Origin of the sequence: Clostridium tyrobutyricum DSM 2637 = ATCC 25755 = JCM 11008 (assembly GCF_000359585.1) — a bacterium.
In the GTDB taxonomy this organism is placed as follows: Bacteria; Bacillota; Clostridia; order Clostridiales; family Clostridiaceae; genus Clostridium_B; species Clostridium_B tyrobutyricum.
The window spans coordinates 1-45,441 of sequence record NZ_APMH01000034.1 but is presented as its reverse complement, the minus strand read 5'-3'; the positions used below and the strand labels follow the sequence as shown (position 1 = coordinate 45,441).

The 45,441-nt window shown below is 27.3% G+C and carries 52 protein-coding genes; 16 read left to right on the top strand and 36 right to left on the bottom strand.

Annotation, left to right across the window (positions count from 1 at the left end):
* Positions 1-179: 179 nt before the first annotated feature.
* From J418_RS0112955 to lepB, 4 genes are all read left to right on the top strand, one after another.
* Positions 180-626: a hypothetical protein gene (locus J418_RS0112955; RefSeq protein ID WP_017895829.1), complete on the top strand. Its 447-nt coding sequence runs from the start codon at positions 180-182 to the stop codon at positions 624-626.
* 280 nt (positions 627-906) lie between these two features.
* A complete protein-coding gene (locus J418_RS0112950) occupies positions 907-1,728 on the top strand; it encodes a hypothetical protein (protein ID WP_017895828.1) in 822 nt (273 codons plus the stop codon).
* 1,693 nt (positions 1,729-3,421) lie between these two features.
* Entirely contained in the window at positions 3,422-4,072 is a 651-nt protein-coding gene (locus J418_RS0112935) for an ABC transporter ATP-binding protein (RefSeq protein ID WP_017895825.1), read from the top strand.
* A gap of 30 nt (positions 4,073-4,102) precedes the next feature.
* Entirely contained in the window at positions 4,103-4,621 is a 519-nt protein-coding gene (gene lepB, locus J418_RS0112930) for a signal peptidase I (protein ID WP_026142661.1), read from the top strand.
* A gap of 256 nt (positions 4,622-4,877) precedes the next feature.
* On the opposite strand, the gene J418_RS0112925 is transcribed toward lepB, so the two are convergent.
* The 3 genes from J418_RS0112925 to dsr2 all read right to left on the bottom strand — a co-directional run bounded on the left by J418_RS0112925 (position 4,878) and on the right by dsr2 (position 10,360).
* Complete coding sequence (locus J418_RS0112925; RefSeq protein WP_017895823.1) at positions 4,878-5,597, bottom strand: hypothetical protein; 720 nt, start codon at positions 5,595-5,597, stop codon at positions 4,878-4,880.
* A gap of 142 nt (positions 5,598-5,739) precedes the next feature.
* Positions 5,740-6,312 (bottom strand): recombinase family protein, encoded by a 573-nt coding sequence (locus tag J418_RS0112920; RefSeq protein ID WP_017895822.1) that lies wholly within the window; start codon positions 6,310-6,312, stop codon positions 5,740-5,742.
* 307 nt (positions 6,313-6,619) lie between these two features.
* Positions 6,620-10,360: an anti-phage defense-associated sirtuin Dsr2 gene (dsr2, locus tag J418_RS0112915; protein WP_017895821.1), complete on the bottom strand. Its 3,741-nt coding sequence runs from the start codon at positions 10,358-10,360 to the stop codon at positions 6,620-6,622.
* Positions 10,361-11,116: 756 nt separating this feature from the next.
* Here dsr2 and J418_RS0112905 point away from each other — a divergent pair.
* Entirely contained in the window at positions 11,117-11,467 is a 351-nt protein-coding gene (locus tag J418_RS0112905) for a type II toxin-antitoxin system RelE/ParE family toxin (RefSeq protein ID WP_017895819.1), read from the top strand.
* Positions 11,460-11,744: a helix-turn-helix domain-containing protein gene (locus tag J418_RS0112900; RefSeq protein WP_017895818.1), complete on the top strand. Its 285-nt coding sequence runs from the start codon at positions 11,460-11,462 to the stop codon at positions 11,742-11,744. The genes J418_RS0112905 and J418_RS0112900 overlap by 8 nt, the downstream gene beginning before the upstream one ends.
* Before the next feature lie 50 nt (positions 11,745-11,794).
* On the opposite strand, the gene J418_RS0112895 is transcribed toward J418_RS0112900, so the two are convergent.
* The 7 genes from J418_RS0112895 to J418_RS0112870 all read right to left on the bottom strand — a co-directional run bounded on the left by J418_RS0112895 (position 11,795) and on the right by J418_RS0112870 (position 16,795).
* Positions 11,795-12,373 (bottom strand): tyrosine-type recombinase/integrase, encoded by a 579-nt coding sequence (locus J418_RS0112895; protein ID WP_017895817.1) that lies wholly within the window; start codon positions 12,371-12,373, stop codon positions 11,795-11,797.
* 199 nt (positions 12,374-12,572) lie between these two features.
* Entirely contained in the window at positions 12,573-12,983 is a 411-nt protein-coding gene (locus J418_RS0112890; RefSeq protein WP_017895816.1) for an arsenate reductase ArsC, read from the bottom strand.
* A 68-nt stretch (positions 12,984-13,051) separates the two neighbouring features.
* Positions 13,052-13,153 carry a DUF4177 domain-containing protein gene (locus J418_RS17135; protein WP_235807020.1) on the bottom strand — a complete coding sequence of 34 codons (102 nt, stop codon included), beginning with the start codon at positions 13,151-13,153 and terminating at the stop codon, positions 13,052-13,054.
* Positions 13,154-13,241: 88 nt separating this feature from the next.
* On the bottom strand, positions 13,242-14,291 hold the full coding sequence (arsB, locus tag J418_RS0112885) for an ACR3 family arsenite efflux transporter (protein WP_017895815.1): 1,050 nt from the start codon (positions 14,289-14,291) through the stop codon (positions 13,242-13,244).
* Between the two features lie 20 nt (positions 14,292-14,311).
* On the bottom strand, positions 14,312-16,057 hold the full coding sequence (gene arsA, locus J418_RS0112880; RefSeq protein ID WP_017895814.1) for an arsenical pump-driving ATPase: 1,746 nt from the start codon (positions 16,055-16,057) through the stop codon (positions 14,312-14,314).
* Positions 16,057-16,428 (bottom strand): arsenite efflux transporter metallochaperone ArsD, encoded by a 372-nt coding sequence (arsD, locus tag J418_RS0112875; RefSeq protein ID WP_017895813.1) that lies wholly within the window; start codon positions 16,426-16,428, stop codon positions 16,057-16,059. Before arsD ends, arsA begins: the two co-directional genes overlap by 1 nt.
* Before the next feature lie 25 nt (positions 16,429-16,453).
* Entirely contained in the window at positions 16,454-16,795 is a 342-nt protein-coding gene (locus tag J418_RS0112870; protein WP_017895812.1) for an ArsR/SmtB family transcription factor, read from the bottom strand.
* Positions 16,796-17,135: 340 nt separating this feature from the next.
* On the opposite strand from J418_RS0112870, the gene J418_RS16645 reads away from it, so the two are divergent.
* Positions 17,136-17,276 (top strand): hypothetical protein, encoded by a 141-nt coding sequence (locus J418_RS16645; protein WP_017895811.1) that lies wholly within the window; start codon positions 17,136-17,138, stop codon positions 17,274-17,276.
* Positions 17,277-17,563: 287 nt separating this feature from the next.
* Here J418_RS16645 and J418_RS0112860 read toward each other — a convergent pair whose 3' ends face one another.
* From J418_RS0112860 to J418_RS0112840, 5 genes are all read right to left on the bottom strand, one after another.
* A complete protein-coding gene (locus tag J418_RS0112860; RefSeq protein WP_017895810.1) occupies positions 17,564-19,333 on the bottom strand; it encodes a hypothetical protein in 1,770 nt (589 codons plus the stop codon).
* 177 nt (positions 19,334-19,510) lie between these two features.
* Positions 19,511-19,657, bottom strand: coding sequence for a hypothetical protein (locus tag J418_RS16490; RefSeq protein ID WP_017895809.1), 147 nt, complete (start codon positions 19,655-19,657; stop codon positions 19,511-19,513).
* Between the two features lie 153 nt (positions 19,658-19,810).
* Positions 19,811-20,065, bottom strand: a complete 255-nt coding sequence (locus J418_RS0112850) for a hypothetical protein (protein ID WP_017895808.1) — start codon at positions 20,063-20,065, stop codon at positions 19,811-19,813.
* Between the two features lie 13 nt (positions 20,066-20,078).
* On the bottom strand, positions 20,079-20,567 hold the full coding sequence (locus J418_RS0112845) for a hypothetical protein (RefSeq protein WP_017895807.1): 489 nt from the start codon (positions 20,565-20,567) through the stop codon (positions 20,079-20,081).
* 56 nt (positions 20,568-20,623) lie between these two features.
* Positions 20,624-21,070 carry a J domain-containing protein gene (locus J418_RS0112840; protein ID WP_017895806.1) on the bottom strand — a complete coding sequence of 149 codons (447 nt, stop codon included), beginning with the start codon at positions 21,068-21,070 and terminating at the stop codon, positions 20,624-20,626.
* Positions 21,071-22,206: 1,136 nt separating this feature from the next.
* Here J418_RS0112840 and J418_RS0112830 point away from each other — a divergent pair.
* Positions 22,207-22,560, top strand: a complete 354-nt coding sequence (locus tag J418_RS0112830) for a hypothetical protein (RefSeq protein WP_017895804.1) — start codon at positions 22,207-22,209, stop codon at positions 22,558-22,560.
* 357 nt (positions 22,561-22,917) lie between these two features.
* Here the strand turns inward: J418_RS0112830 and J418_RS0112825 are convergent, their stop codons facing one another.
* The 15 genes from J418_RS0112825 to J418_RS0112755 all read right to left on the bottom strand — a co-directional run bounded on the left by J418_RS0112825 (position 22,918) and on the right by J418_RS0112755 (position 34,638).
* Positions 22,918-23,445, bottom strand: coding sequence for a recombinase family protein (locus J418_RS0112825; protein WP_017895803.1), 528 nt, complete (start codon positions 23,443-23,445; stop codon positions 22,918-22,920).
* Between the two features lie 543 nt (positions 23,446-23,988).
* Positions 23,989-24,174, bottom strand: coding sequence for a hypothetical protein (locus J418_RS0112820; protein ID WP_017895802.1), 186 nt, complete (start codon positions 24,172-24,174; stop codon positions 23,989-23,991).
* Between the two features lie 123 nt (positions 24,175-24,297).
* Positions 24,298-24,555 carry a TIGR04540 family protein gene (locus J418_RS0112815; RefSeq protein ID WP_017895801.1) on the bottom strand — a complete coding sequence of 86 codons (258 nt, stop codon included), beginning with the start codon at positions 24,553-24,555 and terminating at the stop codon, positions 24,298-24,300.
* 117 nt (positions 24,556-24,672) lie between these two features.
* Positions 24,673-25,494, bottom strand: coding sequence for a conjugal transfer protein TrbL family protein (locus tag J418_RS0112810; protein ID WP_017895800.1), 822 nt, complete (start codon positions 25,492-25,494; stop codon positions 24,673-24,675).
* Between the two features lie 14 nt (positions 25,495-25,508).
* The gene (locus tag J418_RS0112805) at positions 25,509-26,000 is read right to left on the bottom strand and encodes a DUF3828 domain-containing protein (protein WP_017895799.1); all 492 of its coding nucleotides are present in this window, start codon (positions 25,998-26,000) and stop codon (positions 25,509-25,511) included.
* The gene (locus J418_RS0112800; protein WP_017895798.1) at positions 25,984-26,298 is read right to left on the bottom strand and encodes a hypothetical protein; all 315 of its coding nucleotides are present in this window, start codon (positions 26,296-26,298) and stop codon (positions 25,984-25,986) included. The genes J418_RS0112805 and J418_RS0112800 overlap by 17 nt, the downstream gene beginning before the upstream one ends.
* On the bottom strand, positions 26,299-27,930 hold the full coding sequence (locus tag J418_RS15690) for a VirD4-like conjugal transfer protein, CD1115 family (protein ID WP_017895797.1): 1,632 nt from the start codon (positions 27,928-27,930) through the stop codon (positions 26,299-26,301).
* Complete coding sequence (locus J418_RS0112790) at positions 27,923-28,387, bottom strand: hypothetical protein (RefSeq protein ID WP_017895796.1); 465 nt, start codon at positions 28,385-28,387, stop codon at positions 27,923-27,925. The genes J418_RS15690 and J418_RS0112790 overlap by 8 nt, the downstream gene beginning before the upstream one ends.
* Positions 28,388-28,389: 2 nt before the next feature.
* On the bottom strand, positions 28,390-28,971 hold the full coding sequence (locus J418_RS0112785; RefSeq protein WP_017895795.1) for a hypothetical protein: 582 nt from the start codon (positions 28,969-28,971) through the stop codon (positions 28,390-28,392).
* A 15-nt stretch (positions 28,972-28,986) separates the two neighbouring features.
* Positions 28,987-29,943, bottom strand: a complete 957-nt coding sequence (locus J418_RS0112780; RefSeq protein ID WP_017895794.1) for a bifunctional lytic transglycosylase/C40 family peptidase — start codon at positions 29,941-29,943, stop codon at positions 28,987-28,989.
* Positions 29,940-31,253, bottom strand: coding sequence for a hypothetical protein (locus tag J418_RS0112775; protein WP_017895793.1), 1,314 nt, complete (start codon positions 31,251-31,253; stop codon positions 29,940-29,942). The genes J418_RS0112780 and J418_RS0112775 overlap by 4 nt, the downstream gene beginning before the upstream one ends.
* Entirely contained in the window at positions 31,250-33,262 is a 2,013-nt protein-coding gene (locus J418_RS0112770; RefSeq protein WP_017895792.1) for a VirB4 family type IV secretion system protein, read from the bottom strand. Before J418_RS0112770 ends, J418_RS0112775 begins: the two co-directional genes overlap by 4 nt.
* A gap of 10 nt (positions 33,263-33,272) precedes the next feature.
* Complete coding sequence (trsD, locus tag J418_RS0112765; RefSeq protein WP_017895791.1) at positions 33,273-33,881, bottom strand: TrsD/TraD family conjugative transfer protein; 609 nt, start codon at positions 33,879-33,881, stop codon at positions 33,273-33,275.
* Complete coding sequence (locus J418_RS0112760; RefSeq protein ID WP_017895790.1) at positions 33,881-34,285, bottom strand: hypothetical protein; 405 nt, start codon at positions 34,283-34,285, stop codon at positions 33,881-33,883. Before J418_RS0112760 ends, trsD begins: the two co-directional genes overlap by 1 nt.
* Before the next feature lie 14 nt (positions 34,286-34,299).
* Positions 34,300-34,638, bottom strand: a complete 339-nt coding sequence (locus J418_RS0112755; RefSeq protein ID WP_017895789.1) for a CagC family type IV secretion system protein — start codon at positions 34,636-34,638, stop codon at positions 34,300-34,302.
* A 139-nt stretch (positions 34,639-34,777) separates the two neighbouring features.
* Between J418_RS0112755 and J418_RS16230 the strand changes: the two genes are divergently transcribed.
* Positions 34,778-34,948 (top strand): ribbon-helix-helix domain-containing protein, encoded by a 171-nt coding sequence (locus tag J418_RS16230; RefSeq protein WP_017895788.1) that lies wholly within the window; start codon positions 34,778-34,780, stop codon positions 34,946-34,948.
* Between the two features lies 1 nt (position 34,949).
* Here J418_RS16230 and J418_RS0112745 read toward each other — a convergent pair whose 3' ends face one another.
* Positions 34,950-36,020, bottom strand: a complete 1,071-nt coding sequence (locus J418_RS0112745) for a hypothetical protein (protein WP_017895787.1) — start codon at positions 36,018-36,020, stop codon at positions 34,950-34,952.
* A gap of 161 nt (positions 36,021-36,181) precedes the next feature.
* Here J418_RS0112745 and J418_RS0112740 point away from each other — a divergent pair, with 161 nt between their 5' ends.
* Positions 36,182-36,373 (top strand): hypothetical protein, encoded by a 192-nt coding sequence (locus tag J418_RS0112740; RefSeq protein ID WP_017895786.1) that lies wholly within the window; start codon positions 36,182-36,184, stop codon positions 36,371-36,373.
* Between the two features lie 35 nt (positions 36,374-36,408).
* Here J418_RS0112740 and mobQ read toward each other — a convergent pair whose 3' ends face one another.
* Positions 36,409-38,433 carry a MobQ family relaxase gene (mobQ, locus tag J418_RS0112735; RefSeq protein WP_017895785.1) on the bottom strand — a complete coding sequence of 675 codons (2,025 nt, stop codon included), beginning with the start codon at positions 38,431-38,433 and terminating at the stop codon, positions 36,409-36,411.
* 260 nt (positions 38,434-38,693) lie between these two features.
* Between mobQ and J418_RS0112730 the strand changes: the two genes are divergently transcribed.
* The gene (locus tag J418_RS0112730; protein ID WP_017895784.1) at positions 38,694-38,915 is read left to right on the top strand and encodes a hypothetical protein; all 222 of its coding nucleotides are present in this window, start codon (positions 38,694-38,696) and stop codon (positions 38,913-38,915) included.
* 1 nt (position 38,916) lies between these two features.
* On the top strand, positions 38,917-39,162 hold the full coding sequence (locus J418_RS0112725; RefSeq protein WP_017895783.1) for a hypothetical protein: 246 nt from the start codon (positions 38,917-38,919) through the stop codon (positions 39,160-39,162).
* An 11-nt stretch (positions 39,163-39,173) separates the two neighbouring features.
* Here the strand turns inward: J418_RS0112725 and J418_RS0112720 are convergent, their stop codons facing one another.
* From J418_RS0112720 to J418_RS0112705, 4 genes are all read right to left on the bottom strand, one after another.
* Positions 39,174-39,512 carry a hypothetical protein gene (locus J418_RS0112720; protein ID WP_017895782.1) on the bottom strand — a complete coding sequence of 113 codons (339 nt, stop codon included), beginning with the start codon at positions 39,510-39,512 and terminating at the stop codon, positions 39,174-39,176.
* A gap of 2 nt (positions 39,513-39,514) precedes the next feature.
* A complete protein-coding gene (locus tag J418_RS0112715; RefSeq protein WP_017895781.1) occupies positions 39,515-40,744 on the bottom strand; it encodes an Alp7A family actin-like protein in 1,230 nt (409 codons plus the stop codon).
* A 168-nt stretch (positions 40,745-40,912) separates the two neighbouring features.
* Positions 40,913-41,521, bottom strand: a complete 609-nt coding sequence (locus J418_RS0112710; RefSeq protein ID WP_017895780.1) for a hypothetical protein — start codon at positions 41,519-41,521, stop codon at positions 40,913-40,915.
* A gap of 416 nt (positions 41,522-41,937) precedes the next feature.
* Positions 41,938-42,186: a hypothetical protein gene (locus tag J418_RS0112705; RefSeq protein WP_136711256.1), complete on the bottom strand. Its 249-nt coding sequence runs from the start codon at positions 42,184-42,186 to the stop codon at positions 41,938-41,940.
* 576 nt (positions 42,187-42,762) lie between these two features.
* Between J418_RS0112705 and J418_RS0112700 the strand changes: the two genes are divergently transcribed.
* The 4 genes from J418_RS0112700 (at position 42,763) to J418_RS0112685 (ending at position 45,414) form a co-directional block, all read left to right on the top strand.
* Positions 42,763-43,302 (top strand): sigma-70 family RNA polymerase sigma factor, encoded by a 540-nt coding sequence (locus J418_RS0112700; protein ID WP_017895778.1) that lies wholly within the window; start codon positions 42,763-42,765, stop codon positions 43,300-43,302.
* A 60-nt stretch (positions 43,303-43,362) separates the two neighbouring features.
* Positions 43,363-43,698, top strand: coding sequence for a hypothetical protein (locus J418_RS0112695; protein ID WP_017895777.1), 336 nt, complete (start codon positions 43,363-43,365; stop codon positions 43,696-43,698).
* 23 nt (positions 43,699-43,721) lie between these two features.
* Entirely contained in the window at positions 43,722-44,648 is a 927-nt protein-coding gene (locus tag J418_RS0112690) for a GH25 family lysozyme (protein WP_026142658.1), read from the top strand.
* Positions 44,649-44,715: 67 nt separating this feature from the next.
* Positions 44,716-45,414, top strand: a complete 699-nt coding sequence (locus J418_RS0112685) for an MreC domain-containing protein (protein WP_017895775.1) — start codon at positions 44,716-44,718, stop codon at positions 45,412-45,414.
* Positions 45,415-45,441 lie beyond the last annotated feature (27 nt).

Here is a 45,441-nt window from a genome sequence, read left to right as displayed (position 1 = left end):
AGTATAATATATTACGTAACATTTGTCTATATATTATATAATTCTTAATACGAAAAATTTTCAATTTTATCAGTTAATAAATTGTTAAAAAATTATTAAAAAATTATTGCCTTATTTACTATTTTATGGTATGTTTGATATGTAACTCTACAAATAATGTAAAAAAAGGGGAGATTAAAGTGAATTTGATTAAATTGTCAACATGCTTTAGAAAGAACAACATGCAAAAAATTTATTTGTCGTTAATAATGGTATTAACTTTTGTAGCCATTACTGCTTTTTCTAGTCCTAAAACTGTACATGCAGATACTTGGTCTTTAACATTGCCAGCTATTGAAAATCCTACCATGGGAAGAAGCTATTATTGCACTAATTCCAACTCTGGGAAAATTTCATTAACTCGTATAGTAAATGGACCATCTTATTACATGGTTGCTCAAATGCTTAATTCAAATATTTCTCCAAGAACCGGTGAAACATTGGTTCGTCAAGGTACTGGCTATACAAATTTTGTAAATAGCACTATGAGTTATTCCTATTACTATACTTTAATGGGATCAAATGATTATTTTGAAACAACTTCTAGATCAGCATATGGATATATAGATATAAATTCAAAAAAATAGTTGATAATTTTTATAGTACATGTTAAGACAAGCTTTATAAGCTTAAAAATAATTATTATGTAAATATTGTATTAGAAACATATAAACTATAATATTATAAACATTTAAAAAATTGCCCAAATTTTGTAATCATAAATTCTAAATAAATATATGGTAAAAAGATACCTCAATAAGTGGTATTCTTTTTACCTTATGTTATTAGTAACCAAATAGTTAGAAATATATGAGGCAATCATTTATATAAAAACATATAAATTTTTATTAAGAAAAGGAGCAATTTATGTTAAAAATCGAATTAAAAAGAGCACTTTTAAGGAAAAAATTTTTAATCATTATTTTTATAGGACTATTGATAGAACTTCTAAGTGGATATAATGCAATCCATAAGTTTCTTTTTTTTGATTATAACGCTCCTGATATTCAATCACCAGCTCTTCAGGCTAGCGCTAGAAAAATAGTTCAAGACGGACTTAATATGTATTCAGTTTGGTTTAAGTCATTAACTTTATATACACCTTTAATGCCAATTATTGCTGCACTACCGTATTCATTATCATATTTAGAAGATATAAAAAATGGGATGGTTAAATATATTGATATAAGAACTAATCATAAAAAATATTTATTTACAAAATTACTTGCTAATGGATTAGCAGGTGGTGTAGCTGTTTCATTTCCACTGATTATTTTAACGATAATTGTGAGTATATTCTTTAGTGGAAGTATAAATGATTTCTTTGGAAAGGGTGCATATGGTGGTGTTTTTGCAAATTTGCTTATATATAATTTCTATCTATATGCATTAGTACATATAATTATTAACTTTATATTTGGCTTTGCATATTCCAGTATCGCATTAGCAATATCTTCAATTATAAAAAACACAATTGCAATAATGATTTCACCTTTCTTATTTTGGATTGGCGCAGATTTAATATTACAATTTTTTAATGTACAATCATATTTACCTACATCAATAAACCAATTTTATTTAACCCCTAATGTAACACTTAATGAAATTCTAGTAGAACTTATATTTATTACATTCTTTTCATCTGCCATATTTATTTTAAAATCACGAAAGAGGAATATTTATGAATAATACTTTTAAAAAATGTACTGTATTAAATTTGATTAAATTAAATTTAACAGTATGTAGAATAAAAAAAATAATACTTTTTAGTACAATGTTTTTTTTATTCATTTCTTATAAAATTATAGAGTCCTTAAATGAATTAAGTTTAAAATATAATTTAGATATTAATATTTGGGATGGCTTTTTTAAGGTTATAACTTATCCTATGATAGTATTATGTGTTTATTTGCCATTAGTAATAATTATAACTTCAATTATCAATGGTAAAACTGGGCACTATCAATATCTAATTGCAAGGAGCAAAAAAAAGATTATATTGATAATAAGTAAACTACTTTCAAGCTTACTTATAGGTCTATTACTTTTATTTATATTTTTTTTGTCAGCATTTCTAATGAGTTATACTTTTTTTGGTTTTGAAGGACATTGGAGCTCAACAATTATGAATATAAATCCTGTGAATCCATTATATTTAAGCAATTTTGTATTTTCACTAACACCCATGCAGTCCACTATAATTTCATTTTTAGAGATTTATATAGCTACAGCCATAATTATTAGTTTTAAAGATATGCTAACAAATTATATATATAATATTTACGTTTGCAATCTAATTATAATTATATATATCTTTATGAGTATAATTAATTATATGTATAACTTAACATTAGGAATATTTAAAATAATAAACTATATTACATTGAATACAATAGCTATTATAAGCTTTCACAAGTTTGACAACAATACTCCTTATAATATTACACTATCACGGTCATTTATAGTTAGTTTAATATTTTTAATTATGTTAATAGTAATTAATGTAATAATTAATAAAAGGTCAGTGATTAAATTTGATTAAAAGATTGATAAAAATAAATTTAAAAGGTACAATCAATAAGGAATATATGGTAGTTTTAGTAATTACATCAATAATGATAACTTATATAAAATTAAGTATTGTAGGACTTCAAAAACCAGGATATTTTTTAATGGGTGATGTATTAATATTAATATTTGGTGGCTTAAATTCAAATTTTGATATTGTTAAGGATTTTTCATTATTTGCCATATGGATATTACCAAACATATTACTTATTTATTTAATAAACAGTTCTATTATAGATAAGCTAAAAAAAACAACTATTTTAATATTACCTAGAATAAAAAAAAAGTCGGACTGGATTATATCTTGTAATATTACTATTTGGATTATTATTATAAAGTATTATTTAATATTATTTATATCTTCATTGATTGCACTTTTTATTAAGATGGGAGTTAATGCATTTATAAATACTAACATTTCAATAAATAATTACAATCAATTGACTATTGGTATAAATCAATACTTAATAATGACTTATATAATCATATTAAATGTTTTTACGATGATATGCCTAATAAGTTTTATAAATAATATATATAATGTTTTTTTTAATTCAAATCATGCAGCCATAATTGGTATATTAATTTGCATCATTACTGTAATTACACCACAATTTGAAAAAATAAACAAGCTCATGTTAATAAATCAAGAAATGCTGTTAAGACACGATTTATTTAAAGGTGGATTTGAAGGCTTTAGCTTATCATTTTCAATTTTATATCTATTCATTTTTCTAATTATAAACTTCATTTTAAATATATTAATAATAAAAAAAAGAGATATTGATTATATATAACAAAAAGGAGTGTTTTTATGAATTCTACTGACAATATAATAGAAATTGTAAATTTAACAAAGCAATATAAAAACAAAATTGTATTAAATAATATTAATCTAAATATAAAAAAAGGAAAGTCTTATGGATTTATTGGAATAAATGGCTCTGGTAAAAGTCTGCTTTTCAAAATTATATGTGGATTTGTAAGACCTACATCAGGATATATTAATGTTAATGGAAAAAAGATTGGAATAGATACTGATTTCCCTGAAAATATTGGTGTTTTAATTGAGCATCCTGGTTTTTTACCTGAATATACTGCCTTTGAAAATCTTAAATTTTTAGCTAGTATAAATAATAAAATAGGAAAGACAGAAATTGAAAATGCAATAAAATGCGTTAATTTAGATATAGATAATCATGAAAGTGTAAAAAAATATTCATTAGGAATGAAACAAAGATTAGGTATTGCTCAAGCAATTATGGAAGATCCTGAAATATTAATTCTTGATGAACCAATGAACGGTTTAGATAAAAATGGTGTAAAATTAATAAAACAAAAGCTACTTGAACTCAAAATGAAAGGAAAGACAATACTTTTAACAAGTCATATTTCACAAGATATAAATGAGTTAAGCGATTATATATATGAATTTGACAATGGTGGTTTGTCTCAAAAGCTATAAATAACTATGTCTAAATTTCAGGGTATATTTATGGGAAAAAATAAATTAGTAAAAATAATAACTATAACTATAATTATATCTTTACTATTTAAAATCTATATATTTTCAACAGTACATATTAGTGGCCAATCAATGATGCCTACACTTAATAATAACGATAGTGTCCTAATTGAAAAGATTTCATTATTCACAAAAAATTTTAAGAGAGGTCAAATTATCATCTTTAATTCTAATAATAAAAATCATGATATATATATAAAAAGAATTATAGGAGTTGAAGGTGATAAAATAGAACTTAGAGGTGGTAGTATTTATCTAAATGGTAACAAATTAAAGGAACCTTATATAAAAAAATATATTACTACAAATGGAGGTACTTTCTTACATGAAAATCAAATAATTAAAATAAAAAAAGGGTTTATTTTTGTACTTGGTGATAATAGACCATTGAGTAATGATAGTAGATATTTAGGTCCGATTAATATAAAATCAATTAAAGGACATATTATATTTAAATTTTTTCCATTTAATAGATTTAAATTTTTCTAAATATATATTGGATCTAAATCAATAAAACAGCCACAAAATATCGAATATTTAAGCAGATTTTTTGCAATTAGGGGTAATACCAGCAACTGTGTCATGTACTGAAGATTGCATACCATATAAAGGTAATTTTTAAATATAATAAATATATTAGAAAAGATCAGAGACAAAGTAAAAATAGTAAAACTAATGCAATTAATATAAATCAAAGGAGTATCAACAGTTGACACTCCTTTTTAAAATTAGGCAGATAGGCCGTTTAAGGTATATTCTTTTCAACATTGATACTACCAGTAACTTTATCTATCAAATGTAATATCAATTTATAAAGTGTTTTATAATCTTTAGTTAGTGCAAATTTGCAACATTCCTCACTTGTAATATAATATCCATCTACTACACTTTGTCCAATCATAGAATTATGCATAATTCTATGATTGCCATTAATTATGGTATGTCTAGTTGCTTTACTTCCCCGCATTATTATAATGGGATTTCTCTTCTTTTCTTCATAAAGAACGTCATTTTTCTCAATTCTAATCTTATTATCTATCTCATAAGTATCCTTATATTCTTCTGGTATAATACTAAATAGGTTATCTACATTGAAAGATACCTTATTTGAATTTTGGCTATCTATGTAACGTGACAATTTGCTTACATTTATTGTTAATGGAAATTGTAATTTCAAATCCCTTTTACCTATATGGATTAATAAAGACATAGTTGCATCAAATAATTCATTTTCTCTATTAATTTTCTCGTATTCATGTTCACCCGGTAATAATACCAAATGCCGTAATTTGTTTCTAAACCTCATTAAGTAATAGATCGACAAAAGCCTTAAGGGATACTCCTTTTTGTATTCATTCAAAAAATATAATTCATAATCTGAAATAGATTTTTCTATCATCTCCTTATTATTATGATGTCTTTCTTGAATTTTCTTAAGTATATACTCATCTATATAATTATCCATTATATCACTCCACTCTTTTTACCTGATTAATCCAGTGTTTAATTGATTTTCCATTATAGCACTTAATCTTTATTATACTTCATATTTATCAGTATTATATATAAACAACTTTTATAAATGAACTACTGGGTTAATGATCTTACTATGACACTTTCATCTTACTAATTTGTTCTATGACTTTGTAGAGAGTAGGTTTACTTATATTAAACATAGCACATAGATTTTTTACTGTTGTTTTTTTCTGTTGATACAATTCATATATTGCTTTCTTTTTATTATCATCAAGCTTTGGTTTTCTTCCACCTTTTCTACCACGTGCTCTTGCTGCAGCAAGTCCTTCTTTTGTTCTTTGGCTTATTAAATCCCTTTCAAACTGACTTATTCCAGCCATAAAGGTAAACATCAATTTTCCCTGGGGTGTTGTAGTATCTAACCAACTTTCCTTCAGACTTTTAATATTAGCACCTTTTTTCTCAATTTGCTCTACAAGATTAAAGAGATCTTTTGTACTCCTGCTCAATCTAGTGAGATCAGATACTAATATAATGTCTCCCTTTCGTAGTTTGTCCAGTAATCTATTTAATTCAGGTCTATCTGCTTTTGTGCCAGTAATTTTTTCTTGTATTATTTCTTCTGCTCCTGATATTTTTAAAGAATCTATCTGTCTATCTAAATTTTGCTCCTGAGTACTTACTCTAGCATATCCGAATACCATTATTTAACATCCTTCCGTATAATTTATACTAAATATAGTAAAACAAACGGTATGGCATGTCAATATATTTACTATAATTTATTTACTGAGTTTTTTAACTATATAAATGGCTTTTCTCTGTTTTATTATAAAAAAAGAAAACCAGTAAAATAAATGGTCGTTTATTTTACTGGTTTTTAAATTTTATTTATACAAAAATAGGCATCTTATTAGCTGCATTAAAATTATTAGCATGGTAATAATGCATGTAATTATAAACCTTTATTACTGTAGAGTATTTCTAATCCCTATTAATATAATTATATTATTATTGCTTAATCCATTGATTGCGTATTTCTGCAAATTCATTTTTATCAAAACAAATATTTTTCCAATCAATAATAATATGAGGTATATCTTCTTTTTTATTAGAAAAGTATTGAAATAGTGTAAAAGCAAGATGAGCGCTACTCTTTCTATATGATAATATATCTAGAATATCCACATCAACTTCTATATATACTGGATTGCTCTCGTCACAAAGATATTTCAAACCTATTAGCAAATCTGACAAAAGTTTTTCATCTAAATAATGTGAATACTCGGATATAATTATATCAATTGCATTTAATGTAGAAACTAGTGCCTCTCGTCTTCTCCATTTAACCTGTTGACTTAAAAGATAAAGAATATCATTGATATTTACTTTCAATATATCGGATATATTTGTAATTCCACATAGTTTTATAATAGCGTATGAGGCATCAACGATACGGGAATGATTTTTAGAAGTAATAGCATTTACTATATCAAAATATATATTTTTCTTGTTATCATCAATAAATTGTAAACATGCTGCTTTTGCTTGTAAACATGGTATTTCATATTCATTAAGTTCCTTAAACAACCTTTGAATATTTTTTTTGATTTCTTCATTAATATTAATAGATAACACTGGTGCTATTACATTTGAAAGAATATCTACCAAGTACATAAACCTATTATGGAATTCATCTGAAAGCGAAACAAGCATTCTTGGAGTATCATCTTTTAAGTAGTGTTTGTCAGAATCCCACCACTTAATTAATTTGTCCAAAATTATTAATACTTCATCTTCTGACCACTTGATATAATTATTATTTAATGATAGTTTTTTTGTTCCCTGTATAATTTCATCAAATAAAGGTATATTTCCATTTGTTATTGATATACCTTTATTTTTGCTTAAGTCCTGTATAGGAAAGGGCTCTTTTAATATATATTCTTTAAATAGTTTCTCTGGTTTAATTGTTTCAGAATGAGGTAAATCGAGGAATGCAAATTTATAGAAATCAGTATTCTTTGGAAAATGAGAGTTCTGATCTATTTGACTCCATAAAGTACACGAAAATGCTTCTATTTGTTCTTTATTAAGAAGATCAAGCTTATATAACTTTTCTATACGCATTGTTGCTATCTTTCTTTCTGAATTATTAGATTTAATCTTTTCAATTAATTCTCCAACAACACTATTATCAATTTTTATTTTCGCAAAATTACCTTTGAATTCATTATTAATTGATATAAAATAAAAAGGATCTGGAAAATCTTTTTCAATAAATTTATCACCATAGACTATGGGAAATTTAAGTAATCGTGGCAATAATTCATATTGTTTTTTATCCGATAATGAAGATATTAATCTTTTAGTAAGATTAAAAATTTTTTTAAATTTATGCTTATTTTCAGATAAATAAATTCTATTAAGAAAATCTAATAATTTAAATCTAGCATTATCTGAGCATTTAACACAAAGTCGAGACAAAATCTCTGGTATTACCGAAGCTAATACAATCGCAAAATTATCTTTCTTAAACCTATTACCTAATGCTATATCTGGAAAAGCATTTTCTATTGCTGATAAATAATTATCAATTAACAAGTCAATACCTGATATATCCATTTTATAGATATATTCACGATCTAATACATTACTAACAACTTTTACATCTCCTAATCTTATTAACGTTGCAAAAGCCCAGAAAGGTAACTTATTTACAATTCGCTTTAGTGTACCTTTAACTGCTTTTTTACTATAAAATGTATTTTGAATCCTAAATGGAGTACCTAATTCTTCACAATATCGTAAGAAAGAATATGCTGTTAAAGCTTCATCATCAATGTTATTAAAATTATAGATGGTCGTAACACGTCCAATATCAAAATCATTTTTTTTGTTATTATTTGAACTTGGAACTGGCTTATGTCCTAATTTAATTTCAAATAGATTTTGTTCGTTCCATGGATCACACTTGTATTGTTTAAGATTATTCCAACGTTCATTAAATCTTTTTCTATTCTCATTTTGTCCTTCAAAATTATAATTTCTTAACTCTATTGAACAATTTACATAATCCAGTAATTGCATCACATAAGATTCTTGAGATACTAATAAATAATTATTTGATACAGGTGACAGGTTTAACTGTTTTCGAATATTACTTAAAGATTGTTCAAGCAATTTTGCAGCAGCATTAATATCTCCAATTTCAGCTAATATACCAGCACGTTTTGCTTCCCATAACGGAAGTGAACTATTTACAGGCCACTCCTTAATTCTATCTTTAACCTCCGTTATCTTTAGCAAAAACAAAGCACAAAGACATCGCTCATAGCTAAGTTTTGCAACCAATTCTGTTGATAAAAATTTATAAAGTATTTTAAACTTTCCATCTATCGAATTCCACTTATCAATTAATCCTTCTTCTCTATAAGAGCGCATGAGTGAACTAAGGAGTTCAAGCCATTTTTGTTCAATTTCAGGCCATGGCAAAGTCTTGTATTCTGCATCTTGGGGAGTTATTGAATTGTCTATACTTAATACATTAGGAAAAGGATTATAGCGATCAATAACCTTTTCGTATATCCCCAAGAGATTATTAATTGGATATAAACATCTCTCCATACGCCAGTTGAATTCGAACAAAAATTTCAAATCATCAGGTGCATCTAACTTACTAAGACTATAAATTAAATAGCTACTACTGTTGGTATTTTCCCACAACACTCCTCTCCGATCTTCTGGTAGAATTACCCAATTAGGATAATTTTCTCGGGTTACTTCCCACTCTCGTATGACTAACTTAATTTCATTAATTGGATTATTTTCTATTGTTTTATGAGATAATTGCTCTTCTTTAGGCCATTCAAGATTATTTCCAATCTTCTTTTTAGAATATAAGAAGTCAAAAAAAAGCTCTAATGCTTTTTCATGGCTACTGTTTACTCCATGACAAACTGAAAAGTCAAGTAAAATAATATTTCGCTGCTCGAGAAGTTTCTTTTGAGCATCCGATAGTGAAAAATTACCAATCAAATATAACTTAGGAGAGTTCTCTTTTCCTAAGTTATCCTGTATCCAGCCTATCCATTGAAGAAAATTAGGATCATTACCTGAAAAACCTATTAAACATAATGTATTTTCTAAAAGAGATTGTTGGACAGTATTAACAAATGGTGCAAAGTCTTTTGGATATTTGCGATAATCTTCTTCAGTTATAATGAAAGGGCGTTTCGATGGAAAACTACCATGTAACTTTATTATCCTTGGTTTTTCTGAATAAACCAAATCCTCCTTACAAATAACAGTATCAAATTTTTGTGAAGTAACATTAACACAAGAACGTTCAAGTAATGTATCATAATTCGTTGTAAATACATCAGTCCAGGGTAATTCCATTAGTTTTATATGTAATTCTGATGGTTTATATTCTTTATCAGGAAGTTGTGAACGAAGGATTTGATCTAATACTGATCTACCAAAAGCAGCTTGTACCTCATTAGCTAATTTCAAAACATTCAGATAATGTTGTTCTCCATTTGGCCTTGTTCCATATATTTTTTCATAAAAAACGTTACCTAATTGAGTCCAATCTAAAAATTTTTTCTTTGTTATATCACCTTTTTTGGCATTCTTACTGAATCCAGCTCCAACCATTACTGCCGCATGACCAGACCAAAGCCGTTCAGCTATTTCATTTAAATAAAGCATTAACTCTGCTGGTATTTCTTTTATTACATCATCGTACATTATTTATCATCCTTTAATTAAAATATTATTAATTTATTTACATTATTCTACAAATAAACTTAATTTCCTTTAAAATATAGACATTTAAGGATTATAAAATATATTAAATTACGTGAGACACTTTTTTAATGATTTACATACGTTTTTCTATGATTTTTTATATTATTAATGTGTCTTATAAAATTATAGTTAATTGAGACAGCCCATTACTAGTATAGCTGTCACTAGATCACGGTAAAATTTAAAATAAATTAATAAAATTATTTTCGCATACTTTATTTATATATCCATATCCATGGTTTTTAGATTAGATCTAAAGCCATCAAAATAATTCTCATATATATATTCGGCCCAACTACCAATAATAATTACGTGTGAAAGCAACCCATTTCATAGTTGTTTTTAATGTTTTTTAAGTTGTCATACTCCTTCAATAACAGGTCATATTCATGTTTAGAAATTACATTTTTACCTTCCATTCTTTCTTTAGAAGTTCATTTTCTTCATGCTCTTGTTTATACATAAATTCAGCATTTTTGACTTGAAGTTCAAGCTGTCTGATTGTTTTTCGTGCCAACTTAATCACCTCGTCTATTAATTAATTACTATACTATTATTGAACCATATATGAAGGTTATACACTACTGTGAGTTTATCAAGATTAAAAAATATATCATATATGGTATATTTTTTATATCATATATGGTATATTTATATTAAGAAATAGACACAATAAAATACAAGAAAGGCTTACTAATGTGGAATGTAGATTTTTACAGAACAAATGACGGTATTGCTCCAGTTGAAGAATTTTTAGAAGGTTTAAATATTAAAATGCGAGCAAAAGCACTTCACGAATTAAATATACTACAACAATTTGGTATAACTTTAAGAGAACCTCATTCAAAACCTATTAAAGATGGAATATTTGAATTAAGAATTAAACTGGGAAGTGATATATCTAGAATATTTTACTTTTTTCGTGTTGGTAATAAAATAATTCTAACAAATGGTTTTATAAAAAAAGCCAATAAAACTCCTAAGAGTGAAATTCAGAAGGCTCTAAAATATAAAGCTGACTATGAGAGGAGATATGAAAATGAGTGATCTAAACAAATTTTTTGAAAAACAAATGCAAAATGAAGAATTTCGCAAAGAATATAATAGACTAACTCCTAAATATGAAATAATAAAAGAAATAATAAAGGAACGAAATGAACAAAATTTAACCCAAAAACAATTTGCAGCTAAAATTGGCATAAAACAAAGTAATATCTCTAGACTAGAAAATGGTAATTATAATCCAAGTATAGATTTTTTACAAAAAATTGCAAAAGCTCTAGGTAAAGAACTTCATATAGAATTTCGTAAAACTAAAGCTTAATAATTTATATTAATAAACAGAGAGCCATTTATAATCCTTTTATAAATGGCTCATAATTCAATGAGACGATAGACATCGTCTATATCATCTTGACTTATACCAAGATACAATTTGGTTATGGACTGATTGCTGTGGTTATAGAGTTCCATTAAAATTGGAATAGGTACTCCTTTTTTCCAGGAATGATATCCAAAGGTTTTTCTAAGACTATGGCAGCCAATATGTTCTTTAATTCCAACTGCTTCGCAGGATGATTTTATAATTTTAATGGCCATATATCTTGTTATTGGCTTATTTTGCCCTTCTCGGCTCTTAAAAATATAATCTAATATATTTATATGTCCAAGCTTTCTTTTTAACTTTAAAATAGCTCCTGTAGCGTTTTGATTAAGAAGGAATTTCTTATTTTTGCCTGTTTTTTTCTCTTTAACATAGACATGAGTTTTAAACCTATTTTCTTCAAAGTCAAATACATCCCCCCATTTTAGGTTAAGTATATCTGAAACTCTTAAAGCTGAATTTAGTCCTAAAACTACAAGAGTATAATTTCTCATGTTCCCTGATCCAAGTAAATACTTTTTCAAATCATTAATTTTTTTGACCGATCTTATAGGTTCTACTCTCTCCATTTTTACCTCCAAATAAATTACACTTATTATCTATATTTATTATATTATGTGTAACTAAAAAATACAATTTTGTATTTTGAAATATAAAAAGCAGACGTAAAGCCTTATATATCAAGACTTTACGTCTATTTTATGAGTTCCACACAATACATATTGTGTGGAACTAAAAATATTAAAATTATAATATTTAGTAGGATAATTATAGTTTAATTTCTTTATTTCTTATTTTATTTGCTAAACTCTTCACCTTTTCTTCAATTATTTTAGCTGTTTTAATAAATTCCTCGTCGCTTTTTCCTGTAGGATCTTCAAGCCCCCAGTCTTCTTCATATTTAGATGGTAAAAATGGACATACAACATTACAGCCCATTTTTACTACTATATCAATTTCAGGTAAATCATCAATCAGCTTAACATGTTGAATTTCACTTATATCAATGTTATATAATTTTTTAATTACTCTAACTGCATCTTTATTTATTTCAGATTTGATTTCAGTACCAGCTGAGTATGAATCAAATATCTCACTTCCATATAATCTTCCTATTGCCTCAGCCATTTGTGATCTACATGAGTTATGGACACATATAAAAGCCACTTTTGGTTTCATCTTTTTCCTCCTATGATAAATTTTTATATTATGAGTTATGTTCTAATTTTTTAAACACTATTAAATTACTATCTAACTTTAAATGGTTTCCCTAATGTTTTATAAGAATTTTGTAAAATTCCTACTAGCTCCCATCCATCTTTTCCATATTCATTTAATGATTCTTCTATACTTAAATTCTTCTGTCAACTTAAAAAATTATCAACCGTAAATACTTTATATTTCCACTCCATATTAACAATACCCCCTTAAAGCTTCTTACTTTTCTAATGCAAAATACTTTTTTCCCCAGTGCAATGCTACATTTACAAGTCCTATCATTACAGGCACTTCAATCAAAGGCCCTATTACTGCCGTAAAAGCTTCCTTGGACTCTATACCAAATACGGCAACTGCCACAGCTATGGCAAGCTCAAAATTATTACTTGCAGCAGTAAATGAAAGTGTAGCCGTTTTTTTATAATCTATGCGTAATTTATAACTTATAAAAAATGAAACTGAAAACATAACTGCAAAATAAACTACAAGTGGTATGGCAATTCTAACTACGTCTAAAGGCAATTCTATAATATACTTTCCTTTGAAAGTAAACATTACAACAATAGTAAACAATAATGCTATCAAGGCCAATGGACTTATTTTAGGAATAAATTTTTTTGTATACCATTCAGTACCCATCTTAGGTTCCAGCAGTAATCTCGTTAACATTCCAAGTGCAAAGGGAATACCAAGGTAAACTGCAACAGAAGAAGCTATTTTCCCCATTGAAATATCTACACTATAACCGGTAAGTCCAAACCAGGTTGGAAGTACAGTTATAAATATATAGGCATATATGGAATAAAATATAACCTGGAATATAGAGTTAAATGCTACAAGTGCAGCTGCATATTCCGTATCGCCATCTGCAAGGCTGTTCCATATGATGACCATTGCAATACATCTTGCAATTCCAATGAGGATAAGACCTGTCATATATGCAGGATAAGCATGTAAAAATATTACTGCAAGTGCAAACATAAGTATAGGTCCTATTATCCAGTTCTGAATAAGTGATAGAGATAATACCCTAGGATTTCTAAATACCTTTCCAAGTTCTTTATAGTTCACTTTGGCAAGGGGCGGATACATCATTACAATAAGTCCTATTGCAATTGGAATGGATGTAGTCCCAACGGACAAACTGGATAGTCCTCTTGATATACCCGGTACACCCCACCCAAGCAAAATTCCTGCAAACATAGCAAGAAATATCCAAAGCGTCAAATAACGATCAAGTAATGACAATCTAGATGATTTACTTTTCATATACATTCCTCCTGTTTTCTTTAATCTAATAACTCAAATAATTTTTCATCTTTAATTTCTTCTGCTTTCCATTCTATTAATGCAAAATTTCCATTGGAAATTTTATTAACTTTGTTTATCCATGGTATTTCATTGCTTGCTTTAGCCTTGAGTACACTATTTGTAGCGTCAGCCATATACATACTAGAATTTATAACCCACCACTTACTTGCAATTCCCGCACGTTCTAGATCCGCTTCGAGACGCATGGATTCGTAAACTGGAGTATCCTCAGCTAAAGTTACGATAATAACTTCTGTATCATTGGCATTTTTGAGTTCAGGTAAAAGATCTTTGACAGATTGAGGTATATTGCCTTCTGAACGCTGTATTTCTCTATTATAGCTTTCTGTGGAATCTAATAGTAATAATGTATGACCTGTAGGTGCTGTATCTATTACCACAACTTCATCCTTTGATTTCTCAACTATATCTGCAAAAGCTCTGAATACAGCTATTTCCTGTGTGCACGGAGATCTTAAATCCTCTTCAATATATGCTATATCGCTTTCATCCATAGTTTTTCTGGCATTATTTAATACTTCTGTTTTATATTTTTCAAGTTCTTTTTTTTCATCAATATGACTTAATGTAATGCCATAATTTTTGTCTAAGACAAATTTTAAATGTGCTGCAGGATCTGTAGTAGTTAGATGAACCTTTTTACCTTTTTTTGAAAGTCCGAGAGCAATAGCTGCTGCAACTGTTGTTTTACCTACTCCACCTTTTCCCATAGTAAATATCACCTTTTTATCATTATTGTATAGATCATCAACTATATCTTTCAGCTTATTTATTTTATTTACATTTAATTCTGCAACTTTATATTCAACGTTATCTTTTTTTAAAAATGCTCTTATATTTTTAATTCCTGTTACATTATATGGCCTAAGTGGTATTTCATAAATTTCAAGATCTTTTAAGCTTTTAGGCATATTTTCTAAAGCATTTTTCTGCTTTAAATAAATTGCGTTTGAAATATTGTCATCATGAATTTCAAGTACACCATTTATAATCATTGACTGATTATTTATACCTATATCTCTCAATTCTTTAGATGCTCTTTCTGCTTCTTTAAGAGGTGTAATTTCAGGCCTTGAAACAAGAACAAGGGTAGTCGTTGTTCCATCCGATAAAGTTTCAACTGCGTTTTTATATAATGATCTCTTATCTTCAAGTCCTGATAACTGTCCTAAACATGAAGCTCCATGAGTACTTTCTCCTATAAAATTACTCCAAGCCGAAGGAAGTTGAAGCATCCTCAAAGTATGCCCTGTAGGTGCTGTATCAAAAATTATGTGATCAAATTTTTCTTCAATTTTTTCATCAGTAATAAAAGTTGAAAATTCATTAAAAGCTGCTATTTCCACAGTACAAGAACCTGAAAGTTGTTCTTCCATATTCTTGACGGCTGCTTCTGGAAGCTTACCTCGATATGGAGCTATTACACTTTCCCTGTACTCTTCCGCAGCCTTTTCAGGATTGAGGTTTGCTACTGTCAAATTTGGTACCTCTTTAATTTCAACTCCCTTATTATCGAGATCTGTACCAAACACATCCTGTAAATTGGAAGCTGGATCTGTACTAATGAGCATGATTTTTTTACCCTGATCTGCAAGGGTAACAGCAGTGGCGCAAGCAGTAGAAGTCTTGCCTACGCCGCCTTTACCTGTAAAAAACAAATATTTAGTTAAGTTTATGCTGTCAGGATTAAATTTTTTAAACATTAACAACATCCTCCTCCACAATCACAACCTTTAGACTTTATCTTAAGTCCAGTTTTTAAATAATCTTCTGATATACCTAGTAATTCACAAAATTCCTTATTTGTCGGATACGTTTTTGTCTTTACTATTACACCATCTACCATAGTTACTGGAAGTATTTCTGTACCTTCTTTATTCAATATTTCATTAATGGTCTTATTGTCAACAAATATCTGGGGATTACTGGTCAAATTATACCTTTCAACCAATATTCCTTTCTTTTGAAATGTGTTAATAACAGTGGAAACCCTTAACAATTCTGGTTCTATAGAAGGTCCACATACACCTGTAGAACAGCACATTGCTGGATCAAAAATTATCATTTTTTTCATATAAATCTCTCCCTTTATAATTAATTTATTTTTTATTCTGTATTTCACATTTATTAATGCTACTATTGATTTTACAAATACAATCTTCTGTATCCGTTATAATATTCATTAAAAATAGTGCTATTTTATTCGTATTATTTTTATCCAATGAATAATAGCTCCATAATCCATCTTTTCTGCATTTAACAATTTTACAATCTATCAACACCTTCATATGGTGCGACAAAGTTGGTTGTGTAAAATTAAAATTTTCCAGTATATTACAGGCACATTTTTCGCCACAAGATAATATATCAATAATTTTTAATCTGTTCTGATCAGATAAAGCTTTAAATATTTTTGCATATAACTCATAATCTAATTTCAAAAAATCACCTCTTATATATAGATAGCTATCTATATATAAGATATATGATTGTCTATCTTATGTCAATATAATCATATAAATAAACACATTAATAGACTATTATATTTATAATAGTCTATGTATTATAATATTATTTGTTAATTAAAATTTATACATTTAATGAATTACGCAGAACTATACTTTTGTAGAATCCATTTTTAATAAAATATACCAAAATAGTATTGATTAATTGTATTTATATGTTATAATAAAAATAGTTACTAGATAATAATTATTAATTAAATTATAAATTTTATTTACATAAATTATTCGTTGAATTTAATGAATGGAGGAATTAATTATGAAAGATGAAAGAAATTTAAAAGAAAACGTATATGAAGATGTTATAGATAAGAAAGAAATATTTGCCTCTGAAGAAGATGAAGTAGTACTAAATTGTGAAGGTCAACCTTGCAACTTCTCTTATAATAAAGATTTATAATAGATGAAATTCTCCCCATATTAATATTTAAAGCAGCTTATTGGCTGCTTATTTTTTATTCTAAAGTATATATCTTTGTTCACATTTAGAACATCACATAACTGGACATAATAATTATTTTGTCTAGTTTTATAATACCGTATAACCATTGAAAATACTATATTAACAGCAAAATAACCTATCTAAAAATTAAAAATACGTATTATAATGTCCAGTTTTTTAGTTGATGCACAACATAAGAAGATTCCGCATTAACTGTGCATAACATTACATTATTTACCACAGCATTAATATAAACATATATTAGCACCACTATTAATTAATTTATTCTTTAGTGTCGTTTTTGATATGATTTCATCAAATTGCCACTCAATAAGTATTACGTCATTTTCCAAGCATAATTTTCTTTTTCTTTCATCTAATTGTAACCTATGTGTAAATGCTTTTTGCCATCCAAATACACTTACAGGTTGATAATGTTGAATACCTTGATACTCAAATGCTAAATTTAATTCTTCAATATAAATATCAAGATGCTGTGGTGATAACCATTTAGGTGAGCAATGAATCTCAGCATTTTTAAAATACTTTAATACTAGTTTATATAAATCTTGCTCACTTTTCCATTTAGATGGAATTTTATTGTTAAGTATTAAATCTTTTTCTACACCTTTATAAATATCTTTAAACTTTTGCTTTGTTTTTTTATCTGTTAAATATGTGCTACTTACAGCAAAGCAAATTTCTTTACTAAATAGTTCATCTTTATATTCATTTAAAAGAATATTTTTTAATTCATTTCTATATTTAACTTTATAAAATAACATTAATTTATCTCTTATATTTTCAACATAACTTATATACTTTAAATCTCCTGATATTGGTGGTAATGCTTCATAATATGTTCCATTTTGTCCTGTGTGAATATAATTACATGATTGTATTATATCTTCTATATCTATACCATAAATACTATATCCTAATAATTTCTTTTTCTGCAATATATAAAAACTACTATACAATCCTAGAGTATATAACATTAATAACATATCATCTTTTTTTTCTCTAGAATAGACAACTTCACAATTTTCACTATCATCATCTGGATATTTTGATTCAATTATTCTGTATGAATCAGCTTTCTGTGATAATTCACACGCAATATATGAATTTTTACTAGAATTTTTATTGAAATATACTTTAAATGTATCCTGTGAAGATATCTTATTAGCAAATGAGCTATATACAGGTGTAGCTTGAGGTTTTCTAGTATCATTATTACGTCTAGCTAAATCGAAAACTAATTTATTCACATTATAATCAATTAGTTTTTTAGCTTTAATATCATCAAAGCTAACACTATAATAATTATATAAATTATTAGGTTGTCTCTCTATGAATCTTACTTCATCCCCCGTATTCTTAACAAAATAATTGTATGAAGGAATGTCGCCTATTTTAATAGTATCTTTACCATATTCAAATGTAAATATATTACAAAATCCATCATCATAATCCTTACTGTAAACTATTCGCACACCATCATTTTTCACCCTAAAAATTTTATAATCATTAACTTCTTTATCAATTAAATGTATTTTATTTTTATAATAGACAAATAAATCTTTTTTTAAGTAATCATGTCTTTTTATATAAAGTATTTTATAAGTATTATTTAAGTCCTCTATAAAAGCTATTTCTGAATATACATCATAATCTATTATTTTTTCTTGTTTATAACTATCTATAAGACATAAATCTCCTAATAGAAACCTTTTACTTTTTTGATTATTATCATAATTTTTAAGATAAACAAATACGCTCATATCAGAATTCACATAAAAAATCCTTATATCTTTTGCTACTAATTTTTTGTCTTTATTAAATTCCTTTACATATAAATCGCCTCTATCATAAATAATACTATTATCTAGAAAATAAACTTTTTCTTTATTCTCCGATAAATAATACTTATTACTAACACGATCTCCTAATAAATATTCTTTATTTTCTTCATAATAAAATAATTTTCCTTTATCATATTTTATATTTAACATATTTATTCTCAACCTTTTTCAATTTTTTTACCTCCACTTAATTCGCTTTTATTTACATTTACGAACTACTTTATAGATAGATAATATCATTATCTAATTGCAATTACTCATTTTTTATCTTAGTGTGGTTTTTATCAGAAATATTAATGATAACTATATAATATCCAGTTTTTTAATCTATTTTTGAGATTCCTGAATTGTTTTTCTTTTCATATCTCTATACCAATCAGCTCTATCTTTATATCCTAATTTTTTAATAGCTTCGTCAAGTTTTTTCAATTCTTCTTCAGTATCTCTTACTTGAAATCTTGGATTTTTTATCATATAATCCCTCCTAACATATTATTATAATTACAATGTACCCCATATGTACGTTTTTATCAATATTTTTTTATAGCTCAAACATAAATTTTATTCTATATTTGAGCTATAACTTTAACTTTTAGTTTAATATTTAATTACTGAACTAAAATAATATTATAAGTCAACTAACTGCTTTAAAAATAGTCTTGCGTCATCAAAACCAGTATTATAAAACTCAACTGCTATTTTATAAATATAATCTACTATGGTATTTTCCATATCTAAAGCAAGGCTTTCATCTTCCTTTTGAACTATTTTTATTAAACTTCCAATTTTTAAGTTAGAATTATACAGCCCATCTTTATTATCAATATTTCTTTCCAATAAATTCTTTTTTAATTTTTCAATATCTATAATATTTTCTACCATTTTATTTCCTCCCCTAATCAAATCTATTAAATGAATACCATGATGGAATGTCTCTCAATTTCTCTACTGCTGACTTAAAATATTTTAAAGCTGTATTATACTGACCTACTATTTCAGCTATATTTTTAGAATTTAAAACATCTTTTTTATGTTTTTCTTGAAGTTTTTTTAAATTTTCCTTTAAATAATCAATTTTAAATCTAGTGTATTTACTTCCTTCTTCTCTAGGTGCTAGAGTTATCTCAAAGTGTTTATATGGATTCTGTTTTGATATATATAACTCATACCACCCATAATTTTTATAATAACTTACACCATAATCTTTAAATAGTTTCTGGACTATTTTTTCTATTTTCTTATTTATGACCTTATTTTCATAAGATTTTAGTCCATTTATCAAGGTTTTATATATACTCATTTTTTCTATATCTGATTTAAAAGTTTTTTCTACGTGTAAAATCAAACTGTTATACTCATTTATATTAATTTCATACTCACGCACTTTAAAACCTCCTATTTATTAGCATAGAGCTTATAAGCTCTATGCTAATTTAATTTTTATGCTATAACCTTCATTGTATTATTAACTGTCTTAGTGCCATATTTTTCTCTTATCTCCTGCATACTCATATTACTTCTTCTTTTCTTCCTGTCCTCTTTACTGTGCCAATACCACATCTTTTTTTTATTAGCCCACCAAAGACCTGCTGATTTTAATTCCTTCCTGTATGGTTTAGTATCACCCGATACCCATATCCAACTACCACATATTTCAATTTTTACATTTAAATTTATTATTTTATTTATTACTTCCTTAAAACCATCATCAACAGGGCTTTCCTGATTTCCTTCTTTTAATTTTTTAAATAAAACATCATATTGATTATTTATTTCTGACATTTCTTCATTAGTTCCGCCCATATCAGGGTGATATTTTAAAGCTAACTTTCTGTATTTTTCCTTTAATTCCTCAATTGTTTTTATGTTTTCAAAATATTTTTTCATTTTCAAATACCTCCTAATTTTCTTTTTTTGAAATTCTAAATTTAATAATTTTAAGTATCAGCCAAACCAAAAACACCATAAAAACTAAATATTTAAGTCTGTCATTTTTATTTAATGTTAAAATCCAAATTATAAAAGTTAGAAAAAATGTATCTTTTATTTTCATATGGATTGTGATAAAATTTATGTAGAAGGTACAAAGTACGTCAATACTTCGTACCCACTACAGTTTTAAGACTTTGATTTAAAATTAAAAACTATTTTTTGCGGTGGCTCCGAGATTTTTTCTTGGAGCTTTTTAGTTTTTTAATTTCTAACAAAATCTTATAGGAGCTTAATATCCCAACTGCAATTGTAATTATGTCTTTAATCACTCCTATGATTATCACTTTTGCACCTCCTTTCTTACTACACTTATATTGTACTCCGTTGTCAATAGTATTTACCTATTTTTATGAAAAATTTGTACAAAATTCAAACTCAATTTTGTAAAGCTCTTTTTTCGTATTGTCCTTACATTTTATAGGCAGTATGAGCCTATTACAGCAACTTTTAATATTAAAGGTGTAATTATATTTATTTGATTTTTAAATACCATTACAGCCTTGATTTAAGCCTTACCTTTCTTATGAAAATAAAAAAATCATATATCTATATATATTTATACCTTTTCCCCTTAAATACTAAAAATCAAAGTTAAAGGAAAATTGTCAAGAGCGAATAAAAAACTTTTTAAGTGTTCTTTCTTAAAAAATTTTTTATTCGGCGAAGCGTACCCTTGACTATTTTCCTGCTTTGATAAAATTTGTAATTAGGGAAAAAGTTATTTTGAAATGTGTGTATATTACTTATTGGATAAAAAAGAATAAGGGCAGGGGCGGTGTGCAGTTTGTAAAAAGATAGTAGAGCGTTAGATTTTTACAAGCTGCACGTCGCCCCTGCCCGAAACTTTTATAAGGAGGAATTTATTGGGATAGCGAAGGTACGAAGTTATCCCAATAAATTCCTCCTTGGTATTAGCTTATTTTTTAAGTTTTTCATCAAAAATATATAAATGCTATTGACAATGGAGTACAAATGGAGTATAATATAAGTATAGTTAAGATATAAAAAGAATTTTAGGAGGTCTTTAGAAAATGGAAAAACTTAGTGCTAATATAAACAAAATTGAAGATTTATTAAAGGAAGGAATTACAACTAATTTCTTTGGATTAAAAGCTTATACAATATTAGAAAATACTTTAAATGAAATTAAAAAGCTTAATAATGAAGATGTATTTGGAACAAAATACACTATTGTAGAAGATAAAACATTTGAAGAAATATTGAAACTTACTTTTGAAAACAAAGAAGATGATATAATTTTTAATGAAGAAAATGAAGCATATTATCCTGAGAGAGAGCAAAGTGAAAAAAAGGAAGTATTTTATATTTTAAAAATATTATATACAAATAGGATTGTATTTTTAAAGAAAACTTCCTGGTATTAAAAGAAGAATAAGTTGTGTCTTTGATACAACTTATTCCAAAGTAACACTTTTATCCTAATGACATTTTCTTAAAGACTTCTATCAATATAAAATATTTTAGTTATTATTAAACCTAGAATAGAAACGAACTAGAGGGGCTTTTTTGTAGACACCAACTGAAATAACTACTTTTTAATGTAGGTACGGAATTAAAAAGTAGTTATTGAAGGCGGTAGACTAGGGGTTTGGGGAGTGTAGCTCCCCATTATATTTTATTTTGGGAAGATTAGATAGTGGCGTGTAGTCTGTAAAAAGATAGTAGAGCGTTAGATTTTTACAGGCGGAGTGCCACTATCTAATCTTCTAAAAATATAAATCTCATTTCTTTTTTCTATCGTTCAGCAACTTTACTGTAATATTGTAAGTATCTTCATCTATAAATTCATTTTCAACATTTTTATAATTTAATAAAATAAATCTTACAGAACTTTTTGACCAAGTACCCCCACGTTTAGTTTTAATTTCTGAACCATTTAATGTATTTGCAATTTCTTTAAGACTATTGCCCTGTATATATAACTCATATATCCTTTTTATTACATCTGAACTATCAAATGCTTTTCTCCCTGCACCACGTGAATTTTTAATAGTTTGGTTATTAATTACTGTACTATCTTTAAGTCCATCATATCTAATTCTTAAATTATCATAAAGTATTTTATAGTTATCCCTCATATCCTTCATATGTTCATAATCTTTTAGTAATAAATCATATTCAGATTGTGCTATAACGTTTTTACCTTCTAACAAATTTCTTAATCTTTTATTTTCTTCAAGTTCCTGTTTATATAGAAATTCCATGTTTTTTAAGTCAGTTTCAAGCCTTTTAATTGTCTTTCGTGCCAACTTAATCACCCCGTATATTAATTAATTACTATACCAATATTATAACATATTTATTTATATTTTAATAATTAATTTATATATTATATGTATAGAAAAATAGAAAGGGTTTTTATATGGGCACCAACTGGAATGATAGAAGGTATCAACATAGGTATGAAGTTGACACCTTCTATCATGTAAGGCGGTAGACTAGGGTTTTAGGGAGTGTAGCTCCCTATTATATTTATTCTTAATTTTATACTTTTATAATATCATCTAGTATATATACTACATTTATATTTATAATATCTATATATACATATAATTCTACATACTATATAATAATATTTATTTCATATTTTAATTTGTAATATATAAATCCCATACTACAGTTATATATAAGTATAAATATATATACTTAACTATAGTATGGGATTAAATTTACTTATAATTTCAAGTTTAATTTTCAAAAAATATGTTATAATATATATAAAAGAAGCCATTGTGGTTTCAGGTTTATATGTTTGGATTAACTAAAATGCACTTATTAGCGTGGGTGCATTTTTAGTTTTTTGAGCTTTTATCTTTATCATTATCAACAGTAATTGAAATTTCATTACTCTTATCTTTTGAACTATTCTTATATCTAAAAATAGCATTATCTTTAAAGTATGCAAGTATAGCAAAAATACATACTATACCAACTATCGTAACACACACTATAGATGTAATAACAATATCAGAACTCATTTTGTCACCCCCAATGCTGTCAAATTAACCACAATGACCTCTTTGCAAGAGATAAAAAACTAGGGAGTGACTAATCCAAAATACTTTATTCTCTCGTATATATTATATCATATAAAATACTTATTATATAGAAATTTGAGTGCCTATAAGCCATGTATTTACAAGCTCTGTACGTCTTTTCCCTATTATTTTTGTTACTGTAGAATTAAGCTTGTCCCCTTTAAATAGTTTAATGCTTTCATATTTTGACCAGTATCTAATATACTCTTTAGCTTCATCTTCCTTTATTCTTCTTGACCAATATCCGTCACATACATTTATTATCTCTCTAGCTAAACCCTTTATCGTTTTAGGATTCCTTATAATATTAATATCTAACATATTTTATGCCTCTTTTACACTTTTAATACTTTTATTATACCATATTTACACTATAATGAATATTTTTCCATCATAATATATAAAAAATAGGGATTATAAATTCAATCCCTATTGAAATTATTTTTTCATTATAAACCTTTCTGCTAATAAACGCATGAACCCTCTGCTTGTACCTGTACCATACCACATTCTTTTAAGAAGGTCAGGTCCTTTTATAATCAGATAACAAAATCCAATTAAAAGCATAAAATTGTACCATGTTGCAGTATGTGTGAAAATTTCTGTTACGCCTACTATTAAAGCTGTCTGCATTAAAATAGATATTATCATCATAAGTAGACCTTTCCACCATTCCATCATAATATCCATATTATTTGAGACCATAGAAATAGCAGCCCATATTGAAGATACTTGATATACTATTAATTCAGCATGATAAATACACATCTTTACAAAGAATACAACTACTGCAATCGCTACAAAAGCAAGTACAGCCAAAAGTACAACTCCCTTACCAAGTATTCCGCCTAGAGTACCAGTTGATAAAAAATTAATTGCCGAGCTAGAAGCATTTTTAGCAACTTGACTAAACATCCAATTTCCCAATGGATAAGCTATTTCTCCAACTAGAATTTTCAATAAAACTGGTGCTATGACAATCATTGCAGAAGCTTTTACCGTTTTTAAAAGTATTTCTGAAAGTGGAGTATCATTTGTGCCAGTTGAAGTTTGAAGCATGTATTCAACTATTCTATAAAGTACAATTATAGTTATAACTGTAGCACCCATTCCTATAAATATACTATAAAGTGTATTAAAGAAATCCGGCATAGCACCTTGCTTAAAAAGTATTTTTGAAATAGCTTGAAATGTACTATTTAAAAAATCTTTTATACTATCACTTAAATATTTGTTTACACTATCACCTATATCAAACATTTATCTTCTCCCCCCTAATTTGCTTTATCTATTTTCCATTTTCCATCTTCTTGTTTCATAATTACATCTACAGCATATTCTGCAAATCCATCATTACCTTTTAACTTATATTCAACCGTTTTATTATCTTTATTAACTTTTGGACTATCAATTGAATATTTATTTGTAAATAACACATTTGCAATAGGTGAATCTTCAAAAATATAAAAAGTTTTTCCATTTGTTAAACTTCCTGTTTCAATCTGATTGTTAGTATCATTTATAAAATCATTAGTAAAGTAGTCTTTAAACTTTTTATTTACAAATTCTTTTACTTTTTCTTTATTCATATCTCCTGTATCGGTGGCTTTTACAATAACTTGTTGATTTTTATATAACTTTAAAAAACTTTCTAACTGCTGCTTACTATCTGTTTTAGCTTTATCTTCATTAAATCCACAACCTGTAAAAGCAATAATTAAAGTTAAAATTAATCCCATACATATAAATTTACTTTTTACTTTCACTTTTAATCTCCTCCAATAAATTAAATAGTTTTTCTTCTCCAAAAACACCTCTATACAGCTTAATTAAGTCTATGGTTGATTGAAAAGGTAGTTTTAGAAAATACATAAAATATATCATTTTATCTTTCTTAAACTCCTGTCTTATCCTTTTCTTTATGCTTTTTTTATATTTACGGTCATACAAGCCTTCTTCCTTTAGCTCATCAATAAGACCCAGTCTATCAATTCTCATGTTAAAGGTAATCCAGAAGCCTATAGTGCCTATAACAAGCAAAATGCCTCCTATATTTTTTAACATTTATTTAAGCTCCTTTTCTCTATCCTCCAATTCATCAAAATCACCTATATCCTCAAAATCTTCATCTTTATCCTCTTGCTCCATACTTTTTTCTTTAATGATATCCTTTAAAACATCAATATCTTGATTTTCACTCTTATCTAACTTCTTAGTTTTTGCTTCATGCAATTTTTCCTCATTCTCTTTTTGTTCCTTTTGCTTTTCATCAGAATGTATATATTCCTCATATTCAGCCTTTTTTTCTTCTCTAAACTCTAAGACCTCTCTTGCTATCTCTCTTTCATAACAAGATTGATTACACCTATAGGTATCTGTTATATCAGGGAACAATTCAAACTGCTTCGCCTTTTTTAATCTTATAGGATATTTACCTGTAATTATTAAAATGGATTCATTTTCGTCCATAGTTAAAATTTCATCTGCATTTATAAGGTTCCTGCCTGTATAACTGAAATTTTGAGAACTTGAAGAACTGTCATTTTTACTACTCTTTGAAGTAGACTTTGAAGAGGTTTGAACTTTTACCGTTGTCTTTCCTGCCAGTTCTGAAAAATATTTTGCTGTAGTATCGTTGACATTGCCTAAACACAGCTTTACACCACAGTTACCTAGAATACTTTCCGCCTGTTCTCTGCCATACTTCTCCTGTAATTGAGTGATATTCTGAATTATAGTGCAACAAGCTATTCCATAGCCCCTGCAAGTTGCTAAAAATTTCTCATAATTATCAAAACGTCCTAGATTTGGAAACTCATCAAGCAAAAAAATTACTGGCTGTGGAAGTTTTGAATTATTTTCAGCTCCTAAACTGTATAATTCCTGAAACATCTGACTAAAGAATAGATTTATAAGTCCCTCCCATGTATCGTCCATAACTGGAATGATTACATATAAGGCTATCTTTCTTCTTCCAACATCATTTAAGAAAAAATCTGAATTAGATGTAAAGTCTGCTACCTCTTGGTCTACATAGTCACCTATAGTAGTTAAAAGTGAGATTATAATACTTGCTCTTGTTGCTTCTTGGGATTTTTTAAATCCTAACTCGTAGGCTCTCCTTGCAGGGTGGCTCTTGCTTAACTTTAAGAACTGTTCATCAAGTCCTGAAACTCCACTTTCGTCTTGTTCAGGGTCAAACTCTTGAAGAAAATCAAGTATTCCACTCATATTCCTTTTAACTATTGGCATTTCATATATTGAATACAATATCAAGGCTTTCAATAATGAAAGTTGAGCATTGTACCATATGTCCTTATGTTTAGGGTCATTTTTGGCTGCAACCATTGTATTTGCAACTGTTGTTGCTTCTCTATCCTTTCTTACATAATCAAAAGGGTTGTAGTGGTCACTATTAACCATATCCATAAAATTTATCACGTGTACCTCATATCCCTGTGCTTCCTTAACTTTTGCTGTCATTTCGTAAAGTTCACCTTTAGGGTCTGTAGCCACAATAGAACATTCTCTTTCATTTAGAACATTAGTTACAACAAAACTTTGTGTCTTAAAACTACCTGGCCCACCTACAACAAAGCAATTTCTGTTAGGTAATTTCGACTTTGTAGGCTGAATTAAAGCTAAACCATCTTTTATCCCTAGAACTATACCATTAGAATTTACCTTATTACTCATTTTCCTCATTCCCTTCATTCTTTTTACTATTTTGCTGAACACTTTCAATTAAATCCTTAATTAACTGTTTTGTAGGTATTCCAACAGTTTGACCTTCAACAAAAATTTCGTCATTGTCAGAATATCTACTTGAACCATGTATTGCATAATTAGATTCAATTTCATATTTTGACTTTCTTCCATTAGAACCTAATAGAATCCTTAAAAATATAATTAAAACTACTAAACTTCCTAAAATAAATATAGGATTTTTACTCTTCGCTAAAGTTGAAATTACACTAATAGGGTGATGTCCCAAAGCTTTAAGACTTGAAACAATCATACCTTTATTTACATTGGGGATTTTATATCTCTGTGCTAAAGAAGCTATATCACTTAAACATACAACTCCAACTTCCAAAACTCCTGATATTACAACACTTCCAATTACTTTACCTTTAGATATTCCTTTAGGCATTTTTATTTTCCCCCTTTACTGCTGCCACTGTTATATGGAGCAAAACTACCCATTAAAGTTATTTTATTTACAAGGTACTTACTGCCCTGTTTTATTACCTCTGCTTCGTAAATTTGGCTTACTGGTGAAGCATTAGAACCATTTACACTATAAGTTGTACTAATACTTACAAGTGCCTTTGCTGTATCTGTATTTGTATCAGTTAAATAAATATTTAAGCTGTTAACCTTGTTTTGTATTTGGGTTTTAGGGGCTTCCGCCCCTCCTGCTCCCTGCAAAGATTGATACACCCCATCAGTTGCATATTTTTTAATTTCGTTAAGTCTTGATACATAAGTTTGATTATTATAGTTAAATTGAGCATAAAATAAATTGTGTACTACATTTTTTATGTCATAGTTATCTTGGTTACTCCCCTCACTGGATAGCCAAGATAACTTTTGATTTAACTGTTGATTTTCGGTAGTTAAACTCTGTACTTGACTTTTTTGTCTGCTTGATATTACTCCCTGACCTACAATACCTATAATTAAAATAATGTTCAGTACAATAGATACTGCAAAACCTATAAAAATCTTTTTCATGTCCCTACCTCTTTTCTATTTTCTAACTCTTCCATACCCTGCTAGATGTGCTTTCCAAAAGCTATTATCTAAACTTGTATATCCAATTCCATGACCACCACTTTGATACATTTTATTTCCACCAACATATATACCAACATGAGTTATATAATCACCACATTGATATGTGCCTTGAAAAAACACTAAATCACCTGGCTTTACATCACTTGGAGCAACTTTGCTTGTTGCGTCATACTGTGCTTGTGCTGTACGTGGAAGATTTATTCCTGCCTGACCATATACATACTGTGTAAGTCCTGAACAATCAAAACCAGTAGAAGGATTAGAACCTCCGAATACATAAGCTTCTCCCTGAAACTTTCCTGCTGTACCCATTATTTTTTTATATAAATCACTTCCTAGAGCCGATTGAGAAGCTCCCTCTTCCCCTTCTGTATCTGTCATACTCACATATCTCATAACATGGTCATAGTAACTGGGGTCACCATATCCGCCCCCATGTGAAGCTGAAAAAGATTCTGCAAGTTCTTTTGTGCTTTTACCACCATTTGAAGCTACATAATCTACATATCCCTGACCAAAGTTATAACTTTGAATAATTGTAGCCAAATCACATTTTTTCTTATCTGCATACTGAACTATTGAGCTAAAATACTTTATTCCAACATTTAAAGATGTTTCAGGGTCTACAATTGAGTTAGGTGGAAGCCCTTCGCTCTCCGAGCTTTGCATTATATCATTTGTCCCTGTATCTCCTGATTCCTGATAAACAATAGCAAGTAATACCTCTGTATAATTTCCAACTTTGTATTTATTAGCAACTTCTGATACTAAAGGTCGCCATTTCTGAACAGCAGCAGGTATATTTGCTTTACCGAAATTATTGTTGTCCTCCTGTTGCTGTTTATATCCGAAAACAGCAACGATAATTATAAAAAATATTGCAACAACAGCAATTATTATTTTTTTCATTTCTTACTATCCTTTTGTAAATATTGTTGGGTTAAATCATCTATTTGTTTTTTTATGGCAGCTTTCTTTTTACTGTCTGTTTCTTTAGACATACTGCCCTTTAAAGAATTTATTTTATTTGTAGCATTTTTTTCATTTATTGCTGCTGTAATATTTTTATCTTGTAATTTAGAATTTACATCTTCGGCGTCAACTATATTTCCATGTGCTATAAACGCCAGTGCTAATCTTTCTAACTGGTCATTATCTGAAATAAGCTGTTTTCCTGCCAATAAATAGTTGTAATTATATGAAACTATCTGTTTTTCAGTATTTATATAACTATTATTAGTTTTAAGGTCTAATATTTTTTTCTGATTACCTGTTTCATACATTCTCTTAATCACTTTACTTGTTGAGTTTGAGTCTGCTTTTATTGCACTATCATATTGTCCAAATTCCATGTAAGTATCAGCTATCTGTGATTTTGTGTACCCACTCTTTTTCAATAAATTAGTTCCTCTTTTATATTCTCCTAAGCTTAAATACTTATAAGCATTTGCCTTATTATCTGCCATTTCAATTTTGTTTAAGTAAACATCTTTTACTTTATTGTTAGAAACCTTACTTACGCCAATAACCACAATCAAAATAATTAATATAACAGCACCAGTTAATATCCTTGACATGGTCTTTTTTTGTGTGTTCAACTTTTTAGTAGTTTCAATATCTTTAAAATGCTGTGTTTCATCAGTATTTAATTTTTCATTTACTATTGAATGAAGTTCTTCTATAGATTGAGCCTTATCAACTTTAAATAAGAAATTGTCCTTTATCTTATTTAGAAGTGAATTTTTATTTATCTTAAATTTTTCAAGTGAATACTGTGAAATCATTGACATTACAAGTAATTTATATTGTTCTAAGTCCGTATAATTATGAATATATGGAATAAGTTTATTACTTCTATACATGAACTTTATACTCTTTAAATCCTTAAAAAATATATTCTGTGGGTGCAGTATGACCTTATCTTCAAAGGCTTCAAGTGGATTTATAGCAAGTATTCTTTCAAGGATTGATAACCTTAATACATTTGAATAAGTTTTAGCCCTTATTATAAGTTTATATCCTTCTTCTATGCTGTATTTTAAAATATATTTTTGTCCTTCATGCTTTACAGATACAAGAGGAAAACAGTATTTATTTTCTTTTTTTAACACTTCAAGCTCACTTACATTTTCAGCTAAAACCTTACTATCATTTATGTGTACGGTGTATTCATTCTTTTTTGTATATACTGTTAAATCATCTATCAATAGTATTTTCAAGCTCTCCACCCTCCTAAACTATTCTTTATTTCTTCCATTTCCATAGGACTTATATAAAGCTCATTTTCATAATCTGGCTGTTCCTGTGGGTCTTTCTCATATTTTTCCTTATACCTTCCTTTGTTTTCTAACCTTAATTCTTCCTTACTAAGCTGTATTTTCATAAAAACCCTTTTTGTTCCATATAAAAGTAAAGCTTCACCCTGTCTTTTTGCCCTAAGTAGGGATATTTCAGGTTTAGAGAAATTCAATTGTAATTTCTCTATAACTTCATCAACTCCCCTGTTATCAAGCCCGAAGAATAGCTTTGTAAAACTATTTTCAATTACTGCTGTTCCAAGACCGCCTTCGGCTTTCAATACATCTTGTATCTGCTGTGTTACTGCTATAGCCCCTGCATGATACTTTCTGAACCTCTTATATGCCTGAACAAAGAAGTCTGCACTCTCCTTGTTTTTTATTAAAAAATGAAATTCATCTATAAATAAATAAGTGTATTTATCATCTTTATTTGACTTTGTTATAATATCCCAAAGATAACTAAAAGTATTTAAATAACAAGCTCCTTGAATATCAGCTTCACTCTGTAGAGCCTTTAAATCAAAAGAAATAATGTTGTTGTTCAGGGCTATATTTGTATAGCCATTAAACAACGAATTTGAGCCATATACATAACTTTTAAGTATAAAGTAGAAGTCTTTAATCTTATTAAATTCTTCTTCACTTTCCTTTTTTAAATCTCCGATTTTTTTATATAAATCCTCGAATATAGGAAAATCCTCATGTGTCATTTTGTTTATATCTTTAATTTCCCTGAACCTGTCATAAAGGCTCATTACAAGACTTTCTATTATAGACATTTCAACCTGTGTCATATTACTTTTTATTGCTTTAAATAGTCCCCTTAACCTCTGACATTTCTGCTTTATAAGATTTTCAACTCTAGCACTTTCACTCATATTTTTAATTGATTCATTTTCTGTAATTTCTTCTGAAAATATTTCAAGTGGGTTTATTTTAGTATCAGATATACTTGATAGATGTACTACAGTACCCCCAAAATATTCAATAATATCTGTATATTCATTTTCAGGGTCTATAATATAGACATTAAAACCTCTTGCTATAAGATTGAGTATCTTTCTTTTCAGGTAAGTAGTTTTTCCAACTCCTGACGTTCCGACAACAACCATATTTTGATTAAGTGTCTTTCTATCATTTAAATAATTGATTGATACTATGGAATTTGTAATCTTATTTGTTCCTTCAATAATTGAATTTGGGGAAAGGTCACATATTTCACTATCATCAAATAAGAAAAATGAACTTGCTGCTGTTGTATTTGACATCTGATATGTGTAAGCTTTAAGTTTATTCTGTTGAAGTGGTAAGGCTGACCAGTAGGCGTCACCCATACGATAGTATGGAATTATACCCCTCATATGAACTTTCATTAAAATTCTATTGACATTTTCTTCTAACCTATTGATTAATTCAAGACTTTCTGCTTGAATTAATATATAAGTATAAATATACAAGAACCCGAATTTATTATTAAGAGATTCCCTTAATTGGTTTTTTGCACTCTTAATTTGTTCCTCAAGGTTCATAGTAAGCCTTGGGTCTTTGGTTTTGAGCAATTCGGCTTGTTTATTCTTTATACTTTTATTGTAATAGTCCAACATTGTGCTATCATTAGCCTTTTCAGCATATTGTGTAATGGTGATATTACCCTTTAATCTTTTAAGGTCTGATAGCCAGTTCCCTCTTGCTTGGGTGGGATATTGGGCTATTGCAATAACCCTTACATAGTTCCCACCTAATTCTACATTGTCTTTATTTTCTTTATATACAAAAGGATAAATGGCTTCTATTGGAGTATTATCAATAATTCCTTTTAATTCATCTTTTTTAACTTCTTCTACCTTCTCAATTTCTTTAAGTTCCAGCTTTTCATTACTTACTTTTTTACTATCACTCTTTTTGCTGTTAATTTTTAACTTAAACATTCAACCACTCCTATACATAAATCGAATTTTTAAAATCTATAAACCTGTGAAGTGCAATTATAATATCTTTTGCATTTAATATAGTAGTTTCTGCGTCATAGGATTCTAAAAGCGTATTTAAAGAGTTCTGTACATTTTTAACCTTTTGATTAAGAGTTTTTTCAGCAAGTTTTAATTCCTCAATAGTCCTTTTTTTAAGCTTTTCACTTAAAATTATTAAGTGCTGTTTAGTAGTTAAGTCACTTGAAAGCTCCATATCCTGATATTCCAAACAATATGAAGCGATAAGCTGTAATAAATGCTTGTTAGCATTGTTTGCTTTAGCTTCTAAATACCTCTTTTTCCAGTAGAGATTATAGTTCTTCATATCAAGTGGTATTGTCATAGAAACTATTTCAGGATTATCTTCTTTGTTTTGTCCTAAAAAAGAAGCATAATCTTCAAAGAGTACATTTTGTTCATACTGTGCAAGTAGGTCTAAGTTAATTCCTTCAACTTTAATCATAGAAATAAGGCTATTATCCTTTAGATACACAAAATCCTCGTATACGCCCTCTATCGGGCTTATATCCTGTATGAATTTCTCTGCTGTTTGAGTTTGTTTTTTATTTTTCTGCATTATTTAACCTCACCTCTTTTTTTAGGCTTTAAGAAAAACATCTTTTGTCTGCTGTAGAAGCTTAAAATATTCTTCAAATATTCAACGCACCTTATGTTATTTCTATACTTTACTGGTCTTGCAATAGCTAAAATAAATCCTCCTGCCAAAAGTGCAACTGCTAATAATGCCTTTACAATCCAAAGTCCTAGTATACTGTAAGGAGGTATTGCAAGTATAACAACTGAAATAAGTAAAGGTATAGAAACATACTTAATTGCGTCTATACCTGTAAGCCCTGGTATTAAGTTGTAACTACTCTCTACATTTCTAGGAAAAATAAATTTCTTTCCTTCTCTCTTTTCTCCATCATCATCAAGCATTTCTAAAAGAGCCTTTTTTATATCATCTTTACTGATGTTCATAATTGCTCACTTCCTTATTGAAATAATGCGTATATCCAAGGTATAAGCCATGTCAAAGCTCCTCCTGCTGCTACTGCTGCCCCTACCATTCCAACACCTCTCCACATTTCATTTTTCATGTTAGGGTCATCTAAACTAGGTAATTTAGATATTACTATCTTTGCGGCTGCTATAACTCCAACTATTGCAATTATAGATGTTATAACTACTTTTATAGTTGTAAGTCCTTGATTTAACTTACTTTGTACCTCCCCTGCGTCTGATGCAGCACTTACTATTCCTGTACTGTCCAATACTAAAATTGCTGTGTAGGCTGAAACTAAGCATTTTGTTATTTTATTTTTAATTTTCATCTTTTTTCCTCCCAAATTTATACTATATATTTATACTACCATCAATTAATTTTAATTACAAGTAGTTTAAATCAATTCAAAATGATGTAATTGCAATTAGTTGCCATCAATGATACAATTTTTTTGAGGTGATTTTATTATGACTAATGCTAAAAAATATGGTCTTGTAAATAGGACAAGAATTTCCAATGCTGTAGATACAAAATTGTATGAAAAACTAACTGAATTATCAAAAGAAACAATGATACCTATTTCAAAACTTTTAGATAAAGCTATAACTTTATTACTAGATGAATATGATAAAAAATAATTTAGCTTATACTTCTATTCTTTAAGCTCAAACTTTTATCAACTTTTCTTTTCTTTTCTAATTTTAAGTAGTTATTTAATTCATCTAAATTTTTTATAGCTTCATCTTTTTTAAAATAAGGTGAAACCCTTGATAATTCACCTTTTCTATTGCATTTATTAATAGAATAGCCTTTTCTATTATTTACAATTTCAAAAGGCTGTTTAGTTTCATCAAGCTTTTTATTAAGCTCGATTCCATAAAATCCTAAAAATCCCTCTAAAAAGGCATGACTGTCATTTTTTATCTCTGTCTTAATATTATTTATTTTCTTATTATTCTGTAAATTATTGGTAATAGTTTCCTTTGCTTTATTTAAATTATCTGTAATTTTAAAATCAATTCCTTTAGATTCTATATTGAAATGTTTTAATGTCTTATCTATTAACTGTTTTCTTACAGAAGGTTTATCTTCAAGGCTCTCTAATAAAATCTTTTTTCTAGCATTGTTTAATGTTGTAGTGTCAAGCTTTAAGCTATTAATATTGAATGAATTTAATCTAATTTTATCTTTGTTATCTTTCAAATAGATACAAGTATCTTTATCTAATTTAAAAATTGTTCTGTCCCTAATAATCTCATATTGTCCAGATTGAAATAAACTTTTAAGTGCTTCATCTTTAGTTTTAAAATCTTTGGTAATTGTGTAAGGTTCTTTACCTTCCTCTTGGTACTCTAAAAAATATTTATTTTCATCTTCTTTTTTTAAACTAACTGATGATTTATCATCAATATTAAATTTTTTTAGCACCTTACCTCTTTTATTAAATAACTCTTTCTTTTCAAACTTCATTAATTCATAAATCACTTCATACTCAATCAACTTTAACTTAATACTTTTCTTTTCTCGTTGTTCTATTTTTTTACTTTCTCTTAAATCTCTCTCCAAATTATCTAATCTTCTTTTTTCATCTTCATAACTTTTTAGATATTTTTGTCTTTCCTGATATAGTCTTATTTTTTTAAGATTTTTTTCCATAACAAGATAAAAATTATCCTCATCATTTTTATCTTTATCATCTTTATCTTTCAATTTAAATCCCCCTTTATAAAATTTGATATTTTTCTGTATAGTTGATATGATATAAGTGTTAGTTATCTTATAATATATATTATACTGCATATTCATTGAATATTCAATGAATACTAATTAAATACTTTTTATATTTCAAAATAGATAAAGGAGCTACTATTATGGATAATGAAATAAATAGTAATGATGAACTTTCAAAAGATAAAACACAAATTCAAATTAAATTTGAAAATCAATTATTGGAAGCCATAAAGCAATATCAAATAGATAGTTTAGAACCTGAACGTGTCGGAGCTATAAAAACCTTAATCAGATTTGCTCTACATGAAAAAGGATATTTGAAAAATTTTTAAGTCAGGAACCTTATTATAATAAGGTTTCTTTGTTTTTATAAGCCTATATTCCTTCTTCTCTTCCTTTTTCGCTTTAGCTTCAATTCTTTTTCCCTCTCTAATTCATCTTTATTTCTGATTGCAACTTGATTTATTAGAGTTCTTAAACTATCAAATAATAAATTACCATGTTTAGGTCTATTGGTATTTTCCTCATATTCTTGTATAGATTTATCAAATTTATCAAATTCATCACTATAATTATTTTTATCATTAGTTCTATAAACTTTGAAATCTCTCAAATAATTATCCTTGCTAAAATATTCATCTATCATCTTTTTACTGTTACTATCCAGTTCATCAGTATGAGAGGCACATTCAGCATAGAACATATATACAAATCCCTTATTACTTAATTTAAAATCAGTATATTTTTGTCTTAAAATATTTTTATCATTTTTAAGTAAATAGAGTATTTCAATCTGTTGTTCTTGGCTATATTTTCTTGGTGGACTTTGAAAATCTTCTGGTCTTAATGTTTTACAATAATAGTCTTTAGCCATTATAAAAATTTCTTTTTCTTCAATAGTCATTCCAGTTCTACCTTCCCATGTAGGGTACATTTCTTTTAATTGATTATCATAAATTTTATTCATAATTTCTAATGACTTTTTTAATTTTTCTCTTGCTATAGTAATTTTATTCAATGACTTTATTGCACCATCAGGAGCATTTTTTACACTTTCTATATCTTTAAAAGAAATATTATATTTTTGTTCTACTTCATTAAATAAATTTTCTAAATGATTTATATTATTTTTTATAGAAATAGAAAATCTAATCTTATTATTCAAAATATCCTTCAAATTATTTTCAAGCATATCATTTTCAGCATATCTTCTAACTTGTTGGATTTCCTTTTCATCAAGTATTTTATTTTCTCTTAAACTTGTATCAACTAAATATATCTTTTCATGCTTATTTAATTTATCTATTTCTAAATCTTTGTAATACTTATTTATAAATTTATCTGCTCTATTTTCAAGAATATTTTCAGCAGTAGAAAGAATGGCTTCTTCCTTTTCTATCCTATTTAAAGCCTTAATTTTATCTACAGTATCATCTTTAAATTTCAAAGATTTATTCCAATTTTTAAGTTGTTCTTTCCTTTTATTGATAGTATCAATATTTACATATGTCTTTAAATATTTTGCTATTTTACTTAGATTTCTAACTTCATCTTTAGTCAGGCAAGAATAGACTTTTTTATTATTTAAATTTCTTTCTCTTTCCTGCTTATACTTATTCAACTCTATTATGGTTCTGTTATACTCTCTCACTCTTTTATTGCTATTTACCCTATCTGATATTTTACCTCTTTTAACCATATTTCTTGCTGCATATCCTTCATGTATTGTAGGTCTAGTTTCTTTTCCTAACTCTTTATTACTCTTACAGCTTATAGAAATACCTTTGTCCTGCAAGGCACGATTTGAAAAATCTTCCCATGACTTACGCCATTGTTTCATTTTATTTTTATCGTTCCAATCTACAGTATTTATTCTCATAGATTTTTTTCTACCTGTCTTTTTATCTGTAACTATTTTCTTTCTACATTTAGCTCCCCATTTTCCATTTTCGTCAAATGGTCTTACTGTAAGCATGACATGAAAATGTGGATTATCTTTGTTATCTCTATGAATAGCAATATCAGCAACCATTCCTTCATCTGAAAAATTCTTCTTACAGAAATCATAAGTAAGCTTTTCCTGTTCTTCATTACTTAATTCTTTAGGAAGTGCAATATTAAACTCTCTTGCTAATTGTGAATTATATTGTTTTTCTTTTTTCTCAACTTCATTCCATAATCTTTCCCTACTACTAGCCCATGAAGGAGCGTCTTTAGGTACTAATATCATTGTTACAGGTTGAACTTTTCTTCTATAAAATTTATCACTTTGACTTCTTTCATCGTGTAATTTTTCTCCACTTCTATAGGCAGCACAGGCAACAGCTGAACGTTGTCTACCTTGTTTATTTGACCTACTTATTATTTGACCTGAAAAATGATATATCGCCATAACGCCCCTCCTTTCATCACATTAATTTATTAATGCTCAAAACGCAAAAGCGTTTTGCTTTTATTTTAATAAATTTTTTCTTAAAAAATTTCGCACACACCATTTATGGTGTATAAGTGCGCCCTTCATAAACTCGGGATAACTAAAACCTTACAAATTAATTATATCACTACCATATTTACCATTCAATATGAATGTTTGATTTTTTTGTCATAAATGCTATAATTAATTACAATAGATATAATATTGGAGGTTTTATTATGGCTAAAAATAAGATAGATGATATAGAAGCACAAATTGAAAAATTGAAAAAGAAAAAGGCTGACTTAATTGCAAAAATTGAAAAGGAAGTAGGAGCATATCTCATAAAATCTTGGGGGCTATCTGATTATTCTACTAAGGATATTTTAGGATTAATAGATGAGTATAATCCTAATAAAGATAATAAATCTAATAATGTAAATTCTAATTCATCAGTTTAATATGAATAACATTGAAAAATTAGATTTAAAAATTAGATATTTAGAGGATAAAAAGAAAGCCCTAAGTAAATCAGTAAGCTATGAAGAACGTAAAAAAAGGACAAGACGTCTAATACAGACTGGTGCATTAGCAGAAAAGTATTTTAATATAGAACACCTATCTATAGAAGATAGAGAAGCTATATTTTCTATGTTTGCGGAATATATAAAAACTAATGCTCCTAAAAAGTATGCTCTAAAAAAATAGACGAACAAGATTTAATAATCCTGTTCGTCTAGATCTTCATCATTTATTTCACCTTTCACATCTGTTATATTACTTATAATAGAACCTTCCTCAAGATCAGATTTTTGACTTAATGATATTTCAATTTCACTATCATTACTACTTTTCTTAATTACAACATTATCTAATTTATTTAAAATTTGATCTAATTTTTCAAGAATTAATTTATTACTTAGATCTTTTTTAACCAATTCTACAATATATGGTGTTAGATTTCTTCTTAAAGCTTTTTTGTTCAATATATTATAAACATCTTCTGGAATTTCTCTAACATTTAAAACCATTCTATTCTTTTTCTTATCACCACTCAATGTTACTCTCCTTTTGTATTATCTTTGATTTTTTTCATTTCATTTATAGATAATATTTCAAGTGCTGTTAAGTTAATAGTTCTTGAAGTTGGTTTAAAGATCTCTTTTTTATCATCTTCTAATATTTCATCAAGGAAAAAATGATTATTTTCTGATGCTTGATCTGTCATATTTTTAAGTAATGAAACTTTCATATAAGGCTCTAATACCGGCGTTTCTCCGCCAAGATATATGAATTTAATTACTTTATCTTTAGTTTTAAATGTATTAAAAATCTGAAATATTAATAAATCTGAATACTCTTGTAACATCTCTTTTATTATATTTGTAAAATCAAAATTTTCTCCTGTATTTTCATCTTTAAGCACATATTTTTGATCTTTATAATTAGCAACAATGAATTTTTCCAATGCACCTAAATCATGAAAATATTCAAGTAATTTTTCCTTTCTTAATGTTTCAAGTCTACCTAAAAATGGTTCTATATCTATAACTTTAAAACTATCTCTTCCTTTTGGTGCTGTTAGTCCTTTTCCTAATAGAACTGCATCAGTAGATCCACCGCCTATATCACTTAATACAACTTCATAATCACTAAATTTATTTACTAATTCTTGTCTTTTATCTATTGTGATTACATTATCATCATTAGATGTCATTTTGTATTTTATAGCATATCTAGCAACTTCACTTTCTATTCTGCAGCTTGATTTTTCAACATTGATTTTAATATCTCTTTCCATACCTAATGTAATAATTTTTACTTGATGTTCACCTAAAAATCTCTTTTCCATTTGATTCTCTGCTATACTAAATTTTTCTGCCCTTTTTAATAACCATATAGGTAACATCATACTCATATAATCTATATTTACTATATTATCATCTCTAGAAGATTTTAAGTTATTATAATAGGCAACTGCTGCTAAAAAAGAAGCATACGGTATTACACTTTTTATCTTATCATGCATAGTATTTACATGAATATTAGACAGTTTACTCTTTTCAGCAAACTCACCTACTAAATAAAACCTTTCCTTTCCTTCATAATTAGTTGAAATAACAAGCCTGTCCAATAACTCTTTTGATTCTGTTATAGGTGAAACAAATGTTTCAGAAGCTTCTTTTTCTGAGATTTCAACTACATTAGTTGGTATTTCAAAATAATATCCATCAATCATAAAATTATTTGTACTATTTCCAAAATCAGCATTAAATCTTTTTATATCCATCTTGCATTACTCCCTTTAAAATATAGTTAAAGTATACTGTAATACACTTTAACTATATTTTACCATATAATTTTAAAAAATCAATAGATCTCATGAAATAAAGTGTATTTAAAAGCACTTTATTTCATATTTTAAACATTGTAAGTGTACTTAAAAGCACTTTGTGATTTAACTGTACTTTTCCATAAATTCCAGTAAGGCTATTGCTACTAAATCTCTTTGTTTTTCTATTCTATTAGAACAAAACTCTACAAAATCATCTAAAACTTTTTTATACGTTTTAAAAGACTTACTGAATAGTTCCCCCTGCAATTCTGGTCTATGTATATCTATTTTTTTATTTGATTTTTCAATAAAATTTATTTCATTTTTTTTATATAAACTAATAATTTTTAATATTTCAGGATATTCATTTTCAATAATTTTTTTAACTCTTTGTGTAGTAAATTCTGATAAATTATCATGATTACTTTGATTACCTTTGTTAAAATTTTTTTTATAATTATTAATAGATGATGATAATTTATTTTGATTTACTATAGAGCTATTATTGTCTACTTTTTTAGGAATATCATACATATGTGTTCTTGGATTATAGCTAATAAAAGTACCTTTTATTAGCCTTGAAAATTTTTTTCTACTAATCTTAAATTTTGTCATTATAAAAGTATCTGTATTTATTTTTTCTTCTTTGTTTCTTTTTTTATTTTCAATGGTATTATGATTTATACTCTCTGCTATATTAACAAGATCATTAATATTTATATCACCCTCCATACACTATCACTCCTATAAATTATAATAATTTACTATAGTTTATATTCTATAGAATCCATAAATTCCCTCTAAATAAGATAAAAAATAATTAATTATGTATGCTAACTCATATTAGTAATTATCATAATTTACAATAATTTATGTATATTCAATTTGAATCTAAGTCAATAAATTAGACACAAAACATCAAATATTTAAGTGGATTTTTTGCAATTATCCTCACATGTTGAAGGGTAATATATCCTCAGGATTCTATATATTCGAATATATAGAATCCTGCAAAGTTATAATCATAGTTTTAACAAGAATATCATTATTTCCTTTAGCTTTTCTTAGCCTAAAAATATAGCCTGAAAACGTAAATTCTATATTATCTCATTCATTTAGTTCCTCCCATTATTTTTTAATATGGTTGACTAAAATATAAGACAGAATAATACAGCTTCTTTGCTCCATTTCCATTGCAGAAGTTTCTTCACTACTACAAGCTGTTCCGCCCCTATATTTTGCATTAGTACTTTCATCCTCACAAAGTCTTTGCTCGTAATTTTTCCCTTGACATCAAAATCGTAGGTTCTCCAGTTCCATATAAAAGCCTGTATTATGTTCATGCCATCTTTATTACGGCTGCCGTTTATCAGTAAGTAGGTTTCTTTCAAACTCATCCCAAAATAACCATACATTTGTTTTGGTTTTTGACAGCATCTGAGCTTTTCCAAACGCCATCAGTGGTTCACTTTCGTTCATCTCCATAACACACATCTAACGAAATTGTCTGTTTTGCCTTTTCCCCAACGTTCAATACCACTGCTTTTGACAACAACACCTTGGTTTCAATGATTTGAAACTTCTACCTACACAGCAGTTTCGAGTAACCTGTCCTCATCTTTTATACAGCTCGAAACAATTTGTTTTTTCTGGATACACTATGGCCATAGCTTTCTTTAATATCTCATTCTCCTCTTCTAACTTTGTCATTTTCTTGATTAAGGTTTGATACTCAGTTGTTGTAACAATTTTATTCTTATCTAAAGGTAGTACTTCGATTTAACTTTTTACAAATCAATATATACAATCCCATAATCTTATCTATTTTTTATTAATTTAACAGTTGTTCTAAGTTTATATTTAGTATTTTATGTTAAAGAATCAACTAAATGTAATAATTATGTGAATATAGGTTACATATACAGCTAATTTACCCTTTTTATAGGTTAATAGGTAAAAAGGGGGATATAGTTTTGGGCGAATTAAAAATTATAGTAGAAAGAGCACAAGACGGTAATAAAAACTGTACGCTAATTATTATTGAAAAATTTAGACCTTTAATTAATAAATACAGTAAAAAGTTAAATTATTCTGGTGCTAATAGTGACTTAATAATATGTCTGATAGAGGTTATAAGGGATATGCCTATAGCTAAAAATCCGAAATTTAAAGAAGATAAATATATAGTTGGATATATTTACACATCTATTAAGCGTAAATATGTTCAATTATATAAAGAACATCTAAATATAATTAGCAGAGAGACAGAATTAAATTTAAATGTTATTTCTGACTATTATTTAGATGAAAGCTGGAACTTAATAGATAGTCGTATATTTATCTTAAGTTTAATGAACAAGCTGTCTCAATATCAAAAATATATTATTAAAAAAATTTTTTTATATGATTTTTCAGTATCTGATTTAGCTAATGAACTAAATATTTCTAAACAATCTGTAAATAGAGCTAAGAACAGGGCATTAAATAATTTGAGAAAATATGCAGTTGAATAATTAGAAATTTAAATATTATTTCTAATTATATTTGTAATTTTTTGATATGAGGAGATGTTTATGACAAATAAAAACTGTAAGGATTGTATATATGTATTAGATTTAAAAGACGATTTAGAAGAGCTCAAAATTGATGTAAAAGAATTTGAAAAAAAAGTTAATAAAATTGAAATAATTTCTGCTGAAAGAAAACAACAGATGGTAACAATATTCGAATCATTAAAGAAAATAGAACATACTACAGAATTTATTGAGAAAAGTGCAGACAATTATCAATTCAAATTAACTGTCAGGCAAACTACTTTAATATTAATAATATTATTAATTTTAATAATGTTATTATCAATGTCGCAAGGACTGGATTTAAATACTATAAAAGCGATTTTTAGAATATAGAATGGAGGACACTTATTTTGATAATGAAAGGAATAGATATTTATTCAGAAACTGTTATTACAGATTGGACTTCTGTTAAAAATTCAGGTTATGAGGCTGTTATGATTAAAGCTACTGAAGGTATTAATTATGTAAATCCCTTAATAAATAAACAATATAAAAATGCGAAAAATTTAAAACTAAAAATCGGTTTCTATCATTTCGCAAGAAAAAATAATCCATTGGAGGAATACACGCATTTTATAGATATTATTAACAATTATACACAGGAACTGCGTCCTGCTTTGGATTACGAAATTGGAAATAATCCAGATTTTAATTTTATTAATCAATTTATGTCTATAAATTCCAATCTGATACTATATACAACACATAATATAGGAGATAATTCAGGAATAGCAGCTAGCAGGATATGGATGGCAGAACCTAATACCAATCCAAAGGATACTAAAAATTATGCAGGAATACAATATAACTGGAATGGAAATGTAAGTGGAATACAAGGAAATGTCGATATGGATTTATTCTCAGATAGTTTTTTACTAAAAGATAATACTCCAGTTTCTACAATCAAAGTAATTCAGCAAGAGTTGAACTTAGTTTTAAAATCTAATTTACTGATTGATGGAATCAAAGGAAATCTAACTATTAAAGCAATAAATAAATTTAAAAGTATTATGGGGCTGGTACAAGATGGTATATGGGATAATAAATCAATACAAGCTATTACAGAAATATATTTACAACCTCTCGATTGTATAAAAGCTCCTCACCACGAATTTGCAACTAGATATATACAGTTTAGAGTTGGCCGTGGTAAAGATAATTTAGGAATATTTAGTACTGGTACAGCAAAATGTTTATCAATCTGGCAAAGTAAATATTCACTATCTGCAGATGGTAAATGTGGGCCTCTGACATGGGATAAGCTTCTAAATAAAAATTGTTAGAAACAAGCAATATAAACATTACCAATATAATTTTATAAAATAACTTTTTTAGGAGAGTGTATTTATTATGAAACAACTATTAATAATCGGATTGCCTTATATCATTGGAATAGTATTTTTAGTTATTATATATATATTAAAGCCGTATATACAAAGTACCTTACAATCTATAGAATGTAAATCGAAACAAGTTTTGGGACAAACTATATATAATCGAGCCAAAACTTATGCATTAGATAATATCAAATATTTATTATCTAAATATCCAGAATCTACTATAGAAGATATAATTGCCAAAGGTATTACTGCTATAGAAAATAAATTTGGCACTACATATCTTACGGAAGGTGAAATAAAAGCAATCATATCATCATCTATAATTTATATACAACATAGTTTATATGATTTATTAAATAATACTGTTGCTGCAGGAGTAACAAAAACACAACAAAAATACCTAACTGGTGAAATACAAAGTAATGACAGAAAAAAAGATGCATTTGAAAATATACTAACAGCCTTAAAGTACCTTAGTTTTCCTGTAACATCTAAATTAAAAAATACTATAGATGATAAAATAGAAGAAGCTGTATTTAATCTTAAGACAAAAGGAAAACTGGATATTCAAGATCAGAATATTTTACAACAACAAGTCACCAATTTACAGACTAAACTTTCTCAATTCAATAAAGTTAATACTCAACTAATTCAAGAGAACAATCAACTTAGACAAAAATTAAGTAGTACTCAATCTGACCCCTTATGATATATAGTATTCAAATAAGCTGTACAA

What these genes read in the sequence shown, in the direction of transcription:
- J418_RS16645 (WP_017895811.1), top strand. Translation starts at nt 17,136, where the DNA reads ATGAAAGATGAAAGAAATTTAAAAGAAAACGTATATGAAGATGTTATA.
- J418_RS16230 (WP_017895788.1), top strand. Translation starts at nt 34,778, where the DNA reads ATGACTAATGCTAAAAAATATGGTCTTGTAAATAGGACAAGAATTTCC.
- J418_RS0112770 (WP_017895792.1), bottom strand. Translation starts at nt 33,262, where the DNA reads ATGTTTAAGTTAAAAATTAACAGCAAAAAGAGTGATAGTAAAAAAGTA.
- J418_RS0112830 (WP_017895804.1), top strand. Translation starts at nt 22,207, where the DNA reads ATGGAAAAACTTAGTGCTAATATAAACAAAATTGAAGATTTATTAAAG.
- J418_RS0112780 (WP_017895794.1), bottom strand. Translation starts at nt 29,943, where the DNA reads ATGAAAAAAATAATAATTGCTGTTGTTGCAATATTTTTTATAATTATC.
- lepB (WP_026142661.1), top strand. Translation starts at nt 4,103, where the DNA reads ATGGGAAAAAATAAATTAGTAAAAATAATAACTATAACTATAATTATA.
- J418_RS0112710 (WP_017895780.1), bottom strand. Translation starts at nt 41,521, where the DNA reads ATGGAGGGTGATATAAATATTAATGATCTTGTTAATATAGCAGAGAGT.
- J418_RS0112740 (WP_017895786.1), top strand. Translation starts at nt 36,182, where the DNA reads ATGGATAATGAAATAAATAGTAATGATGAACTTTCAAAAGATAAAACA.
- arsA (WP_017895814.1), bottom strand. Translation starts at nt 16,057, where the DNA reads ATGTTTAAAAAATTTAATCCTGACAGCATAAACTTAACTAAATATTTG.
- J418_RS0112760 (WP_017895790.1), bottom strand. Translation starts at nt 34,285, where the DNA reads ATGAACATCAGTAAAGATGATATAAAAAAGGCTCTTTTAGAAATGCTT.
- J418_RS0112705 (WP_136711256.1), bottom strand. Translation starts at nt 42,186, where the DNA reads ATGAGTTTGAAAGAAACCTACTTACTGATAAACGGCAGCCGTAATAAA.
- J418_RS0112895 (WP_017895817.1), bottom strand. Translation starts at nt 12,373, where the DNA reads ATGGAGAGAGTAGAACCTATAAGATCGGTCAAAAAAATTAATGATTTG.
- J418_RS0112905 (WP_017895819.1), top strand. Translation starts at nt 11,117, where the DNA reads ATGTGGAATGTAGATTTTTACAGAACAAATGACGGTATTGCTCCAGTT.
- mobQ (WP_017895785.1), bottom strand. Translation starts at nt 38,433, where the DNA reads ATGGCGATATATCATTTTTCAGGTCAAATAATAAGTAGGTCAAATAAA.
- J418_RS0112925 (WP_017895823.1), bottom strand. Translation starts at nt 5,597, where the DNA reads ATGGATAATTATATAGATGAGTATATACTTAAGAAAATTCAAGAAAGA.
- J418_RS0112695 (WP_017895777.1), top strand. Translation starts at nt 43,363, where the DNA reads ATGACAAATAAAAACTGTAAGGATTGTATATATGTATTAGATTTAAAA.
- J418_RS16490 (WP_017895809.1), bottom strand. Translation starts at nt 19,657, where the DNA reads ATGATAAAAAATCCAAGATTTCAAGTAAGAGATACTGAAGAAGAATTG.
- J418_RS0112690 (WP_026142658.1), top strand. Translation starts at nt 43,722, where the DNA reads ATGAAAGGAATAGATATTTATTCAGAAACTGTTATTACAGATTGGACT.
- arsB (WP_017895815.1), bottom strand. Translation starts at nt 14,291, where the DNA reads ATGAAAAGTAAATCATCTAGATTGTCATTACTTGATCGTTATTTGACG.
- J418_RS0112820 (WP_017895802.1), bottom strand. Translation starts at nt 24,174, where the DNA reads ATGAGTTCTGATATTGTTATTACATCTATAGTGTGTGTTACGATAGTT.
- J418_RS0112920 (WP_017895822.1), bottom strand. Translation starts at nt 6,312, where the DNA reads ATGGTATTCGGATATGCTAGAGTAAGTACTCAGGAGCAAAATTTAGAT.
- J418_RS0112860 (WP_017895810.1), bottom strand. Translation starts at nt 19,333, where the DNA reads ATGTTAAATATAAAATATGATAAAGGAAAATTATTTTATTATGAAGAA.
- trsD (WP_017895791.1), bottom strand. Translation starts at nt 33,881, where the DNA reads ATGCAGAAAAATAAAAAACAAACTCAAACAGCAGAGAAATTCATACAG.
- J418_RS0112730 (WP_017895784.1), top strand. Translation starts at nt 38,694, where the DNA reads ATGGCTAAAAATAAGATAGATGATATAGAAGCACAAATTGAAAAATTG.
- J418_RS0112840 (WP_017895806.1), bottom strand. Translation starts at nt 21,070, where the DNA reads ATGAAAAAATATTTTGAAAACATAAAAACAATTGAGGAATTAAAGGAA.
- J418_RS0112790 (WP_017895796.1), bottom strand. Translation starts at nt 28,387, where the DNA reads ATGCCTAAAGGAATATCTAAAGGTAAAGTAATTGGAAGTGTTGTAATA.
- J418_RS15690 (WP_017895797.1), bottom strand. Translation starts at nt 27,930, where the DNA reads ATGAGTAATAAGGTAAATTCTAATGGTATAGTTCTAGGGATAAAAGAT.
- dsr2 (WP_017895821.1), bottom strand. Translation starts at nt 10,360, where the DNA reads ATGTACGATGATGTAATAAAAGAAATACCAGCAGAGTTAATGCTTTAT.
- J418_RS0112935 (WP_017895825.1), top strand. Translation starts at nt 3,422, where the DNA reads ATGAATTCTACTGACAATATAATAGAAATTGTAAATTTAACAAAGCAA.
- J418_RS0112810 (WP_017895800.1), bottom strand. Translation starts at nt 25,494, where the DNA reads ATGTTTGATATAGGTGATAGTGTAAACAAATATTTAAGTGATAGTATA.
- J418_RS0112725 (WP_017895783.1), top strand. Translation starts at nt 38,917, where the DNA reads ATGAATAACATTGAAAAATTAGATTTAAAAATTAGATATTTAGAGGAT.
- J418_RS0112815 (WP_017895801.1), bottom strand. Translation starts at nt 24,555, where the DNA reads ATGTTAGATATTAATATTATAAGGAATCCTAAAACGATAAAGGGTTTA.
- J418_RS0112785 (WP_017895795.1), bottom strand. Translation starts at nt 28,971, where the DNA reads ATGAAAAAGATTTTTATAGGTTTTGCAGTATCTATTGTACTGAACATT.
- J418_RS0112890 (WP_017895816.1), bottom strand. Translation starts at nt 12,983, where the DNA reads ATGAAACCAAAAGTGGCTTTTATATGTGTCCATAACTCATGTAGATCA.
- J418_RS0112850 (WP_017895808.1), bottom strand. Translation starts at nt 20,065, where the DNA reads ATGGTAGAAAATATTATAGATATTGAAAAATTAAAAAAGAATTTATTG.
- J418_RS0112685 (WP_017895775.1), top strand. Translation starts at nt 44,716, where the DNA reads ATGAAACAACTATTAATAATCGGATTGCCTTATATCATTGGAATAGTA.
- arsD (WP_017895813.1), bottom strand. Translation starts at nt 16,428, where the DNA reads ATGAAAAAAATGATAATTTTTGATCCAGCAATGTGCTGTTCTACAGGT.
- J418_RS0112950 (WP_017895828.1), top strand. Translation starts at nt 907, where the DNA reads ATGTTAAAAATCGAATTAAAAAGAGCACTTTTAAGGAAAAAATTTTTA.
- J418_RS0112900 (WP_017895818.1), top strand. Translation starts at nt 11,460, where the DNA reads ATGAGTGATCTAAACAAATTTTTTGAAAAACAAATGCAAAATGAAGAA.
- J418_RS0112800 (WP_017895798.1), bottom strand. Translation starts at nt 26,298, where the DNA reads ATGTTAAAAAATATAGGAGGCATTTTGCTTGTTATAGGCACTATAGGC.
- J418_RS0112755 (WP_017895789.1), bottom strand. Translation starts at nt 34,638, where the DNA reads ATGAAAATTAAAAATAAAATAACAAAATGCTTAGTTTCAGCCTACACA.
- J418_RS0112715 (WP_017895781.1), bottom strand. Translation starts at nt 40,744, where the DNA reads ATGGATATAAAAAGATTTAATGCTGATTTTGGAAATAGTACAAATAAT.